Source organism: Paenibacillus sp. sgz302164, from assembly GCF_056120505.1.
Genome location: NZ_JBVYOL010000001.1, coordinates 554347 through 612017, shown reverse-complemented (window position 1 = coordinate 612017; position 57671 = coordinate 554347). Strand labels below are relative to the sequence as shown.

General features: G+C 53.3%; 51 protein-coding genes, 2 pseudogenes and 1 other annotated feature (2 of these 54 only partly in view). Of the genes and pseudogenes, 40 read left to right on the top strand and 13 right to left on the bottom strand.

Going from position 1 to position 57671, the window contains the following annotated elements; translation table 11 throughout:
• The 4 genes and pseudogenes from nrdR to AC0LWT_RS02685 form a co-directional block, all read left to right on the top strand.
• Positions 1 to 402, top strand: the 3' portion of a protein-coding gene (nrdR, locus tag AC0LWT_RS02700; RefSeq protein ID WP_474679658.1) for a transcriptional regulator NrdR. 78 nt of this gene lie to the left of the window's left edge; 402 of the gene's 480 nt are visible here — the last part of the coding sequence; its start codon lies off the left edge, out of view; its stop codon occupies positions 400 to 402.
• A 142-nt stretch (positions 403 to 544) separates the two neighbouring features.
• Positions 545 to 2911: a YcdB/YcdC domain-containing protein gene (locus tag AC0LWT_RS02695; RefSeq protein WP_474679657.1), complete on the top strand. Its 2367-nt coding sequence runs from the start codon at positions 545 to 547 to the stop codon at positions 2909 to 2911.
• A gap of 1 nt (position 2912) precedes the next feature.
• A complete protein-coding gene (locus tag AC0LWT_RS02690) occupies positions 2913 to 3815 on the top strand; it encodes an aminoglycoside phosphotransferase family protein (protein ID WP_474679656.1) in 903 nt (300 codons plus the stop codon).
• An 11-nt stretch (positions 3816 to 3826) separates the two neighbouring features.
• A pseudogene (locus AC0LWT_RS02685) lies at positions 3827 to 3976 on the top strand (SDR family oxidoreductase); the annotation flags it as partial.
• 223 nt (positions 3977 to 4199) lie between these two features.
• On the opposite strand, the gene AC0LWT_RS02680 reads toward AC0LWT_RS02685, so the two are convergent.
• On the bottom strand, positions 4200 to 4433 hold the full coding sequence (locus AC0LWT_RS02680) for a hypothetical protein (RefSeq protein WP_474679655.1): 234 nt from the start codon (positions 4431 to 4433) through the stop codon (positions 4200 to 4202).
• Between the two features lie 111 nt (positions 4434 to 4544).
• On the opposite strand from AC0LWT_RS02680, the gene AC0LWT_RS02675 reads away from it, so the two are divergent.
• The 4 genes from AC0LWT_RS02675 to AC0LWT_RS02660 are packed head-to-tail and all read left to right on the top strand — an operon-like array spanning position 4545 to position 8636.
• Entirely contained in the window at positions 4545 to 6071 is a 1527-nt protein-coding gene (locus AC0LWT_RS02675; RefSeq protein ID WP_474679654.1) for a spore germination protein, read from the top strand.
• 16 nt (positions 6072 to 6087) lie between these two features.
• On the top strand, positions 6088 to 7284 hold the full coding sequence (locus tag AC0LWT_RS02670) for a Ger(x)C family spore germination protein (protein ID WP_474679653.1): 1197 nt from the start codon (positions 6088 to 6090) through the stop codon (positions 7282 to 7284).
• 5 nt (positions 7285 to 7289) lie between these two features.
• Positions 7290 to 7526 carry a hypothetical protein gene (locus tag AC0LWT_RS02665; protein ID WP_474679652.1) on the top strand — a complete coding sequence of 79 codons (237 nt, stop codon included), beginning with the start codon at positions 7290 to 7292 and terminating at the stop codon, positions 7524 to 7526.
• Between the two features lie 12 nt (positions 7527 to 7538).
• The gene (locus tag AC0LWT_RS02660; RefSeq protein WP_474679651.1) at positions 7539 to 8636 is read left to right on the top strand and encodes a GerAB/ArcD/ProY family transporter; all 1098 of its coding nucleotides are present in this window, start codon (positions 7539 to 7541) and stop codon (positions 8634 to 8636) included.
• 63 nt (positions 8637 to 8699) lie between these two features.
• Here AC0LWT_RS02660 and tenA read toward each other — a convergent pair whose 3' ends face one another.
• Together tenA and thiM are read right to left on the bottom strand one after the other, a co-directional pair.
• Positions 8700 to 9359 (bottom strand): thiaminase II, encoded by a 660-nt coding sequence (tenA, locus tag AC0LWT_RS02655; RefSeq protein ID WP_474679650.1) that lies wholly within the window; start codon positions 9357 to 9359, stop codon positions 8700 to 8702.
• Positions 9360 to 9374: 15 nt separating this feature from the next.
• On the bottom strand, positions 9375 to 10181 hold the full coding sequence (thiM, locus tag AC0LWT_RS02650; RefSeq protein ID WP_474679649.1) for a hydroxyethylthiazole kinase: 807 nt from the start codon (positions 10179 to 10181) through the stop codon (positions 9375 to 9377).
• A gap of 890 nt (positions 10182 to 11071) precedes the next feature.
• On the opposite strand from thiM, the gene AC0LWT_RS02645 reads away from it, so the two are divergent.
• A complete protein-coding gene (locus AC0LWT_RS02645; protein WP_474679648.1) occupies positions 11072 to 12052 on the top strand; it encodes a phosphotransferase family protein in 981 nt (326 codons plus the stop codon).
• On the opposite strand, the gene AC0LWT_RS02640 is transcribed toward AC0LWT_RS02645, so the two are convergent.
• Together AC0LWT_RS02640 and AC0LWT_RS02635 are read right to left on the bottom strand one after the other, a co-directional pair.
• Positions 12043 to 12822 carry a Cof-type HAD-IIB family hydrolase gene (locus AC0LWT_RS02640; protein ID WP_474679647.1) on the bottom strand — a complete coding sequence of 260 codons (780 nt, stop codon included), beginning with the start codon at positions 12820 to 12822 and terminating at the stop codon, positions 12043 to 12045. The genes AC0LWT_RS02645 and AC0LWT_RS02640 overlap by 10 nt on opposite strands.
• An 89-nt stretch (positions 12823 to 12911) precedes the next feature.
• Positions 12912 to 13967 (bottom strand): LacI family DNA-binding transcriptional regulator, encoded by a 1056-nt coding sequence (locus AC0LWT_RS02635; RefSeq protein WP_474679852.1) that lies wholly within the window; start codon positions 13965 to 13967, stop codon positions 12912 to 12914.
• A gap of 326 nt (positions 13968 to 14293) precedes the next feature.
• On the opposite strand from AC0LWT_RS02635, the gene AC0LWT_RS02630 reads away from it, so the two are divergent.
• From AC0LWT_RS02630 to AC0LWT_RS02610, 5 genes are read left to right on the top strand one after another with little or no spacing between them, the layout of a single operon-like run.
• Positions 14294 to 15727, top strand: a complete 1434-nt coding sequence (locus AC0LWT_RS02630; RefSeq protein ID WP_474679646.1) for an L-fucose/L-arabinose isomerase family protein — start codon at positions 14294 to 14296, stop codon at positions 15725 to 15727.
• Between the two features lie 15 nt (positions 15728 to 15742).
• Positions 15743 to 16588: a transketolase gene (locus tag AC0LWT_RS02625; RefSeq protein ID WP_474679645.1), complete on the top strand. Its 846-nt coding sequence runs from the start codon at positions 15743 to 15745 to the stop codon at positions 16586 to 16588.
• 3 nt (positions 16589 to 16591) lie between these two features.
• Complete coding sequence (locus tag AC0LWT_RS02620; protein ID WP_474679644.1) at positions 16592 to 17527, top strand: transketolase family protein; 936 nt, start codon at positions 16592 to 16594, stop codon at positions 17525 to 17527.
• A gap of 11 nt (positions 17528 to 17538) precedes the next feature.
• Positions 17539 to 19041, top strand: a complete 1503-nt coding sequence (gene glpK / locus AC0LWT_RS02615) for a glycerol kinase GlpK (protein WP_474679643.1) — start codon at positions 17539 to 17541, stop codon at positions 19039 to 19041.
• A 45-nt stretch (positions 19042 to 19086) separates the two neighbouring features.
• A complete protein-coding gene (locus tag AC0LWT_RS02610) occupies positions 19087 to 20826 on the top strand; it encodes a DUF5605 domain-containing protein (protein ID WP_474679642.1) in 1740 nt (579 codons plus the stop codon).
• A gap of 1062 nt (positions 20827 to 21888) precedes the next feature.
• Here the strand turns inward: AC0LWT_RS02610 and AC0LWT_RS02605 are convergent.
• Both AC0LWT_RS02605 and AC0LWT_RS02600 read right to left on the bottom strand, forming a co-directional pair.
• Positions 21889 to 23103, bottom strand: coding sequence for a PASTA domain-containing protein (locus AC0LWT_RS02605; RefSeq protein ID WP_474679641.1), 1215 nt, complete (start codon positions 23101 to 23103; stop codon positions 21889 to 21891).
• 526 nt (positions 23104 to 23629) lie between these two features.
• Entirely contained in the window at positions 23630 to 24103 is a 474-nt protein-coding gene (locus AC0LWT_RS02600; RefSeq protein ID WP_474679640.1) for a metal-dependent hydrolase, read from the bottom strand.
• Between the two features lie 605 nt (positions 24104 to 24708).
• Here AC0LWT_RS02600 and AC0LWT_RS02595 point away from each other — a divergent pair.
• The 3 genes from AC0LWT_RS02595 to AC0LWT_RS02585 are packed head-to-tail and all read left to right on the top strand — an operon-like array spanning position 24709 to position 26391.
• Positions 24709 to 24897 carry a GapA-binding peptide SR1P gene (locus tag AC0LWT_RS02595; RefSeq protein WP_474679639.1) on the top strand — a complete coding sequence of 63 codons (189 nt, stop codon included), beginning with the start codon at positions 24709 to 24711 and terminating at the stop codon, positions 24895 to 24897.
• 40 nt (positions 24898 to 24937) lie between these two features.
• Positions 24938 to 25573 (top strand): helix-turn-helix transcriptional regulator, encoded by a 636-nt coding sequence (locus tag AC0LWT_RS02590; protein WP_474679851.1) that lies wholly within the window; start codon positions 24938 to 24940, stop codon positions 25571 to 25573.
• A gap of 17 nt (positions 25574 to 25590) precedes the next feature.
• Positions 25591 to 26391: a pyruvate, water dikinase regulatory protein gene (locus AC0LWT_RS02585; protein ID WP_474679638.1), complete on the top strand. Its 801-nt coding sequence runs from the start codon at positions 25591 to 25593 to the stop codon at positions 26389 to 26391.
• Between the two features lies 1 nt (position 26392).
• Here the strand turns inward: AC0LWT_RS02585 and AC0LWT_RS02580 are convergent, their stop codons facing one another.
• Together AC0LWT_RS02580 and AC0LWT_RS02575 are read right to left on the bottom strand one after the other, a co-directional pair.
• On the bottom strand, positions 26393 to 27067 hold the full coding sequence (locus AC0LWT_RS02580; protein ID WP_474679637.1) for an ATP-binding protein: 675 nt from the start codon (positions 27065 to 27067) through the stop codon (positions 26393 to 26395).
• A complete protein-coding gene (locus tag AC0LWT_RS02575) occupies positions 27055 to 27657 on the bottom strand; it encodes a LytS/YhcK type 5TM receptor domain-containing protein (RefSeq protein WP_474679636.1) in 603 nt (200 codons plus the stop codon). The genes AC0LWT_RS02580 and AC0LWT_RS02575 overlap by 13 nt, the downstream gene beginning before the upstream one ends.
• Before the next feature lie 200 nt (positions 27658 to 27857).
• On the opposite strand from AC0LWT_RS02575, the gene AC0LWT_RS02570 reads away from it, so the two are divergent.
• The 4 genes from AC0LWT_RS02570 to AC0LWT_RS02555 all read left to right on the top strand — a co-directional run bounded on the left by AC0LWT_RS02570 (position 27858) and on the right by AC0LWT_RS02555 (position 33289).
• Positions 27858 to 29684: a sensor histidine kinase gene (locus AC0LWT_RS02570; RefSeq protein WP_474679635.1), complete on the top strand. Its 1827-nt coding sequence runs from the start codon at positions 27858 to 27860 to the stop codon at positions 29682 to 29684.
• Positions 29685 to 29717: 33 nt separating this feature from the next.
• Positions 29718 to 31241 carry a response regulator gene (locus AC0LWT_RS02565; protein WP_474679634.1) on the top strand — a complete coding sequence of 508 codons (1524 nt, stop codon included), beginning with the start codon at positions 29718 to 29720 and terminating at the stop codon, positions 31239 to 31241.
• 463 nt (positions 31242 to 31704) lie between these two features.
• Positions 31705 to 32523, top strand: coding sequence for an oxidoreductase (locus AC0LWT_RS02560; RefSeq protein ID WP_474679633.1), 819 nt, complete (start codon positions 31705 to 31707; stop codon positions 32521 to 32523).
• 106 nt (positions 32524 to 32629) lie between these two features.
• A complete protein-coding gene (locus tag AC0LWT_RS02555; RefSeq protein ID WP_474679632.1) occupies positions 32630 to 33289 on the top strand; it encodes a TetR/AcrR family transcriptional regulator in 660 nt (219 codons plus the stop codon).
• A gap of 87 nt (positions 33290 to 33376) precedes the next feature.
• On the opposite strand, the gene AC0LWT_RS02550 is transcribed toward AC0LWT_RS02555, so the two are convergent.
• Complete coding sequence (locus AC0LWT_RS02550; RefSeq protein ID WP_474679631.1) at positions 33377 to 33901, bottom strand: P-loop NTPase family protein; 525 nt, start codon at positions 33899 to 33901, stop codon at positions 33377 to 33379.
• A gap of 124 nt (positions 33902 to 34025) precedes the next feature.
• Here AC0LWT_RS02550 and AC0LWT_RS02545 point away from each other — a divergent pair, with 124 nt between their 5' ends.
• From AC0LWT_RS02545 to AC0LWT_RS02535, 3 genes are read left to right on the top strand one after another with little or no spacing between them, the layout of a single operon-like run.
• The gene (locus tag AC0LWT_RS02545) at positions 34026 to 34391 is read left to right on the top strand and encodes a DUF2089 domain-containing protein (protein ID WP_063187382.1); all 366 of its coding nucleotides are present in this window, start codon (positions 34026 to 34028) and stop codon (positions 34389 to 34391) included.
• Positions 34392 to 34404: 13 nt separating this feature from the next.
• Positions 34405 to 34836, top strand: a complete 432-nt coding sequence (locus AC0LWT_RS02540; protein WP_474679630.1) for an SHOCT-like domain-containing protein — start codon at positions 34405 to 34407, stop codon at positions 34834 to 34836.
• A 6-nt stretch (positions 34837 to 34842) separates the two neighbouring features.
• Positions 34843 to 35187, top strand: coding sequence for a hypothetical protein (locus AC0LWT_RS02535; protein ID WP_474679629.1), 345 nt, complete (start codon positions 34843 to 34845; stop codon positions 35185 to 35187).
• A 203-nt stretch (positions 35188 to 35390) separates the two neighbouring features.
• On the opposite strand, the gene AC0LWT_RS02530 is transcribed toward AC0LWT_RS02535, so the two are convergent.
• The gene (locus tag AC0LWT_RS02530; protein WP_474679628.1) at positions 35391 to 35960 is read right to left on the bottom strand and encodes a TetR/AcrR family transcriptional regulator; all 570 of its coding nucleotides are present in this window, start codon (positions 35958 to 35960) and stop codon (positions 35391 to 35393) included.
• Positions 35961 to 36132: 172 nt separating this feature from the next.
• The gene (locus tag AC0LWT_RS02525; RefSeq protein WP_474679627.1) at positions 36133 to 37275 is read right to left on the bottom strand and encodes an NADH-dependent flavin oxidoreductase; all 1143 of its coding nucleotides are present in this window, start codon (positions 37273 to 37275) and stop codon (positions 36133 to 36135) included.
• A gap of 532 nt (positions 37276 to 37807) precedes the next feature.
• On the opposite strand from AC0LWT_RS02525, the gene AC0LWT_RS02520 reads away from it, so the two are divergent.
• The 3 genes and pseudogenes from AC0LWT_RS02520 (at position 37808) to AC0LWT_RS02510 (ending at position 40889) form a co-directional block, all read left to right on the top strand.
• The gene (locus AC0LWT_RS02520; RefSeq protein WP_474679626.1) at positions 37808 to 39187 is read left to right on the top strand and encodes an ABC transporter substrate-binding protein; all 1380 of its coding nucleotides are present in this window, start codon (positions 37808 to 37810) and stop codon (positions 39185 to 39187) included.
• A 19-nt stretch (positions 39188 to 39206) separates the two neighbouring features.
• Positions 39207 to 40059: pseudogene (locus AC0LWT_RS02515) on the top strand (carbohydrate ABC transporter permease).
• Positions 40056 to 40889: a carbohydrate ABC transporter permease gene (locus AC0LWT_RS02510; protein ID WP_474679625.1), complete on the top strand. Its 834-nt coding sequence runs from the start codon at positions 40056 to 40058 to the stop codon at positions 40887 to 40889. Before AC0LWT_RS02515 ends, AC0LWT_RS02510 begins: the two are co-directional and overlap by 4 nt.
• A gap of 486 nt (positions 40890 to 41375) precedes the next feature.
• On the opposite strand, the gene AC0LWT_RS02505 is transcribed toward AC0LWT_RS02510, so the two are convergent.
• Positions 41376 to 41519, bottom strand: coding sequence for a hypothetical protein (locus AC0LWT_RS02505; RefSeq protein WP_474679624.1), 144 nt, complete (start codon positions 41517 to 41519; stop codon positions 41376 to 41378).
• Between the two features lie 775 nt (positions 41520 to 42294).
• Here AC0LWT_RS02505 and gap point away from each other — a divergent pair.
• The 13 genes from gap to AC0LWT_RS02440 all read left to right on the top strand — a co-directional run.
• Positions 42295 to 43347: a type I glyceraldehyde-3-phosphate dehydrogenase gene (gene gap / locus AC0LWT_RS02500; protein ID WP_474679623.1), complete on the top strand. Its 1053-nt coding sequence runs from the start codon at positions 42295 to 42297 to the stop codon at positions 43345 to 43347.
• A 147-nt stretch (positions 43348 to 43494) separates the two neighbouring features.
• Positions 43495 to 46176 (top strand): pyruvate, phosphate dikinase, encoded by a 2682-nt coding sequence (gene ppdK, locus AC0LWT_RS02495; RefSeq protein WP_474679622.1) that lies wholly within the window; start codon positions 43495 to 43497, stop codon positions 46174 to 46176.
• Positions 46177 to 46248: 72 nt separating this feature from the next.
• Positions 46249 to 47214, top strand: a complete 966-nt coding sequence (gene glpX / locus AC0LWT_RS02490) for a class II fructose-bisphosphatase (protein ID WP_474679621.1) — start codon at positions 46249 to 46251, stop codon at positions 47212 to 47214.
• Positions 47215 to 47404: 190 nt separating this feature from the next.
• Positions 47405 to 47773 (top strand): MarR family winged helix-turn-helix transcriptional regulator, encoded by a 369-nt coding sequence (locus AC0LWT_RS02485; protein WP_474679620.1) that lies wholly within the window; start codon positions 47405 to 47407, stop codon positions 47771 to 47773.
• Positions 47774 to 47848: 75 nt separating this feature from the next.
• Entirely contained in the window at positions 47849 to 48430 is a 582-nt protein-coding gene (locus AC0LWT_RS02480; RefSeq protein WP_474679619.1) for an NAD(P)H-dependent oxidoreductase, read from the top strand.
• Positions 48431 to 48560: 130 nt separating this feature from the next.
• A complete protein-coding gene (locus tag AC0LWT_RS02475) occupies positions 48561 to 48842 on the top strand; it encodes a chorismate mutase (protein ID WP_474679618.1) in 282 nt (93 codons plus the stop codon).
• Between the two features lie 24 nt (positions 48843 to 48866).
• Positions 48867 to 49556: a metal-dependent hydrolase gene (locus AC0LWT_RS02470; RefSeq protein ID WP_474679617.1), complete on the top strand. Its 690-nt coding sequence runs from the start codon at positions 48867 to 48869 to the stop codon at positions 49554 to 49556.
• Positions 49557 to 49729: 173 nt separating this feature from the next.
• Positions 49730 to 50170 carry a MarR family winged helix-turn-helix transcriptional regulator gene (locus tag AC0LWT_RS02465; protein WP_474679616.1) on the top strand — a complete coding sequence of 147 codons (441 nt, stop codon included), beginning with the start codon at positions 49730 to 49732 and terminating at the stop codon, positions 50168 to 50170.
• A 196-nt stretch (positions 50171 to 50366) separates the two neighbouring features.
• Positions 50367 to 50675 carry an ArsR/SmtB family transcription factor gene (locus AC0LWT_RS02460; RefSeq protein WP_474679615.1) on the top strand — a complete coding sequence of 103 codons (309 nt, stop codon included), beginning with the start codon at positions 50367 to 50369 and terminating at the stop codon, positions 50673 to 50675.
• Positions 50676 to 50691: 16 nt separating this feature from the next.
• On the top strand, positions 50692 to 51804 hold the full coding sequence (locus AC0LWT_RS02455; RefSeq protein WP_474679614.1) for an NADH:flavin oxidoreductase: 1113 nt from the start codon (positions 50692 to 50694) through the stop codon (positions 51802 to 51804).
• Between the two features lie 859 nt (positions 51805 to 52663).
• Positions 52664 to 52909 carry an oligopeptide/dipeptide ABC transporter ATP-binding protein gene (locus AC0LWT_RS02450; RefSeq protein ID WP_474679613.1) on the top strand — a complete coding sequence of 82 codons (246 nt, stop codon included), beginning with the start codon at positions 52664 to 52666 and terminating at the stop codon, positions 52907 to 52909.
• Positions 52910 to 52984: 75 nt separating this feature from the next.
• Positions 52985 to 53240 (top strand) — a binding site (T-box leader).
• An 86-nt stretch (positions 53241 to 53326) separates the two neighbouring features.
• Positions 53327 to 56407: an isoleucine--tRNA ligase gene (ileS, locus tag AC0LWT_RS02445; protein WP_474679612.1), complete on the top strand. Its 3081-nt coding sequence runs from the start codon at positions 53327 to 53329 to the stop codon at positions 56405 to 56407.
• Between the two features lie 160 nt (positions 56408 to 56567).
• Positions 56568 to 57671, top strand: partial view of a MerR family transcriptional regulator gene (locus tag AC0LWT_RS02440; RefSeq protein WP_474679611.1) — the 5' portion only. It continues 123 nt past the right edge of the window; the window shows 1104 of its 1227 coding nt (coding positions 1-1104); it begins with the start codon at positions 56568 to 56570; its stop codon lies beyond the right edge, outside the window.

Below are 57671 nucleotides of genomic sequence, written 5' to 3'. Positions count from 1 at the left end.
CGCCGCCGGGAATGCGAGAAATGCATGAGACGGTTTACGACGTTCGAAATGGTAGAGGAAACCCCGCTGATCGTCATCAAGAAGGACGGCAGCAGAGAAGAGTTCAGCCGGGAAAAAATGTTGAGAGGCCTGATCCGGGCCTGCGAGAAGAGACCTGTTTCCATGGAGAGGCTGGAAGTTATCGTCTCGGAAGTAGAGATGCAGCTTCGCAACACCGCGCATGCGGAAGTGGACAGCCGGGCCATCGGCGAACTTGTTATGGAGCAGCTGTACCCGGTCGACGAAGTGGCGTACATTCGGTTCGCTTCCGTCTATCGCCAGTTCAAAGATATCAATATGTTTTTAAAAGAATTGACAGAAATATTAGGCAAGCATGAAGGCGGATTTATTCCCAAAAAATAAGCAAAGCCGTCGCGGTTCTTCTTGACGAAGAGCTGACGACGGTTTTATTTTGTTTCCTTGATAAGAACGGAACTATTTGTAATTGGGCACGTACATATTGATGGGCTTTGCAAAATATTCAAATTTTGGGAGAGTGATGTTGTTGAATGCACGTCCAAAAATAAATGGGATGACCGGCAAGCTTGCCGTATTATCCGTTTTGAGCATGAGTCTGCTGCCGCTGCCGGCTTTTGCAGGCGAAAGCGTAACCGTCGAAGTGCAGGGCATGTCCGCCGCGGTTCCGATTGCCGATACCGTTCAGGTGCCGCCGGTCAAACAGGCGGAAGCCAAAATTACGCAGGAAGAAGCGGTAGCGAAAGTCAAGGCTTTATTTCCCAGACTTAAGGATGCCCGGGCAGCCCAGGTGCAGTTGGGAGATACGAATACATATCCTCCTCAATATCAAAATGTCTGGACGATCAACTGGGAGTTCAGCACCGGTTCTAACAGCAGTTACGGTTTGACGAGCAAGGTTGATTCCATTACCGGCGAATTGCTGCAAACCAGCTTTTATTTCCAGGCCGCCGACGGCGAGGCGTACTATCCGCCGAAAAAGACCGAAGCGGAAGCCCTCGAATCGGCAAAAGATTTTATCCGCAAGGCAGCGCCTTCGATCGGGTCCGACAGCTTGAAGCTTGAACAACAGCCGAGAATAAGGGAAGATGCGCTTTTTGGTCCTGTTCAATATTATTTTACGTTCACTCCTTTCATAGACGGCCTCGCAAGCGGGGACAATATTTCCGTGACCGTAGACGGCAACGGGGAAGTTACGGGTTATTACCGAACCAAAGCGTCGGAACAATATCCGTCTTCGAAGCCGGCTGTCAGCCAGGATGAAGCGCTTAAAAAATACGAATCGAGCGTTCATTTGAATTTGCAGTATGTTCCGTTGTATAAACCATACGCCAGAGAAAAAAGCTGGTTTCTCGGCTGGGCTCCTTTGCGCGGCGATGTGAGCATCGATGCGCAAACCGGCAAACTGCTGGATGAAACGGGCAAAGACCTGAAATCGGACATTGAGCAGCTTTCTGACGTCGGCAAGACGGATCAAGTTTTTGTTCCGACAGCGGGGAAAGGAGACGGCCAACTGCTGACGGCCGAGCAGGCAGCCGGGCTCGCGGAGCGATTGGAAGCCATTCCGGCGGATCGGAAGCTGATCGGAAAGGAATTAAATGCCTATTGGGAAAATAACCGGCAGGTGTGGAACTTGAGCTGGTCCAATCAAACGCCTTCTTTTGGCGGGTATGAAAAGCAATCCACAGCCGTCGTTGATGCGAAAACGGGGCGAATTCTCGATTTTCAGGCAGACGGATTCGGGTATGGGTCCCCATTGGTGAATGAAGCGTCAAGAGAGGGGCAAAAGCAGGAAGCGATTGCGCAAAAGGCGGCGGACGGGAAGGCGCTGGCTCTCATTAATCAATTGTATCCGAATGCCGAGGAACTCAAATTGATGTCGGCGGATTCCCCGGCCAATGGCGGGAACGGTTTGTTCGTGTACCGCTATCAGCGTATATTCAAGGGGCTTCCGGTCAGCGGCGATACGACTTCGATCACGTTGAACGCGCAAGGCGCACTGAAAAGCTATCACAGTACCCGCGAGGAAGATATGGATGCGAAAGTGTCCTCACTGGAGGCGGCTACAACGAAAGAAGAAGCTTTCAAAATCTTTATGGAAGGCACGGCTCCCGTGCTGCAATACCACAAGTTCGGCGGCTTTTATTCGGGAACTACAGGGTATGCGGAACCGGTGCTTAAGCTAGTTTATCAGCAAAACTACAAGGACAGCACACAGGCCGGATTTATAATCGATGCCGTTACCGGCAAATGGCGGGAAACTTTCCAGTTATCCGGCGAAGGCGGCGGAAATGTGCCGGCGCCACCTGCCGATATCGCAGGACATTGGGCGCAAAAAGATTTGGAGTCGCTTGTTCAGCACTCCATTTTGAAGGCCGATTCCGAAGGCAAGCTGCATCCGGATGAGGCCATTACGCTCGGCGACTGGCTGCAGATGACCGCGAAAGCGCTGAATCCGCATTATGAGGATTCGATTTTTTACGCGAACAACGGCTCGCAACCGCAGCTGCATTTTGAGGATGTGGACAAAGAAAATGCTTATTATGCGGCCGCCCAGTTTTATATTCAATCTCAGTGGCTCGATCCCCGCAAAACCCCGCGGCTGGAGCCGGGCAGCATGCTGACGAGGGAAAAGCTGGCCGCTCTGCTTGTCAAGTTCCTCAAATACGACAAGCTGGCCGCGCAGCTGCAAAACAATGCGAAGCTCGGCTATGAAGATGCCGACCTCATTGCGGAGAAGGGCGCCGTTGCTCTCGCCGCCCAACTCGGATTGCTGGACGGCATCGACGGCAAGCTCGATCCGCAGGGCACTGTGACGAAGGCGCAAGCGGCGACTGTGCTCATGAGAGTCGTATACTTGCAAGGAAAACTGGACCAGAGGATCGGTATACAATAATATGATCCAACTGCCTGAACATTTCAGCCGCACGATCATTGGCGTCCATAAGGAAAAAGGCGAACAGTGGCTGGACGATTTCAATGAACTGATCGCTTCCATTGAAGCCAAATGGTCGCTGCGGGTGCTTCCTTCCTATTCGCTCAGCTATAACTTCGTCGCTCCGGTCGTATATAGCGGAGGGGAAGAGGCCGTTTTGAAGCTTGGAGTCCCTTCCAAAGATACGGCTGCGGAAATTATGGCGCTCACGTGCTTGGAAGGCCGCGGAATGGTCAAACTCCTCCGTGCCGATGCCGATATGGGATTGATTTTGTTGGAAAGGCTGAAGCCGGGGAACACGTTAAAATCCGTAGCGGATGACGAAACGGCGGTGCTGATCGCCGCATCGGTGATGAAAAAACTGCGGGCGGCCCCGCCGGCGGAGCCGGCTTTTCCGACTGTGGCGGGATGGTTTCAAGGCTTTGAGCGGCTGCGAAAGCATTTTAACGGCGGAACCGGGCCTTTCCCGAAGGCAATGATAGAGAAGGCGGAGCTGCTGCTTTCCCGGCTGCAGTCCGCTCCCGGCAAACAGTACCTGCTCCATGGCGACCTGCATCATGAGAATATACTATCCGCCGAACGCGAACCTTGGCTGGCCATTGACCCCAAGGGAGTGATTGGCGAACCTGAGTATGAAATAATCCCTTTTTTAATGAACCATGTGCCGCCGGAGCAAGCTTTACAAGCTACCGAACGCAGAATCGACCTGTTTGTTGAGCAATTGGATCTGAACAAGGAAAGGGTGCTTGTCTGGGCGTACTGTCACGCGCTCCTTGCCGCCTGGTGGCATATTGAAAGCGACAGCGGAGGGGAAGAGGCCTGTATTCGCCAAGCGGAACGATTCGATCTTTTATTAAGGAGCTGAGCCGCCGGGGTCATTCGCAGCATCCTTCGGGACGGATCGGAAAGCCTGAAGATATTGCCAGAGCCTACTTGTGCCTGACCGACCCGGGCAACGATTTCGTTACGGGAATCAACCTGGTAATCGATGACGGGATGATGCGGAAGATGATTTATGAGGAATAAACAAATATCCAGTTATATTTTTCGGGTTTTGGCAAGCGTAGATTCGATAAACACCGGGTCTGGCGTCATGAAAGAGGTATCGCGCAATTTTCTTACGCCAACCGGACGTTTTTGCAAGACATGTTTTTTTGCCATCAAAAGACGGTGGTGCCGGCGTTGTGCAATGGCTCTTTCCTAATGAGCGCCTGTCCCGGCGCGGATTGTAGTGCTGCACGGCGGGTAGTTATTCGGCGGATTGGCAGGCTGGTCGGGGGTGAAAAACCTGCAAAAGTGCAGGTTTTTCCTGCGAAATTGGCTTGTTTTGGCGAAAAACCTGCAAAAGTACAGGGATTTTTGCTGAAAGTGAGTCTGCGTCCATGTATTCGGTGAAAAGCCTGCACTTTTGCAGGAATTGTTCGTGGCGAATGATCAAGGACGCAAATTCATGTATTTTTGCAGGTTTTTCATTGCCGGTCATCCATTTCCGGTGGATGTAATCGTTTGTCACCCGCAGGGTGATTTTTTTGTTTGCATAATTTCGGGCTGTATGGAAAAAATGGAAATCATACTGATGCCGGAGGTACCGTTGATGAACAGCGATCCGCAAACAGAGAATGCGACAACCTTGTATACGGAACTAGAGCGGAATACGATGCATATACAACGGCAATTCGGGTACAGTGAGGACTTGATCATCAAAGAATTGACGTCTGCCGAAGGTTGGCGATTGGCGCTGCTGTTTATGGACGGATTGGTTGACAACCAGATTGTGAACCAGTCCATTATCGAACCGATTCTTTCCAAAGACCGGCGGACGGCCGATCCGGAATTGTACAATGAATGCGCCAACCCGCTGATCTTTTTGAAGGAAGCGGTGCTTACGGCGGGCGATGTTTGCTTGTTGGACGATGAGTCCAATCTCTACACCAGTCTGCTGTCGGGCGGGGCGATCCTTTTGACCGACGGTTTTGCGGAAGGGCTTCAAATCGGCGCTGCCGGCTGGGAAGGCCGCAATGTAAGCGAGCCTACCTCCCAAGGAGTCGTCAGAGGCCCGATGGAGGCTTTTACCGAAAATATCCGCAACAACACGGCGATGATTCGCCGCCGAATCAAAGACCCGCGGCTTTGGCACCACAATTTTCAAATCGGGACAGTAACCAAAACGAGCGTTGCGGTTATGTATATCAAACATATCGCCGACGACGCGGTCGTCAAGGAAGTTTTCAGCAGGCTGGACAAGATTAAGATCGACGGAGTTTTGGAAAGCGGGTATATCGAAGAATTTATTCAGGACAAAACTTATACTCCGTTTCCGACCGTTTACAACACCGAGCGTCCGGATACGATTGCGGCGGGGCTGTTGGAAGGAAGAATTGCGATTCTGGTCGACGGCACCCCTTTCGTGCTGCTCATTCCGGCTTTGTTCGTGCAATTTTTCCAGTCGGCCGAAGATTATTATCAGCGTTTCGACATCAGCAGCTTGCTGCGGGTCATCCGCTTTTTGTCTTTTTTTATAGCGCTGCTTGCTCCTTCGCTCTATATTGCGGTTACGACATTTCATCAGGAAATGCTTCCGACCAATTTGCTTATCAATTTATCCGCGCAGCGGGAAGGCGTGCCGTTTCCGGCGTTTATCGAAGCAATGCTGATGGAAATAACGTTCGAAATTTTGCGCGAAGCGGGGGTGCGCATCCCCAAAACGGTAGGACAGGCGGTTTCCATCGTAGGCACGCTGGTTATCGGCCAAGCTGCCGTCGAGGCCGGCATCGTCTCTGCCGCCATGGTCATTATTGTCGCTATCACGGCCATTTCCAGCTTCGTCCTGCCTTCCGTCAGCCTGACGATCGCCGTCCGAATGATTCGCTTTGTTTTGATGGGATTGGCCGCGTCGTTCGGCTTATTCGGCATTCTGATCGGACTTATTGCGCTCGTGCTCCATTTGACGACTCTGCGCTCGTTCGGCGTTCCGTACATGAGCTCCTTTGCTCCGTTTTCCCTGCATGAACAGAAGGATACGCTGTTCCGGGTGCCTTGGAGGCATATGATCAGAAGGCCTTTATCGATCTCCGGCCGGGACACGGTCCGCCAGGATAACGACGGCGAACTTAACAACTAAAGCGGGGAAAGCTGCTATGAAAAAAGCGGGTGCAACTTTTCTGATCCTGATCCTGCTCTTGACCGTGACAACGGGATGCTGGAACCGGCGTGAGTTGAACGAACTGGCGATCCAGATGGGGACGGCCATCGACAAGGTGGGAGATCAATACCAGATCTCCATTCAGGTCGTCATTCCCGGCGAAATGCTTGCCAGAACGGGAAGCGGCCGATCGCCGGTTACGATGTACAAAGCGACGGCGCCGACAGTGTTCGAAGCCTTCCGCAAGCTGACCGAGACGAGTCCGCGCAAAATATACTCCGGCCACATACGGGTATTGATTTTGGGCGAGTCCGTGGCCCGGGAAGGCATCAGCAGCACGCTCGATCTGCTGTACCGCAATCCCGAAGCGAGAACCGACTTTTATATTATGGTCGCGCGCCAGGTTCCGGCTGAAGACGTGCTGAAAATTTTAACGCCTTTGGAAAAAATTCCGGCTCACAGTTTGTTTTACTCGCTGGATACGTCAGCCAAAGCCTGGTCGCCTACAACTACCGTGACGATGGATCAGCTCGTAGATCAACTGGTTACCGAGGGTCTGAATCCGGTATTGAGCGGGGTCCGGGTGCTTGGTAATCAAAAGGAAGGCGAGAAGAAGAAAAATACGGAGGAAATCGAGCCTTCCGCGATATTGCGCTACGCCGGGCTGGCTGTTTTTTATAAAGACCGTATGATCGGCTGGCTGAGCGAGGAAGAAGGCAGGGGCTATAACTATATTATGAACAACGTAACGAGTTCGGTAGGCAATCTGGAATGCCCGAACGGGGGCAAGCTGGTGCTTGAAACGGTAAGTTCCAAAACCGACATCAAGGGCAGTGTCGTGAGCGGCAAGCCTGTCATTACGATCAAGGTGCTCAATGTTTCCAGTATCGGCGAGGCGGAATGTCAAATCGATCTGACCGATCCGCAAACGATCAACGAGCTGCAGAAGGTTAACGAGCAGCATCTTACCGAGCTTATGCAAACGACAGTCGCCCATGTCCGGCAAAAATTCGATGTGGACATTTTCGGCTTCGGACATGCGATTTACAGGGCTGACCCGAAAGCGTGGGAACGGATGAAAGACGACTGGAACACCTATTTCGAAAACCTGGAAATCAAATACGATGTCGAAGTGATCATCCGCCGGATCGGCATTACCAACAATCCTGTCAAAAACGATCTTAAGGAGTAACAAGCATGCTCGGTATAGCGATCGTCATCATGGCGGCAGCCGCGGCGGCCTTTATCGAGCTGCCGGCTTTAATCCGAAAAGGCTGGCTAAAGGAAGCCGTTCTCTTTTCCATCATCCTGCTTGCAGGCGTATGGACCGGCATTGTCACCGTCAAGCAAATTATGCTGCCAAGTCCCTTAAACTTCCTTCATACGATATACAAGCCGATCAACGATTGGTTGAGTCATTTTTTCGTTTCATAAGGGGGTTATATATTGCCGAAAAAAGAGCAAATCGGAACGAAACAATTGTCCGTTCTCGTTATTTTGTACGTTATCGGGGATATGCTGCTGTTTTTGCCGAGCAATGCGACCATTTACGCCAAGCAGGATGCCTGGATTTCCGCATTAATCAGCCTGCCTGTCGGAGTCGCCGTGGCGTGGGGCGTCTATGCAATCAGCCAAGAGTTCAGAGGCCTTACGATGGTGGAGTTCAACAGGCTTGTGCTGGGCAAATGGGCGGGAGGCGCGGTGACGCTCATCTACCTGATGTTTCTCTTGATGGCGCTGACCGTTCAGATTCGGGAAATCGGCGATTTTATTACCGCGCAAATGATGACGGAAACCCCGATGCGGGTCATCAATCTGCTGATGGTACTCATCGTTATTATGGCGGTTCGCGGCGGACTGGAGACGATAACGCGAACCTCCGAAGTCTTTTTTATCCTCTTTGCCGTTTTGTTCGTCGCTCTCATCGTTTTGCTGCTGCCCCAGTCGGATCCGAAAAAGCTGGAGCCTTTTTTTGGACAAGGTCCTTTCCGCATCACGCAAGGCGTTTTGTTTTTTGTATCGTTTCCGTTTTGCGAATTGGTTACGTTTTGGATGATATTCCCAAGCGTCAAACAGAGCAAGCATACTTTGCGGGATTATTTGCTAGGCGTCTTTTTGGCCGGTCTCGCCATTTTTTCCATTACGCTCGTCTCCCTGCTGGTGCTCGGCCACTACTTGCTGACGAATCAAGTTTATGCGACTTATACGCTGGCCAAAAAAATCAATGCCGGACATTTTCTCGAAAGGGTGGAAGCGATTCTCGCCATTAACTGGATATTATCGACTTATTTCCGGTCAGTCGTGAACACATACGCTTTTACGGTCGGAGTTGCGCAGCTGTTCAATTTGCGGGATTTTCGGGTTTTAACGGTGCCGCTCGGTCTGTTTTTATTCGGCTTCGCCTTTATGATCACCCCGAATATCATCGCTTTCAACGCTGTCAATCCATACTGGGTGACTTGGGATTTTACTTTGTTTCCGGTAATTCCAGCGATCGTTCTTTTCGTGCATGCGATCAAGCAAAAATACCATAGACGGAATTGAAAAAATGGCATTTCCGGCACCTGAAGTGTGCGGCCCCGGTATTTTTGCTTGATTTTTCGCAAATCACCACGTTTCCAGCGTGTAGGCCATTTCCCAAAAAGCCAGCTCATAGCGGCTGGAAATGACAAAATGCCGTTCCATCCGCACGCGCTCGCCTTCCGTAACCCGTTCTGCGATGGCGTCAAGACGGTCAATCTGTTCCTGCACAAGCGTGCGGAACCAGTCGCTGCCGTATGCGCCGACCCATTCCTCATAAATCGGATGACCCGGGGTGGCATCCTTAAACCGCTCCCCGATATCCTGGTACAGCCAGTAGCAGGGCAGAATGGCGGCCAAAATGTCCCCGAGATGCCCTTCGTACCCGGCGCGCAGCAGATGCGACGTGTAAGCGTAGGCGGTTGGCGCCGGCTCGAAGCGGGCTCTCTCGGCTTCCGTAATGTTAAGCAGGGCGCTGAATTTCTCATGCAGCCCGAGCTCCGCCCGATACGTCGATACCGCATGCTCGGCCATCCGCCCGCTCGTATACAGGTCCGCCGCTTTGGCCGCGCCGAGCGCCTGCACTTTGCCGAATTGCGACAAGTAATACGAGTCTTGGAGCACGTAATATTTGAAGCATTCCAGCGGAAGCGTTCCGTCTGCAAGCCGCGTCACGAAAGGGTGACGGAAGCTGGCTTCCCAGCTTTCGTCCGCCGCAAGGCGAATCCGTTCGGAAAATAATGTCATCGTCCGTACCTCCAGTTAAACAAGTTCAAAGCGCGCGTATTTGTCCAGGTCTTCTGCGGAAACTTGCGCCAATGCGTTCAGCAATTCGATCTGGAAGCTTCCCGGACCTTCGGAGCCTTTGTTTTTTACGGCGATTTCCGCAGCTACGCCGTAGGTGACGAGAGCTGCGGCCGAAGCTTTCACCGGGTCGGCTTCAACGGCCAAAAAGGCGCCGATCACGGACGTCAGCAAGCAGCCTGTTCCGGTTACTCTTGTGAGAATCGCATCGCCATTGCGGCAGATGTACGTTGTTTGCCCGTCGGAGACGATGTCGTCTTTCCCGGTAACGGCAACCGTCGTGCCGAGCTGCTGCGCCGCAGCGACAGCCAGCTGCATCGAGTCGCCGCCGCTTTCTCCGGCATCGACGCCTTTGATTTGCGCGTCGCGGCCGATCACCTGCGCGACTTCCGCCGCATTGCCGCGCAGCACGGCGACATCGACCTCGGCGATGATCGCTCTGGCCGTAGCTGTGCGGTAAGCAGTAGCGCCGGCGCCGACCGGGTCAAAAGCGACCGGCACGCCGTGCGCATTGGCGGATTTGCCGGCGAGCTTCATCGCGCGCACTTCCGCAGCGTTTAAAGTGCCGATGTTGAGAACGAGGGCCCCGGCAATGCCGGCCATTTCGGCGACTTCCTCCTCAGCATAGGCCATGACCGGCGAAGCGCCCAAAGCGAGCAGCCCGTTGGCCGTGAAATTAGTGACGACAACATTCGTAATATTGTGAACGAGGGGTCTTGCCGCTCTTACCCGATCCAACATTGCGGCGATTTGCTGTACGTTCATGAAATGAAGCACTCCTTTGAGTATAAAATAAAAAACACTTTGCCTGTGTACAAACAGGCAAAGTGATCATAAGACACTTTGAGCGGGTTCCTACGCTGGCATTATCCAACAGGTTCAACGGTCTACGGCAGATTAGCCGTACTCTCAGCCTGCTTCGCACAAGCTCCCGTTCTATTCGGTTGCTTTTAAGTGTAGTCCCCCGGGGGAAAAAATGCAACTTAAATTTGCCGAGCGTTCATATCGGCCCGAACCCCGGATTTCAGCTCAAAAAACTGCAGATCGCAGATCGCTCCGAGAAAGTCGCGACACTTTGTTAGGGCTAGGGGAACCGGTAGGGCCCTACATTGGGGTACAGCCGCTTGTACCTCTCCTTGCGAGGTCACGGAACTGAACAAAAAGACCGACCGCCGTCATGCAGCGCAACCGCGCGCTGGGAGCTGCGCGCGGTGCGATGGATAGGAGGCATCGTGGCAGGAAAAAACTGCGAAAGTGCAGGTTTTACCTCTGAAATTGGCTTGTTTTGGCGAAAAGCCTGCAAAAGTGCAGGAATTTTCGCTGAAAGTGAACCTGAGCCCATGTCCCCGCTGAAAAGCCTACACAATTGCAGGAATTGTTCGTGGCCAGCGATCCAGGACGCAAATTCATGTATTTTTGCAGGTTTTCTTCGTGCAGACAGGCAACAAGTGTGGTTATCGCCTCTGCCGCTTTTTCAGCAGTAGAAGGTATTTTATATTCGTCAGTTTTCATGTGGGAATTCACAAAATGCAGCGCTGTCGGACAGACTCCAAGCAGTGGTGATACAATAGTATACGGTGGAAAAATCTCGGACATACATGTTTTGCCGCACATGGCGGAGAAAAGAGAAAAAACGGTCCAGGAGGTCGTAGCAGATGAAAGAAAACTGGGAGCGTCTGGGAAATCGTGTGCTGCTGGATTTGCCGGAAGCAAGCAGACTGGTATCGCCCGTATTCGGAGGGAAGCGGGTCGCCGCAGTGGAACGGCTCGGGGAAGGATACAGCAATTCCAACTACAAGCTAACGATCGATGGCGGCGCGGTTCGGCACTGCGTGCTTCGCGTGTACAGGGGCGATGCGGCCGTTGCGGACAAAGAGTTGGCTATCGCTCGTCTCGTTAAGGAGAGCGTGCCGGTGCCGGAAATTTTATTCGCCGATACGAGCTGCTCGGCGCTGGAGAAGCCATGGGCGCTGCTGGAATGGAAGGAAGGCTATTTGCTCAGGGATGCGATGCGCTCGGGCGCAAGCGGGCAAATTGCGCAGGCCGCCGCGTCGGCCGGGCAAGTTCTTGCGGGCATTCATGCCTTCACTTTTGCCGAGGCAGGCTTTTTCGGCGAAGATTTGAAAATCCGTCATTCGTTTCAAATGGATGCGGCCTCTTTTCTTGAATTTATCGAGCAAAGCCTTTTCGTCCGAGGGGCCGGCCGCTGGCTGGGGGAGGAGCTTACGGACGCTTTGTGGGCGTTTTGCAGGCGTCATGCTCCACTTTTGTCGGATGCGGAGGAAGAACCGGTGCTTGTCCATTCGGATTACAACGGCTTAAACGTGCTTGTCCGCGAAAATAGCGGTTCAATCGCCGTTTCAGCCGTATTGGACTGGGAGTTCGCCTTTTCCGGCAGCCGGCTCGCGGATATCGGCAACATGCTGCGTTATGAAGCGAACGATTCTCTTTTTGAAAAGCATTTTATTAACGCCTATCAAGCGGACGGCGGCGTTGTGGGGCGCAGCTGGAAGCTGCGCTCCAAACTTGAGGACCTGGTCGCCCTCTGCGATTTGCTGAACCGCTCAAGTGAGCTGACGCCTAACCGCAATCAGGATCTCAAGCGGTTGATTGCCGGCACGGTGCTTCAGGAGTGAATCAAATTGGCATAGCGCAAACCTTTGCGGATGCCGCCGTCGTCCACGGATGCCGTAACGTAATCGGCGTGCGGCAGCAGCTCTTTGTGCGAGTTGCCCATGGCGATGCCTAATCCGACGTACGCCAGCATCTCTTTATCGTTCAACCCGTCGCCGAAAGCGACCGCCTCGCGGGACTCGATGCCGAGCCGGTTCAACAGCGCTTCGATGCCCTTGGCCTTGGAGCCGCCGGCCGGCAGGACGTCCATCGCTTTTTCATGCCAGCGAATCAGCTTCAGATCGGGAAAATGTCCCTCGTAAAGATGCTCCTCATGAGCCTCGCAGTGCAGGAACACTTGGTAAATGTCTTCCTTTTGCCAATAATCGGGATCGTATCCCGGGAGGTCCACGCGCAGCGACAAGACGGATTCCTCGACATTCAGATGCGCCTTCGAATTGGAGTAAAACGCTTCGCTGCCCTCAAAAACGAGAGAATGGTTATGGCTGTCCGCATGCCGGACGAAAGCTTCCAGGCTGGAGCGGGGAATCGGATGCTTGTACAGCGGCTGCCCCTGAAAAACGACGTAGGCGCCGTTCAGGCTTACGAATGAAGCGATTCCGAGCTGCTCGGCGAGCGGCTTGAAAAAGTAAGGGGCTCTCCCGGTGGCGATTACCGCCTCCACGCCGTTCTTCTGCAGTTCTTTGACAGCCTGGATCGTATCGGCGGGAACTTGCTTTGTCTCATCCACCAAGGTGCCGTCAATGTCGAAAAAAACGATTTTGTAACTCATCTTCTCTCTAACACTCCCATCTTTTTCTTTCAAATAGTGTCGCACAATTCGGAGCTGCTGTACAAGCACAATTTCCAAAAAGACCGGAGCTACTCGGAAACTTGAGCAGCGGGCGGGCGCGAGGAGAGCCTTTCCACAAAATGCGTGTCGACCTTCGTTTTCGTTTTGGCCTTTTGCCCCGATTCGATGGATTCGATCAGCAGATCGACGGCGAGGTACGCCATTGTTTCCTTGTCGACATGCACGGTCGTAAGCTCCGGGGAGACGATAAGGGATTCCGAAATATTGTCAAAACCGACCACCGACACGTCTTCCGGAATACGGTAGCCGAGCTCGGTGAGAGTTTTCATGGCGCTGATCGCAATATAATCGCATTCGCAAAAAATAGCCGAGGGGAGCTTGTGCCCGGCCTGCAGGAACGCTTCCAGCTGCGCTTTCAGCGATTCCTGAGAGGATAAAATCGTCGGCGCCACGGAGAACTTATGGCTCTCGGCTATTTCCACACCGTACTCGCGCAAAGCGGCGGAAAAACCCCGGTTTCTTTCCTCAAAATTATGAATCCGCACGTTGGATGCCATATATCCGATCTCTTGATGCCCGATTTTGCACAGATGGGCCCCTGCCTGATAAGCCCCCATAAAGTTATTGATTTCCACAAAATGAACCGGCAATGTCTCGAAGCAGGTGTCGAGCACGACCAGATGCGGATCGAGAATGCCCGCGATATCGGCGATCTGCCCGCGGTTCAGATTCGTCCCCAGCAAAACGACGCCGCCGCTGCGGCGCTCCTCCGCCACCGAGCGAATGTCGCGCTCGAAATATTCCATATCGATAGAGGAAAAGAGCAGGGAATATCCTTTGACCCGGCATCTTTCCTCGATAAAATGTATCAGTTCCCGAAAAAAGGGCTGTTGATAGTACTGTTCCAGCACGATGCCGGAGTTCGTAAATACGAGAAAAGTGAGCGAGGTTGCCGCGCTGTTGTCGATAGCGGGAGCTTTCGGTTTCGGGAGGTAACCGGCTTCTCTCGCGATATGCAGGATGCGTTCGCGGGTATCGGGGCCGATGCCGGGCTTGCCGCTGAAAGCCAGAGATACGGCCGATTTGGAAACGCCGGCCATCTTGGCGATATCTTCCATTTTCATCATTGCTTCTCCGTTCCTTGCGATATAAATTGTTGAGCAAGTTTAGTTTACAGTGTTTTGTTGGAAAGCACAAGGAAAACTAGTTCTTGTTTATTTTTAGTTTAGTTAAATTTAGTTAAATATCGGGTAAAATTGACTAAACTCGGGATTGACACTTGCGTTTGTTGGGTGTTAGGATAAATTTGAAGGATGATTTAAGAAAACAGTTTAGTTCACTTTTGGATTAATTTTTTATACGGTTTATTAGTTTGTTTTGCTAATTTGCGGAGACTGTTTAGTTGTTTAGCGAAACGGACTTTTAATTTCAAACGAGGGGAGATTGTTTTATGAAAAAATTCAAGTTGGGTTATGCGCCGACACGGCGATTCGTGTTCAGTGCGGAGGACGCTTTCAAGTACAAGGTGCTGATCAGGGAAAAAATCGAAAGCTTCGGAATGGATATCGACATCGTCGATTTGGAAGGCCTGAATTCCGAAGGTTTGCTGTATGACGACCATATCAACGCCGATCTTATTGCCGAGCGCTTCAGACAGGAAAACGTGGATGCGGTCTTTTTTCCGCATTGCAACTTCGGAACCGAAGACACCGTGGCGCGCGTGGGCAAAGCGCTGGGCAAACCCGTACTGCTGTGGGGCCCGCGCGACGAGGCTCCGCTGGAGGACGGCATGCGGCTGCGCGATACGCAGTGCGGTCTATTCGCCACCGGCAAAGTGCTGCGCCGTTTTAACGTGCCGTTCACGTACGTGACGAACAGCCGTGTTAACGACCCGGTGTTCGAGCGGGGCTTCACGAACTTTATCGCCGCTGCGAATGTGGTGAAACAGTTCCGCAGCCTGCGTATTTTGCAGATCGGACCGCGCCCGGCTTCCTTCTGGACGATGATGTGCAATGAAGGCGAACTGCTGGAGCGCTTCGGCATCGAGATTCATCCGATTACACTGGTAGACATTCAACGCGCCTCGAAGCAGATCGAGAAGGGGAACAGCGCCGAACTTCAGGAAGCGGTTGCATATATCAAAGCGAAGCTCGATTATTCGGAAGTGACGGAAGACGACGTGAAGCGCATCGCTGCATTGAAGGTGGCGATGAGGCAGTACGCCCGGTCGACCGGAAGCACGGCTATCGCGATCCAGTGCTGGTCCTCCTTGCAGGATGCGATGGGCATCATGCCTTGTCTGGCCAACGCGATTTTGACGGACGAACAAATTCCGGTCACTTGTGAAACCGACATTCATGGAGCGATCACTTCCGTTATGGTGCAGGCCGCTACGATGAACCAGGCGCCGACTTTTTTCGCGGACCTGACCGTCCGTCATCCGGAGAATCCGAACGGCGAGCTGCTTTTCCACTGCGGCAACTTCCCGGTCTCGCTCTCGGTGGAGGAGAAACCGAAGCTGCGCAAGCACTTTTTGTTCGACGACCATTCGCCGGGCACGCACGAAGGCGAAATCAAGGGCGGCGACATGACATTGGCGCGTTTTGACGGCGACCACGGGGAATACCAGCTGTTCCTGGGCAAAGCCCGCGGCATTCAAGGCCCGTACACGCGCGGTTCCTACGTTTGGGTGGAAGTCAACGATTGGCCGCTGTGGGAAGAAAAACTCGTTAAAGGCCCTTATGTACACCATTCCATAGGCATCCATGCGAACGCGATTCCGGCGCTCTATGAGGCCTGCCAATACATTCCAGGATTGACGCCTGACCCGGTTGATCCTACGGAGAAAGAGATTCAGGCGTGGCTGCGCGGCGCCGGATTGTAAAAAGGGGAGGACTCTATGAATACAGCCCAATTGAAAGCAAAAGCGGCCCAAATCCGCATGGATTTGCTGAAAATGATTCACGGCGCCAAAACGGGCCATACCGGCGGATCGCTGAGCAATACGGATATTTTGACGGCATTGTACTATAACATTATGAATATTGATCCAAGCAACCCGAAAATGGACGAACGCGACCGTTTTATCGCCAGCAAAGGCCATTCCGTCGAATCGCTTTGGTGCATACTTGCGGACCTCGGCTTTTTTCCGAAAGAAGAGCTGCAGACGTTCAGCCGCTTCGGCACGAGGCTGATCGGGCATCCGAACAATAAAGTGCCCGGCATCGAAATGAACACGGGTGCGCTGGGGCACGGGCTGGCGATCTCTGTCGGCATGGCGCTGGCGGCGAAGCGGGACGGCAAGTCTTACCGCGTGTTCTGCCTGATGGGCGACGGCGAGCAGGCGGAAGGCTCCGTCTGGGAAGCGGCGATGGCCGGCTCGCATTACAAGCTGGACAATTTGATCGGCATCGTAGACCGGAACCGTCTGCAAATCAGCGGCTCGACGGAAGAGGTCATGGGGCTCGATCCGCTTGAGGATAAGTGGACGTCCTTCGGCTGGAACGTCGTTTCTATCGACGGCAACGATATCGCCGCATTGGTCGACACTTTCCGGGCCGCGCCGTCGGTGGCGGGCAAGCCGACGCTGGTGATGGCCAATACCGTCAAAGGCAAAGGCGTGTCCTTCGCTGAAAATGTGCCGCATTGGCATCATCACGTGCCCAGCGATGCGGAGCTGGAGCAGGCTTTGGCCGAACTGTCCGCGGCGCTGGAGCAAACGAAGCAGGAAGAGGAGGCGCGATAACCGATGAATACGATCCCTAATCGTCAAGTCATATGCGATACACTGTTGGAGCTTGCTCAAAATGACCGCGATATTATGGTTCTTGCCAGCGATTCCCGCGGTTCGGCCGCGATGGCGCCGTTCGCCAAGGCGTTCCCGGAGCAGTTCGTGGAAGTCGGCATCGCGGAGCAAAACATCGTCGGCATTTCGGCAGGTCTGGCCCACAGCGGGAAAAAGCCTTTTGTCACATCGCCGGCCTGCTTTTTGAGCATGCGCAGTATCGAGCAAATCAAGGTGGACGTGGCGTATTCCGCAACGAACGTCAAGCTGGTCGGCATCAGCGGCGGGGTCAGCTACGGCGCTCTCGGCATGTCGCACCATTCGGTGCAGGACGTTGCCGTAGCCCGCGCGATTCCCGGACTGGCGGTCATTTTGCCGGCGGACCGGCACGAGACGAAGCGGATGACGGAAGCGCTGGTGAAGCATGAAGGCGGCGTATACGTGCGCATCGGCCGCAACCCTGTCGAGGACGTCTACGAATCGGACGACTACGAATTTGTGATCGGCAAAGCGGTGACGATGCGCGAAGGCTCGGACATTACGATTATCGCGGCGGGCGAAACGGTCCGGGTTGCGCTCGATGCGGAAGCCGCTCTGAAAGAAGCCGGGGTTTCGTGCAGAGTGATCAACATGCATACGATCAAACCGCTGGACGAAGAAGCGATCGTGCGGGCCGCCCGCGAGACGGGGCACATTATTACGATCGAGGAACACAGCGTGCTTGGCGGGCTCGGAGCGGCTGTAGCCGAAGTTGTCGTGCAGAATCAGCCTGTACCGATGCGCATTATCGGCATTCCGGACGAACCGGCCATCGCCGGCAAAACGTCGGAAGTGTTCGCGCACTACGGAATCAGCAAGGACAATATCAAGCGGGTAGCGCTTGAGCTGCTCGGCAAGTAGGAGCTGCGCCTATGAAGAAGGAATATATATTAACGGTAGATCAGAGCACATCGGGGACAAAAGCGCTTGTCGTAGACCGTTCGGGCGCGATTGTCGGGCGCAGCGCGGCCGAGCACAGCCAGTCGTATCCACGTCCCGGCTGGGTGGAGCATGATCCGTTGGAAATTTATGATAATGTGAAAAAGACCGCCCGGCAGGCCCTGGATGCGGCGGGCATCGCTCCCGGCGATCTCGCCGGGCTGACGGTGACGAATCAGCGCGAAACGGCGGTACTGTGGGACCGGACGACAGGGCTGCCCGTTTACCCGGCAATCGTATGGCAGTGCCAGCGGACGGCCGACGTATGCGCCGCGTATAAAGCCGCAGGCCATGAGGACGCGGTCCGGTCCAGAACGGGGTTGATGCTGGACCCCTATTTTTCGGCCGCCAAATGGGGCTGGATGCTGGATCATGCGCCGGGCGCGCGCGAGAAGCTGGCAGAGGGGAAGCTGCTGGCCGGCACGATCGACAGTTGGCTGCTCTGGAAGCTGACAGGGGGCCGGACGCATGCCACCGACTACACGAATGCCAGCCGAACGTCGCTTTTCAACATCCATACGCTGCAGTGGGATGAGGACATGTGCCGCTTGTTCGGCGTCCCTTCCGGTCTGCTGCCTGAAGTGAAGTCGTCGGACGAAGTGTTCGGTTACACGGAAGATGCGGAGCTGTTCGCGGAGCGGGTTCCGATCTCAGGCATTATCGGCGATTCCCAGGCAGCCTTATACGGCAACCAATGCTTTCATCCCGGCATGGCCAAAGCGACTTACGGCACAGGCACATCCGTATTGATGAATGTCGGCGGCAAGCACGAATCCTGCGGGAACGGCCTTGTTACGGCGATTGCCTGGGGAATGGGCGGTAAAGTTACGTACGCCCTCGAAGCGGTCATCCGGACTTCCGGCGACAGCATCAAGTGGGTGAGGGACAATCTCGGCCTGTTTGGCTCTTTCGCCGAAATGGACCAACTGCTGGAACAAGCGCCGGATAATGAAGGTGTCTATTTGGTTCCGGCGTTCGTCGGGCTCGGGGCGCCTTACTGGGACCCTTATGCGAGAGCGGCCATTACAGGAATGAACCGGGGGACGACCAAAGCGCACGTGATCCGCGCGGCGTTGGAAAGTATCGCCTACCAGGTGCGCGACGCGGTGGAGTTAATGCAAGCCGAATCCGGTATCCGGCTCGGGGAGCTGCGGACCGACGGCGGGGCGTCGGATAACGGGGTTCTGATGCAGTTTCAAGCGGACATGTTGAACCGCACGGTCGTGAAATCGGACGTTGCCGAACTGTCGGCGATGGGCTCCGCCTATATGGGCGGCCTTGGACTCGGTTTTTGGACTTCCGCCGATGAGATTGCCTCGCGGCAAAAATCGTACCGCAAGTACGAGCCTTTCATGGAAGCGGAAAAACGGGAACAGTATTATAACGGATGGAAACGCGCCGTCGCTTCCGTCGTATCGGATCATCAAACCGTATAATGGTCAGCCATGGCGTGGCGGACCTATTCGAAGGAGGAATTTCCTTTGTCTTTCAATGAACATTCGAAAATAGGCGAAATCTGGGCCAATCAGGCGGGGCGGGCCGTCCTGCTGAAATACGTTCCTTCGCTTGCGGATTCGCCTTACCTTTCATTTATGAAAATGAGAACGGTGCCGCAATTCGCCGCCTCCAACGAGTCCTGGACGTGGACGAAGGAGCAGTTGGACGCTCTTCTCGCGGAACTTGCCGGCGTAGCGCCGGAATACGAAGCGGAAGAAGAAGCGGTTCCGTCCGCAGCGTACGAAGCCGAGACGGTGGCCGTCGGGTCGGCGTCCGTTCAAGCTGCGGAACAGGCGGAGAAGTGGGGCGTGTTCGAGCTTGCGCTCCATGGCCCAAGCCATGGCAACCCGTTCACGGATGTGGAGCTGAGCGCCGAATTCAGCTTCGCGGGCCGGACTTTGCGCTCGCTCGGATTTTATGACGGCGAAGGCGTGTACCGGGTTCGCTTCATGCCGGATGCGGAAGGCGTCTGGACGTACCGCACGAAGAGCACGGCCCGTTCGCTCGACGGCATCGCAGGGCAGTTTGTTTGCACAGCCCCTTCGGCCGGCAACCATGGCCCGGTTCGGGTGCGCAATACGTTCCACTTCGCTTACGAAGACGGGACTCCGTACATTCCGGTCGGCACGACCTGCTACGTATGGTCCCATCAAGGCGACGAGTTGGAGGAGCTGACGCTGGAAACGTTGAAAGCGTCCCCTTTTAACAAAATGCGCATGTGCGTTTTTCCGAAATCATACCAGTTCAATACCAACGAACCGCTCTACTACCCGTATGAAGGATCGCTGGCGGAAGGCTGGGATTTCTCCCGGTTCAACCCTGCGTTCTTCCGGCATTTGGAGCGGCGGATTGGCGAATTGGGCCAGCTTGGCGTCGAAGCGGATCTTATTTTGTTCCATGCTTATGACCGGTGGGGTTTCTCGGAAATGAAAAAGTCGGCCGACGACCGCTATTTGCGGTATATCACCGCCCGTTTGTCGGCTTATCGGCATGTCTGGTGGTCGCTGGCCAACGAGTACGATTTGATGTGGGCGAAGCAGCCGGAGGATTGGGAACGGTTTGCCAAAATTGTTACCGAAAACGACCCGCATTCCCACCTGATTTCGGTTCATAACTGCTTCAATTTCTACGACTACAGCCGCCCGTGGGTTACGCACTGCAGCATTCAGCGGGTCGACGTGTACAAAACGGCGGAAAATACGAACGAATGGCGCGCTGCCTGGAACAAGCCGGTCGTTATCGATGAATGCGCATACGAAGGGGATATCGATCTGGGCTGGGGCAACATCACGGGCGAGGAGATGACCCGCCGCTTCTGGGAAGGCGCCGTCCGCGGCGGCTACGTCGGACATGGCGAAACTTATATCCATCCCGAAGATATTTTGTGGTGGTCGAAAGGCGGCAAGCTGCACGGAACGAGCCCGCAGCGGATCGCATTTTTGCGGACGATCATGGAAGAAGGTCCGGCGAACGGGCTCGAACCGTTGAAATCCGAGTGGGATGTCCCGTGCGCTGGTGTCAAGGACGAGTATTATTTGTATTATTACGGCTTTAACCAGCCGAAGTTCAGAACTTATAACATGAAGCCCGGCATTCGCTACCGGGTCGATGTGATCGATACGTGGAATATGACGATCAAAACGCTGGATGGGGCTTACGAAGGAGCGTTCCGGATCGACCTGCCAGGCAACCAGTACATGGCCGTGCGGCTGACCCGGGTTTGACAAGGCTCGCAAGGGGCTGCTCGGGCAAAGCAGCAAGCCCACGAGTTGGGGAGCAGAGCGGCCGGGCAACCGCACCTCGGGCTGAGGGGCTAGGCGGCCGAGTAGAGCGACCCCGAGCCTCAGTCTGGGGAAACTAGGCAGCCGGGCACAGCGGCCGTGCTCCAGAGCCCCGGACTGGCGGGGCTAGGCAGCCGAGCAGAGCAGCCAAGGCCTTACCCCCGAGCACCCGTGCTGGGAGCAGGGCAACCGGGCAGAGCGGCCGGGTAACCGAAAGGGTACGCCAAGGGCGCCCAAAACTCCGAAAAACGGTGCTGCTGGTCATGAGCCGGTCGGGAAGCGAAAAAGCCTGCAAAAATGCAGGCTTTTATGCCGGTAAGTGCCTAATTGGCGAAAAAGCCTGCGATTGTGCAGGAATTTCCGTCCGTAATGGGGCTGAGCCCAGTGTAACGGTGAAAAAGCCTGTACATTTGCAGGAATTTCCGAGCAGAGCGCATCAAATGTGAAAATACCTGTATTTTTGCAGGCTTTTTGTACCTTAGCGCTTCAGTGACGCCTAAGCGAGCAGCTTTTAGGGCGGTGTCTACCGACTGCCGGGGCTTCCGCCGAACCAGGTGATGGAAACGTCCGGGCACCCCGCCCTTTTTCGCAAGTCGGACTGTTTAGTTTAGACGCCTGTGCCGTTTCGGCGAATGGGCTTGCCACTGAACTCGGCCGCGAAATCTATCCATCACATTGCTTGCCTCACATAGTACACTCAAATTATCTGTAATGCAAAAAAAGGAATTCAAGGTCAAGTATACTTGGTTCCTTTTTTTGATCCGTTCGGTTCTTCAACCTTAAATCTGGTCGATCCACTACGGCATTCATTTTGATTTCCAGAACTTTAACGCTGCTTGTAATCTCATTTTTTCGTTAGTCTCTTCCAATTCCAAAAGATTGCCGGTTTGCGCATCAACCCAGAATTTGAATGTAGTTGGTCCCCTTCTAAAACGGCCGATTACCCGGCGGTTTTAAGAGCACGGAAAAGCAAAGCAAGGCAAAGATTCCCCACTTTGCTGTAAGCTATTGGCTGTTTTTGCTGATCCAGAACGTAATGTTGTCGCCTTTGTAAGCTTTGGTTCCTGCCGGCGGGTCCTGTTTGAAGACGGAACCGTCGGCTTTGTCGCTGGCTTCCAGGTAAAATTTGTAGTGCAGGCCGGAGGACAATGCCTGACTTTCGGCATCCGCCTGCGTCATTCCTACCAGATTCGGTATGAGCACTTCCTCGGTTTGTCCCATTCCGTCGCTGCGGTTGCCTGTTCCTGCGGTCGTCTGCTTTTGTCCGAGTTCCGGCGTATGGGCCGGGGAAGGGGACGCAGTCGGTTTGGCCGAAGCGCTTGGCGGCACGGTTACGTGCTCTTTCGATTTGGCGGATGGCCACAGTGCCCAGACGACGGCCACAGCCGCCAAAAAGGCGACCGCTCCAAGGCTTAGACCGAGCCTTTTGCTGCCCGGACGGGTGGGCTCTTCATCCGTTTCGTCGTCATCCACAGGCACGGCTTCCCGAACGGGAGGAGCTTTTATTTCCTCGTTGTCGGGTTTATTTGCGTTTGCGGCCGGCAGGCCGCGAAGTTCGAAAACAAGCGACGATAAAGACGCCTGCCCCTGGGAAACGCGCTTGATCAGTTTTACCAAAGCGTCTTTTTGCTCCGGCGTCGCCATGGGGATGCGGGTTCGTTCAAGGTGCGTGTGCAGCGCTTCGAACGGGCCGGGTATTTCCGCAGAGCCTGACAACAGCCGGGTAAACAAGCGGCACAGACCGATTGCTCCTTGCGTTTGCGGTTCCCCTTCTTCCCAATAATTAATCACGGAGAGCCGTCCGTCCTCGCTCAGCCACAAATTGTCGGCGCCGATAGAAAAACCTGTAATCTGCTCTTCCATAGCATCCAGCATCGAGACGCCGAGGTCGGCAACGAGGTTGACAGCTTCCGGAAATGTCCAGCGCTTTTTGTCAAGTTCCTCGCGCAGCAGTCTGCCCGGTCTGAATTGAAGCACGATCAGCACCGAACTTTCCGCAAAAAAAGTATCAAGTATATGGTGAAATCCATCATGATTAAAGGAAGCGGTTTTTCTGAATTTTTGGATATAAGCTTCGGCCGACTGTGTGCTCCCGTATTCGGCGGTAAATAATATAACCGGCCTGCGCAAGGACACGTCTTCTCCGTAGTGCAGGTTTCCTCTATGCAATGAGAGTAATTGCGAATGAGGAACATATCTTTGTTCTATGGATTTATTCAATTTACAATCCATCCTCTCTTGACAGGGTAGTGAGTTCGGGAAACTCATAAAGTATAGAATTCGAAGCCCGCAGCGATTTTGAGTTCAATATGACCTATCATCTAGTATATATGTAAAATGAGAGGAAACCCAGCGTATTCGGTCAGAACAATTTGTAAATTTTGAGACTATTGAAAAACCGCACACTGGAAGCAGCTTGTCTGCTTCGCATCGCGCGCGGGCACCACCTGCAAACGTACGGTTTTTTTGCGACCTGATCCGCCCACAGCGAAAAATTCCTGCAAAAGTGCAGCTTTTTGCACCTCGATCCGCCTGCAGCGAAGAATTCCTGCAAAAGTGCAGGAATTTCCGCCCAAACTCCTGCCCAGCTCCCCAACGGTCGAAAATTCCTGCACAATCGCAGGTTTTTCCTCCAAACGAGCCGCTTTCAGCGAAAAAGCCTGCACTTTTGCAGGCTTTTGGTACCGTGCTGCAGGCCTTCCATACCTTTTTGCATAAAAAAAGAGCCGTTCGGCTCAGATGTGTTTTAGAACTTGATCGTCGAGAAAGGAATCCATAAGCTGACGGCGAGCAGCAGCCATTGAAATACCGTTTCGCTCATCGAGCCTGTGTCCACCGCAAGAAATTTGGGCAGAACGCGAATTTTCCACTTCAACGGCCAAAGCAGCTGCACGCCCTTCTCGTTAAGCAGATCGATAAGCGGATGCGAAGCATAAGCCGTAACGAACACCCAGAAGTACAAAGCGGGCAATGCGGAAGTAAATCCGGCCAATGCGAGGGTAAAAAGGATGGAGTGCGTAACGGTTCTGTGACGTACTTTAAGAATTTGAAGCAGCGCCGACAGTGGAAACAGCACCTTGGCCATCGTCGAACCCGGCTTGTCCACATCGGCCAAAGTGCCGGCCAAACAACCGAGCAGGAGCGCGCCGGCAGCCTCCCAGGACAAAAAAGGCACGTCTTGATGAATGATTACGATTTCGGCGGCTACGAGTCCCGCCACGCTGTGCGTTTTCTGTAAAATAAAAAAGACCTCCTTAAACGGTACCTCTATGCGTAATTCGAGAACAGTATAGTCTTCGAGAGGTACTTACGATAATAGTACGTATGTTTGCCTCTCGAAGCAAGCAGCAATATTGTACGCAGCCCAAATCCGGCGGGATACGATGAAAAAAAGCTTAGTCCCATTCCTGCACAGGGCAGTAAAAGGGGCTAAGCTTTTTTGACGGAGCGCCTCGAACGGGCGCCGGTTTTAATTGAAAACATAGCGAATGAACCGCGCCGTCTTTTTACCTCCCGGTATTCTTATGAGCAGGACAGATCTGCGGCGGCTTTGTTTTTGCGGTCTTTCCATGAATTGCCCAAGCGTCATGGACTCATGAATCATGCTGATCACCTCGTGATTAGTTATTTAAAAGCGTATGCTACGGACGTTTCGTCCTATGATCGATAACGAAATTTTCTATAAATGCAGCATATATTACATCATTTATCCGCATTCATAACGAATTTCCGTTTATTTATTGTGATATAAATCAATTTATTATATATTTAATACATATCAAATATCGTTTGTGCGCACTTTTTTAGAGCGAGGGAGGAAAGCATATGTCTGACAATTCTTATGTGCATTTGGCAGCCATTCACAGGTATGATCTTGGTGTCGTTATTTGCAAAAACTGCAATAGAATCATTACTTCGGTTCCGACTAGCGGTGTCGCCAAGATTTACGGCCTGTGCAATACGGCGGAATGCCGGCAAAGCGATAATGAGCGGTTTGACACGACGGGCAGATAGGCTACAATAAGGATGAGAACGAAGATTTGGGGAGGGAAACATTATAGAGCTTACATCCCGCCAAATGGAAATCATCGAATTGGTCAAACAGCATGCCCCGATTACCGGAGAGCGCATTGCCGAGATGCTCGGAATCAGCCGTCCTACGATTCGGTCCGATCTGGCTTTGCTTGTTATGCTCGGGTATATCGATGCCAAGCCCAAGGTCGGTTATTTTCTTGGAAAGGAAGCGATCCAGGAAGAATCACGGTACAAAAAATTAGACGGGATGAAAGTCAAAGAAGTTATGGGAATTCCTGTCGTTTTGCGTGAAACGGCAACTGTCAGCGATGCTGTGGTTTCCCTTTTCCTGGAAAATGTCGGGACCCTGATCATCGTAAATGCCAGCGGCTCGCTGGTCGGCATCGTCTCGCGGAAAGATCTGTTGAAGGTTACGCTGGGCAACGCTTCGGCCACTTCGATGCCGATTAGTCTGGTGATGACGAGGAACCCGAATATTGTAAAAGTCGGCCCGGAGGACGATGTGCTCGATGCGGCCCGGAAAATGATCGCTCATCAAGTCGATAGTCTTCCGGTCGTTAAGATGGGGACCGAGCAGGAGCAGGACGAGGTGGTCGGAAGAATTACGAAGACGACCATGACCAAATTGCTGCTGGAAGCGGCACAAGGGGAGTAAATAGGAGGAATTTGCGGGTGGAGGATAAAGTCCAAACGATTTTCGTTTGTTCGGATTCGGTGGGGGAAACGGCAAATACGGTCGTTCAGGCGACAATTCGTCAATTTAACGCCAGCCGCGTCAACATAAGACGCTTCGGGTCCGTACGAACAGAAGAAGAAATTCGCAGCATGATGGAAGAAGTCTCGCGTCTCGGAGGATTTGTTGTCTACACGCTCGTTCTTCCGGAATTAAGAGAGATGATGCGCCAAGAATCGATTCGCTTGAACGTGAGCGCGATCGATATCTTGGGTCCTGTCATGCAAGCTTTCATAGACACTTTCAAAGATTCGCCCAAAAGGAAAGCGGGCCTCCTGCATCAGATGGACGAAGATTACTATAAACGGGTCGAAGCCATCGAGTTCGCCGTCAAATATGACGACGGCAAAGATACGAGCGCTTTCAAACATGCGCATATCGTACTTCTTGGCGTGTCCAGAACGTCGAAGACGCCGCTCAGCATCTATTTGGCGCACAAGGGCTATAAAGTGGCCAACTATCCGCTGGTGCCGGAAGTGAAGCCGCCTGCAACGTTATTTTCCTTGAACAAGAGCAAGCTGATCGGGCTGACGATGAATGCGGAGCAGTTGATCAAGATTCGCGCCGAGCGCCTGAGAGCGGTCGGGCTTCCTTTTGGCGCCAAATATGCTTCTTTGGAAAGGGTGGCGGAGGAGATCGAATTCGCCCTGGATTTGTACAAACAGCTCGGCTGCAGCGTAATCGATGTGACGGAAAAAGCGATCGAGGAGACGGCCGGCATTATTTTGGATACGATGTAGCTCATTTGCCGGGGGGATCGTAAGGGAATGCGATGGTGAATTTCGTGCCCGACTTCACTTTGCTTGCAACCGATATCGTGCCCCCGAGGGAATGAATCACTTGGTACGAGTAGGTAAGTCCAAGTCCCGTTCCGTTGGATTTCGTCGAAAAATAAATCGAGCCCAAGCGGTTCATTTGCTCTTCATTCATGCCGATTCCATTATCCGTAATGGAAAATACGGCATTTTTTTCTGCGGGCACAAGTCTGAGCACGACTTTGCCGTCCGGCACCTGCGAACACGCCTCGATGGCATTTTTGATAAAATGGGCAAGCGCCTGCTTCAGTTCATCCGTATGGGCCCATATGTTCACCTGGATTTCGGGGGCGGGGGCATGAATTTCAAGCTTTACGCCGTACGTACCCGCAAGCGGGCGCATCGCTTCCGCAATAAGGGGCAGCTGTCCGGAAAAGTTAAAAAGCTCCAGGTGATTTGCAGGAGGCTTGGAGACGGTGAGATACTCGGACAGGATGGATTCGGTTCGCTGTATTTCCTCCAGACTGATCTGGATATATTGCTCGATCTTTTTGTAGTTGGCGGGGTTTTTTTGAATCAATTTCAGGAAGCCCTGCACGGCCGTAAGCGGGTTGCGCACTTCATGAGCGAGAGAAGCCGCCACGTGGTTCATCGTATCCATTTTTCGTGCAGCCTGTGCCGGATGAACATATCCTTTTCCGCAACGGATTTGCCGAACAAAGACATCAGCAGCCAAATGCCGAGCGAATTTTGCAAGGGAATGATGAAAATATGACAACCCAAATGCCGGATTATAGAGTGCGGGAAATATGCGTACGTGAGCGCAAGCGGAATCATCGAGAAAACGAGCCCGGCTCCAAAAATGACCAGCGGTTTGCGGGAAGTGGTTTTGAAAAATTTGTAAAATAAAATCGATAAAACAAAAATAACCGCCAATATGATCATAGCGATCCACTTGCCATCGCCGCCCACATAGAACCGGTAAACGGCAAATTCAACGAGCAGGATCACACCTGTCCGGATGCCGCCGTAATAAAGGCCGAAAAGCAAAATGACATAGCGGATATCGAAAAAAATCCCGTCTACTACTCTGGAAGCGAAAATCATCGATAGGAGCAAACAGACCGTGCTTGTCAGGAGAATGAAAGAACGGCTGTAATTTCTGTTTTTGTCCCGGTAGTAAATATTAAATGCGACGAAAGGAATAAGAGCAAAAAAGAGCTGAAGAATAATTTCTTTAAAAAGATTCATGTCGTCATCCCCAGTATCGACTAACTGCGCACGATTCAGTTTTCCATTTCGACGTATCCTTTCCGAATCCCTCCAATTCAAGTTCTCCCCGACAAACGGCGGGAGATGCCCCGACTCCTATGTTTTGAACCTTTATTCGCGGAAAAGATCCTTTTATAATCAGGAATAGGGATATCCTCGGAAAAGGGGCTGCATGCGGCATGAAGAGATGGAACGATTACATGCTCAAAACCAAAATGTTTGTTACGTTTTCGGCCGTCTCTTTGTTTATTGTCGTTTTGACCTGCCTTATTTTTTATTATAAAAATGTAAGCGATATCAAAACGCAGACGCTTTCGCTTTCGAATACGATAACGAGGCAGTTCAGCCGCACGGTCGAGCTGTACATTCAAGACATTGAGAAGCTCTCGGCATCGATATTCGGAGATCCGATCGTTCAACGGAACTTGCTGGACCATTACGAAACCGCGAATTCGGTCGAGCAGAACAGAATCGAATTGGCGATCAACAACCAGCTCAGCACGTACTTGAGCGCGCGGCCTTATATGCAGAGCATTTTCATCTTCACGACCGACAACAGCGTCTACTACGTGTCCAAGGGGAAAAGCCTGAAAGCGAACAGCAGCCTCGGCGGCGAATCCTTGTATTTGCAAAACGAATCGTGGTACGAAATGAACGACTACACGTATAAAAACAAGTTCTTTTTGCTGCCTACCGCAAAAGAAGTTTCGGTCGCGGACGAAGGGGATAACGTCATCTCCTTTGTGCGCAACATCAACCGAATTCCGAACCGGGAAATTATCGGGTTCATGAAAATCAATATCAACGCCGAAGTGTTCAAAAATATGCTGGTCCAACCGGATAGCAACGATATCGAAAACCATATGCGCGTATTAATTATTACGGATGACGGCCATGTCGTCTACGACAACCGGAACGAATTGACCGGCTCGCCCGACATTCGGCTGGACCCATCGATTTTTAGGCGGAACGGCCGCTCCGGGGACGTCGATTGGAACGGGCGGCCGTACGTGTACACGTTCGAAAAATCGGACTATACGAATTGGAATACGATTATTCTCATTCCGAACGATTATTTGCTGTCCAAACAAAAGCGGTCGCAATATATCGTGTTTGTCGTCGGCCTTCTGGCGACACTGCTCATCGCCGTCGTCTCCTACATGCTGTCCCATCATATCACCCTCCCTCTGCGTCATATGATGAAGAAGATGAACCGGGTGGAACTGGGCGATTTCAGTCAGCGCATGGAGTTCGCCGGAAATAACGAAATCGGCCGCTTGAGCCGCATTTACAACAACATGCTGGACAGCATATCCCGCTTGATCAGCGAAGTCTACGAATCGAAACTGGCGGAGAAGAACGCCCAGCTGTCGGCTTTGCAGGCGCAAATCAATCCGCATTTTTTGTACAATACGCTCAACATTATGAAATCGATCAGCCGGATCAGGGGAATCGAGGAGGTCGCCGAAATGTCCGAATCGCTGGCCGAGCTGTTTCAATACAGCATGAGAAACTTGCAGCATCCGGTGCCGCTACGGGAGGAATTGGAGCATATTAAAAATTTTATGAACATCCAGCAGCACCGCTTCGGCGGCAGGTTCGAGCTGCACATCGGCATTCCGGACGAACTGCTGCAAGCTTCCGTGTTGAAGCTGACCGTTCAGCCCTTGATTGAAAACGCGGTCATTCACGGGCTCGGCAAAATGAAGTCGGGCGGCCGCATCGAACTGCGCGCCTGCCAAAGGGAAGGTCTCCTGATCATCGAGGTCAGCGATAACGGCAAGGGCATCGAGGGCAGGAAGCTGCTGGAACTGCAAAGCCTGCTCGGCGAGTCCAACCGGATCAAGGAGCTTTACAATGAAACGGAAGGGATCGGGCTGCTCAACATCCGCCAGCGCATGCAGCTGTTTTATGGCGGGAACTATCGGATAGGGCTTTGCAGCCGTCCGGGTGCGGGAACAACTTTGAAATTGGAATTTCCGTTCATCGTACACGGGCGGACGTGACGGACGCGAAAAAGGGGAAGGGAATGGCGGCAGATGAACATTTACCTGGTTGAGGATGAAAGATGGGCGTTGGCGGAACTGGTCGAGCTGTTCAAAGCGTATGAACCGCAGCATCGCATATTCGCTTTTGAGAATGGCGAAGACGCTTTGGCGGCCGCGAGTCATACAAGCCCGCATTTGGTGCTGACGGACATCAATATGCCCGGTATGGACGGCCTGGAATTGATCGCCCGCCTGAACCTTGCGGAGCGTCCGGTCAAAGGCATTATTTTGAGCGTACACGATCAGTTTGCGTGCGCGCAGAAGGGGATGCAGCTCGGGGCGGCCGATTATTTGCTGAAGCCCGTCAAAAAAGATGTTTTATACAAAACGATCGACAGGGCGATTCAAGCCATCGAAAGCGATGAGAGGCAAAAGGCGGAACGCATCAACTGGTCCGTCGTGCAGATGTTGCTCGCTTCCTCTTTTCCGGAAAACGAGCTTTCCGCCGCTTTGGACCGCCGGCCCTGGTGCCTGGCGCTGCTTTTGCTGGAGAACCGGGCGTCGGCAAGAGGCTGGAAGGAGACAAGCGTCAGCAGCGGCGACATCAAACGGCCGTTCCTGGACGGTACCTTTCAGGAGCAAAGCATCCACTGCATCGATATCGACTCGCAGCGCAAAGCCGTCCTGATCCCGGCTCACGCCGGTTCCCATGCAGGGAGTATCATTGCGAGCCTCGTCTCGCTGCATCATGAGCTGCAGCAGACCGGCAACCGCGTCCATCTCAGCTACGTGTTCAAAAGTGAAAAGGAGCCCCTTCACAAATGCTTCGCTTTTGTAAACAAACAGTTGGAAGAGCATATGAAGCTTGGCGTTTCTTCGTTTATTTCCCCCGGGACGCAAGCCGCGGAAGCCGATTTGGGCGGAGTGTGGGACAAGGTTAGAGTACTGCAAAGCTGCCTGCTGCAAGGCGGTATCGTGAAAGCCAAACAAAACGTTTATAAAATCGTAGGCGAGCTGCAGCAGAAGGACATCACCATGAAACAGCTGCTGCTGTTCGTAGGCGACATGCTGTACTCTTTGACCTACAATCTGCAATCCGCGGCGGGAGCCGATATAAAGTCCGGTCATTGGCAGGAGGATATGAAAATTTTTGAGCAAATAACGACTCACCGCGAATTGTCGGACTGGCTGGAAGACCGAATCGTCAGCTTGTTTTGCAAGCACGAGCCGAAGGAATTAAAGCCGAAAAGTCTCGCTCCCGTCTTGATGAATTGGATTCACAACAATTATCAGCGCGATATTTGCTTGCAGCAGTTCGCCGCCGAGCACCATGTCAGCCTGAGCTATTTGTCCAGACTGTTCAAATCCCAGACGGGCTGCACGTTCTCCGAATATTTGATCCGCTACCGCATCGGCAAAGCGCAGACGCTGCTAACGGAAGGGGTTGACCGGCTCGCCGATGTCAGCAGCCTTGTCGGCTACGAAGACACGAAACATTTTAGCCAGCTGTTTAAAAAAATAGTCGGCGAAACTCCCGCAGCTTACGGAAAACGCAAACAAGCCCCTTTTTCATAAATAACCCGTAAGCGCCCTGCGTCAGAGGCGATAACCACAATCTGCCTGGCTGCACGAAGAAAACCTGCAAAAATACATGAATTTGCGTTCTTGATCGCTGGCCACGAACAATTCCTGCAATTGTGCAGGTTTTTCCCTACCACGATGCCTCCTGCCCAATATGTTCAGTTCTGCAACCTCACAAGGAGAGGTAGCGCCCGGAAAAAGCGGCTGTCCCTCAAATTAGGGTTCCCTGTTTCCCGTAGCCCTAACCGAGTGTCGCGGAAAACTTGCCCTTTAGTACAACGCGGCTGTCGATTTATGCCGACAGCCGCGTCTCTTTTGCATATTCAACTACCTAGTCCCGTTAGTTGAAGTTATAAGGTTGGCCTTTTCTTACTTCATTATGCATGACTAGTTGACAATTGACTTAGAGTCACTTATAATTGACTCAAAATCAATTATTCGTATGGAGGTTTTGTTTATGAGTCAAAAAGTTGTTTTGATTACAGGTGCATCTTCCGGCATAGGTAAAGAAGCAGCCATCGAGCTGAAGAATAAGGGTTTTACTGTTTATGCAGCCGCCCGGCGCATAGATAAAATGCAAGATCTCGCGGCAAAAGGGATTCATCCAATTTCTTTGGATGTAACCAATGACGCATCCATGATTCAATGCGTTAATGATATTCTAAAAAAAGAAGGCAGAATTGACGTCCTGATCAATAATGCAGGATATGGTTCGTATGGAGCAATAGAAGACGTTCCAATGGAAGAAGCCCGGCGTCAAGTAGAAGTGAATGTATTCGGACTTGCGAGAATGATCCAGCTTGTGGTGCCGAGTATGAGAAAAAATAAATTCGGTAAAGTTGTTAATGTTTCTTCAATGGGAGGTAAAATTTGGACGAATTTCGGTGGCTGGTATCATGCGACAAAGTTTGCGGTGGAAGGTCTTTCAGATTGCCTTCGCTTGGAGTTGGCACCGTTTGGCATTGATGTCATCGTGGTGGAACCAGGCGGAATCAAAACCGACTGGGGTATTATTGCCGCTGAGAATCTAAAAAAAGTATCTGCCAAGGGGCCGTATGCCCAGGCCGCCAGTAAAGCAGCCGATGGCATGATCAAAAATTATACGGGCAATCAATTGTCGAAGCCTGAACTAATTGCACGCACCATTGGAAGAGCTGTAACAGTTAAAAGACCGAAAACACGATATCTTGTCGGTTTTATGGCAAAGCCTATGGTGTTCATAAAAAATGTTTTTGGAGACCGCGCTTACGACAGAATTATCAGAATGTTCGGTTAATAAAAGTGGAGATGATGCACTCACGATAAACATCGTGGCTCTAGAGTTCAATTTTGACTCCAAATCGATAATGGAATAAAATTAATCGAAATGGAGTGATGAGGTTATGGCAAAACGTGCAATGACTCCTGAAGCAAAGGCTTTAAAAGCTCAGGCTATTCTTGATAAAGCGTCTGAAATGTTTCTTTCATCCGAATACGAAAAAATTAAAATGTCCGATATTGCCAAGCAGATGGGCATGTCTAATGGCATTCTGTTTGTGTACTTTAAAACTAAAGAGGCTTTGTTCTTTAGCCTGCTTTGTCGGGAGTATGAGAAAAGAGTTGCATGTCTGACCGAAATGGCGAAAGAAACGCCAATCAGGAATTTCAATGATTTCCAAAATCTTGTCATGAATGAGCTTACAGAACTGGTTGACGATAATCCCCTGTATATAAAACTGGAATCCATGCGTACGGCTGTATTCGAAAAAAATGTAGACGCGGAAACAATGTTATTCCAGAAACTGAATTTATATAAGTTAATGACGGATTTGGTGTTCATAATTTGTGGAAATAATGCATTAACTCAAGAGGATGTAATGGAAATTCTTCAAATGGAGGCATCGATTATTACCGGATGCAAACTATCTGCCACCTTGCCTGCGGAGGTTATTGACATTATCGAAAAGAACGGACTGCATGGACTCAAACGTGACTTTAAGCAAGATGTTATTGCAACAATGAATCATTATCTAGAAGGTTATAGTAAAAATCGAAGGTATTAAACATAATTACTTTGAAATCCACGCTGCTGCGTGGTTTTTTTGCATATCTTAATCTTCTTTTCAGATAAAGCTTTACAAGCGTTTTTGCTAGTTGAAGTGGTTAGTAATTTCAATATTATCCTTTAGTGTAATTGACTTGGAATCATACAGTTTCAATTTTTCTAATAATTTCGGTTTAATTTGTCTTTCGAAATTATCATTCCAGATAAACATGTTTCTAAATATTTTAAAGGATGGTCTATAGTTTGATTTTTCAATTCTGAGTAACTGCAATATAAATCTTCTGACTATTCGATAATTTCGTTTGGAATAGCCGGTATCTAAAAAAATGATTAAGTCAGCGTTATTAAAGCTCGGGAACACCCATTCGTTGTAATGAGCACCCTCAATAATCCAAGCATCGGACTGAATACATGTACTCAATATGTGATCCCGTTCTTCAACAGTTCTTTTAATGTCGCTTGGTTTGCTTCGCTTCCATACAACATTATCCAATTCGTAATGTGGAATTTTCAATTTCAAAGATAGGGTTCTAGCTAAAGTTGTTTTACCGCTCCCAACGGAACCTATAATATGAATTTTTCTCGGAGCATCCTTGTTCAATTCGATCATCAACTTTCCACATATAAGTTTTTATAAAATTAATTAATTTAATTATCAAATTAAAATAATTAATTTTACGAATTTACAAATTGAATATTTTGATTTATAATTTAAAAAAAGAAAGGAGTAGAGTATGAAATATCCCATCATCACACAGTGTCCTGTATGCGACCATCCGCTGCACGCCGTCAAGCTGGAATGCGGACATTGCCGGACGACGATTGAGAACACGTTTGAGTTATCAAAGCTGGCTCTACTCTCGCCCGAACAGCTCCATTTTGTGATCACCTTTCTAGTGAACAGGGGCAACATAAAGGAAGTGGAGAAAGAGCTCGGCATATCTTACCCGACGGTGCGCGGCAAGCTCAATGATATCATTACGGCCCTCGGATACGATACGCGGAAGAAGCCGGAAGTCGATGAGAAGAAGGTCATTTCCATGCTGGAGAATGGCGAAATCACCGCGGATGAAGCGGTCAAAATGTTGAAGGATGAATAAGGAGGAAGAAACGATGAAAGAAGAAATCAGCAAAGTGCTGTCCATGATGCAGGAAGGCAAAATTGATTCAGACAAGGCTTCGGAGTTGATTGCTGCGTTAAAGGAGAAGCAAACGGCTCATACATCGCAAGCCGTGCAGGTGCTGGGGAAACCCGACTATTCGAAGAAACTGTCATCGGCATCCGGCGGTTATTTAGACAAAACGTTGAAAATACGGGTAACATCCCAAGAAAACGATAATGTCAACATCAATTTGCCGATTAAACTGGTGAAGGCTGTTCTCGGAGCGGGGCACAGCATCGCGTCCAATATTCCGCAGGCTGCGAAATATGTGAAGGATATCGATATCGACCTGCTGATCGATGCAATCGAGAACGAGCTTGACGGGCAAATCGTTGACATCCGATCCGGTGAAAAGGAAACCGTCACCGTAGTGATTGAGTGATGGGTCATGATGATTGTGAAGGTTAAGAGCAAGGAGCACGCTTTTACGATTCCGGTTCCTTATGCCGTATTGCGCATGGGGAGTGGTATCCTGACTTCCAATTTAGTCCAGCGCAAAATGAAGGATTGGCTGAACAAGCACGGCGGACATGCGGGTGGGTACTCGAGCCGGAAGCATGATTTCGATTCGGACAGCATCCGGTTCGGGATTGAACTGGTGCTGTCGCTTCTCGAAAACCGAAACACGAAGCAAGCGATCAGGCAGCTCATCAAGGAGTTGCAACGTTGCAAAGGGACGGTTCTGGTCGATGTCCAGGCTCAGGACGGCACGGAAGTGTTGATTAAATTGTAGGCGAAGCTTTCATTTACGATTTCTCTGGTGCCGACTTTACTGGTGCGGTAATCAAAACCGTGCCTCCATGACCACAGAAGCGATATCTTCCGTCGTAGAATCAACGCGCAGACGTAGATGGATCGCCGGATCTGTCCCCTTTTCGTCCAACAAAGACCAAGCGGTCCATAACAGGGGTGAAGAAAGCGAGCTGAACGCTCTAGTCATTTCAACCGATCCAAAATAATGGAGACGGCACCCTCGATTCTTTCCCGCTTGGATTTCGCCCGCACCATGACGTTGATTCCATGAAAGGAGACGGTGAGAAAACGTGCAAGTTCCAGGGACTCTGTTTCGGTTTGGAGAGAGCCATTGCTTTTTCCTCTTTCGATCGCATGGAAAAAAGCAAGCTCGACATCATCAAAGTCGCTTTCGACCAGCTTCTGGATCATCTTGTCATGCGGAGCCAATTCGATCGCTCCATTGGATGTCATGCAGCCCAATGGACTGCCGGTACCGTCAAAGAGCGCATGTAATGCAGATTCAATCCCCCGGTAAACGTTCGCGTCGCTCAAATGATCCATTAACCCCTTCATACGTTTGGTCCGGTAGATCTGGAATGCTCGAATAAATAGATCGTGCTTGCTGCCGAACGTTTCGTATAAACTGCTTTTACTGAGCCCCGTCGCTTGTAACAAATCGCTTAGAGACGATGCTTCATATCCTTTGGCCCAAAATAGTGCCATTGCTTTTTTTAAAACTTCGTTTTCATCGAAATTGCGCGGCCGTACCATATGTGGACCCCCTCCCGAACATATTATATACATGACGGACCAGTAAGTACAGAACATGTAGTTGTTCCAATAATACTGCTCTACGGCGGAGCGCTGCCTTCAAAAATGCCTTGAAGAGGCTTCTCCGGCATCATTCCGGATAGCCTCTCCTTCGCATCGATTCGCCAATGCCTTAACCTTCCGTATCCCCTTCATCCACCACTTGGAACCAGCCGGGTGTACTCATGATCCTGCCCCATATTCCGTCGGGAATCGCAAGTTTCTCCTGCGCGGAACGCGAAAGCGTCGTTTTGATTTCCGCCTCCCGTCCGTTTTGGACCAGGGCTACCCATTCCGGATTAATAATCATGGCATGGCCAAGCGAGATCAATGGAACGCCCGTGCTCAGAGCTTCCACGACATCATCGGGGGTCCACAGTCCTCCGACACCGATAACGGGAACGCGGTCGCCGACGAGTTCCTGCACCATCACGATTCGCGACTTTGCGATCTTGTCGTCCGTTCTCGGACTCTGCCAGAAGTGTTCCACGGAAAGATGGATATAATCCAGGTTTTGTTCCGCCAGCACGTCGATAAAATGAAGCGTATCGGCCATGGTGATTCCCGGCGTTTCTTTTTCCTCCGGCGAAATGCGGTACCCGACTGCAAATGGCGACGCTGCATGCGCCGCAACGGTTTTTTGGACGCGTTTCACGACTGCGAGCGGGAAGGCCATCCGCTTTTCCAACGTTCCGCCCCACTTGTCTTCCCTTCGGTTCGCATGCGGGGAAAAGAACTGCTGGATCAGCAACCCGTTGGCACCGTGAATTTCAACCCCGTCAAAGCCGGCTTCGATTGCCCTGCGGGTCGCCTGCGCGAACTCTTCGATCGCCGTTTCGATTTCCGCTTCCGTCATCGCCTTGGGGACGGCCGCTCCTTCACGCTCTGCCGCGATCGTACTGGGGCTCAGCGCATGACCGCTTGGAACCATCGCCGGATTGCTCAGCCGACCGCCATGATAAAGTTGCACAATCGCTTTGGCCCCGTTTTCCTGAATGACAGCCGCCAGCTTTTTCAATCCGGGCAGCAGCTCGTCGTGATCGATGCCGAATCCATGTTGGATGAACTTTCCGTTTTGCGACACGAGCGCGCTAGCTGTAATGATAGTGCCAGCTCCTTGAGCGCGAGCCCGATAATAAGCCAGTTCCGCATCCGTTACTTCTCCGTTTGGACTGGATGCCCCAATGCCCATCGGCGCCATCATCACCCGATTGTTTAACCTTACGCCCGAAGGCAGACGAAACGATGCAAATAGAGGTTCGTATCGAGCATTCATGTTCCATTCCTCTTTCCCGTGTATGTTTTTATTTTGGACCTAATGGTCCATAATAAACAAAAAAAGCAAGAAGCTTGTCCGTGCATTTTAGTTATGGACGCATCGGTCCATAATGAAGAAAACACATCGTCTTCATCGAAGTTCCGCGGGCGGGCCATACGGATGTCACCTCCTGGTCCTAGTATACCCATTCTGAACCGATAAGTCCATAACCTAAATCGGTACGGATTCTTGTCGGGCTTATAATACTTGATTAGCTCTATGTTTGCCTGGCCGTTTGGCGTCCGCATGAACACAAATGCCGTTTTAACGTCTTAAAGCCCAACGATCTGATCCCAGCCACTAAAGTTGCTCGTCGAAGTACAAAAAGAAAATACGCCCCCCTAAAAAAGACAAGGACACAGGTAGTGCTGCATAGACGCGTGAATTAGACTTAGAGTTATGGAAACGCATACATGAGCTGCCCGGAAAAACGGGTAAAAGTACAGGCATGCGGTGTCCACGCGAGAACAAAGGGGAGGATGTTATGGGAATGAGTCCAAAAAGAAGCAAGACGAGTCAACTCGCTGCTTGCGCGCTGCTGTTGCTGGCCATGCTGGCGGGATGCGGCGGCGGCGGTGCGGCGCCTGCGCCTGCATCAAGCGGCGGTTCCGCTGCGCCGGGCGCAGCCCCAACCACCGGGAGCGGCTCGAAAGAAACGCCGCCCGCAGGCAAGACGACCATCAAAATGATGGTCAGCAACACGGGCACGACGCTTGAAACGCTCAAAGCCGTAGCGGCCGAAGCCGAGAAGAAGCTGAACATCGCTATCGACTGGGATATTAAACCGGGCGGCACCGAAGGCGACAACCTCGTCAAGACGCGCCTTGCGACCGGCGACATGTCCGACCTGCTTTCGTACAATTCGGGCTCGCTGCTGCAAGCGATTAACCCGGAGAAAAATTTCGTGGATTTGACGAATGAGCCCTACATGGTGAACGTCATGGATTCTTTTAAATCGACGGTGAGCGCGAACGGCAAAGTTTTCGGGGTTCCCGTCGGGTCGTCCGCGGTCGGCGCCATGCTTTACAACAAAAAAGTGTACGCCGATCTCGGCTTGTCAGTCCCCAAAACGTGGGAGCAATTCATGGCCAACAACGAAAAAATTAAAGCGGCAGGCAAAACGGCGGTCATTTCCACCTTCAAAGATACGTGGACTTCGCAGTTGTTCGTGCTGGGCGATTTTTACAACGTCCAGACGGCGGTTCCAAACTTTGCGGCGGACTATACGGGCAACAAGGTCAAATACGCCACGACGCCCGCGGCTCTCCGGGGCTTTGAAAAAATCGAGGACGTCTACAAAAAAGGCTACATGAATAAAGATTTTCTCGCCACTACGTACGATACCGGCCTGAAAATGCTGGCCGAAGGCACAGGTGCGCATTATCCGATGCTTTCTTACGGCGTCGAGGCCATCAGCAAATCGTATCCCGATAAAGTTAACGACATCGGCATATTTCCGATTCCGAGCGACAGCGCCGACATCAACGGTTTGACGGTATGGATGCCCGGAGCACTTTATATCAACAAGGAAAGCAAAAAGCTGGATGCGGCGAAAAAATGGATAGCCTGGTTCGCATCCGCGGAAGGCCAGGCCGTATATTCGGCGGCGGCGAAAGCTACCGGCCCCTATGTGATCAAAGGCGTGGAACTGCCCAAAGACTCGTTCCAGGCGATCAAGGACTTGCAGCCGCTGTTCGATTCGGGGAAAACGGCTCCGGCGCTGGAGTTCCTGTCTCCGGTCAAAGGGCCCAGCCTGGAAAATATAACCGTCTCGGTAGGCAGCGGCATCAGCACGGCGAAGAAAGGCGCGGAGGATTACGATAAAGACGTGCAGAAGCAGGCGCAGCAGTTGAAGCTTCCGGGGTGGTAAAGAAGAAGGGGAGAATCCGATGACGAGATCATACGCGAAGATGTACTCGTTCGCTTTTTTATTGCCGGCCGGCATTATTTACTTCGTGCTGTATTTGCTGCCTACGGTCTTGTCGTTCTTTTTCAGCATGACAAGATGGACGCTGACGGATTGGGAATTTATCGGACTCGATAATTATGTCTCCTTTTTTTCGGAGACGTCGCTCAGCATCGGTTTTAGAAACACACTCGTTTACGCGGTAGCGACCTGCGGGCTGAAAGTGCTGCTCGGCTTGCTGCTCGGCGCTTTTCTAACATCGCGGATATTGTTTAAAAGCTACCTGCGGTCGGTCGTTTTTTTTCCGACTTTGCTCAGTACGATTGCGGTCGGGATCGCTTTTTCCACGATGATGCATCCTTCGCAGGGGGTGATCAACACGGCTCTCGCCGGATTCGGCATTACCGGTCCGGATTGGCTCGGGGACACCAGGCTTGCCCTTTTGTCGGTGGCAGCCGTCGATGTCTGGAAAGGCGTCGGCATCGCGACCGTAATTTATATCGCAGGCATTATGGCGATCCCCCAGGAGTACTATGGATGGCGGCAGCGCCAAGTCCGCCTTTTGGCACATCACCCTGCCGTTAAGCCGGCCGGCGATGAATTCGGTCATCATCCTGGCGTTTATCGGCGGCCTGCGCTCCTTCGATTTGGTCTGGGCGATGACGAAGGGAGGGCCGGGCTTCACGACGGACCTGATCGCTTCGATCATTTACAAGCAGTATCAGGCCGGCTTTTACGGCCTTGCCACGGCGGGCAATGTCATCCTGTTCATCGGCGTATCGGCGCTTGCGTTTCCGCTGTACAGGTTATTGACCAAAAGCGAGGTGGACTTATGACCACAAGCATGAGACGGATTGCGATCGGGCTCACGGCGCTATTGCTGACGACACTGATTTTTTGGATACCGTTCTACTTCGTCATTATCACATCGTTGAAAACCAGGGCCGAAGCTGCGGAAATGTCCATGGTCTGGCCGACATCGTTTCATTTCCTGGCCAATTACAAGGAGGTGCTGACGGCTTCGGACAACATGCTGCTCCGGGCGTTTTACAACAGCACGCTCCTTACCGTTTTGTCCATCCTCGTGTTGGTTGTCGTCAGCGCCATGGCCGGGTTCGTTTTGCAGCGCCGAGAGGGGAGCAAAGCTTCGCCGGCGATCAATTTCGTAATTCTTGCGGGCCTGATGATCCCGCCGGCGATCGTGCCGACGATCTGGGTGCTGAACACGATCGGCATGTTCAAAACGCTGGCCGGCATTACGCTGGTCGAAGTGGCGCTGCACTTCCCGTTTGCCGCGGTCCTGTACAAGGCTTTTACAGCGACGCTTCCGCGGGAAATCGACGAGAGCGCTTTTATGGACGGGTGCGGGGGGACCCGGTTGTTTTTCAACATTATTTTCCCGCTGTTGAAGCCGGTCACCTCGACGATCGTCGTCCTTACTTCCATCGGCGTTTTCAACGACTTTGTCAATCCGCTGTATTTTTTCCCCGGGTCGGAAAATGCGACAGTGCAGCTGACGCTTTACAATTTTACGAGCATGTACAACACCGACTGGCATTTGCTGTTTGCCGATATTGTGCTGATTTCGCTGCCACCGCTCATCTTGTTTCTGTTCTTCAACAAGCGGATTGTGGCGGGCATGACAGCCGGGGCGGTGAAGGGCTGACGCGGAGGAGCGGGGCCGGCATGCTGCGTTGGAATGCCGCTCGCGCATGCTCGGGGACGGGGCTGCCAGGGGAACGGCCGCTATGACGTGGCCGGCGTCATCGCGAATGGTGGCAGCCATCGAAAAGGCTGCCGCCGGAATCGGGGCAGGACCGCCCTCGCCGCCGCCCCGTGCGCAGTGGGCCGCGTGGTGAAAAGCGCCACCGCCCCGTGCGCAGTGGGCTGCGTAAAGTAATGCGCCACTGCCCATGTACCGCGGGCTGCGTGAGGCGATTGGTGATACGCGCCACGTCCCCCGCAAGCGCTATGCTACCGCAAGTGGCTGAAAGCACATTGCTTCCGCAAACCGCCAAAAGTGCCACGTATCCACAAAACTCGCTCGCTAGAGGCGCACATTTACTTGGCAGGCGAAGAAAACCTGCAAAAATGCAGTTTTTTGCTCGTAGATACGCTTGTGGCGAAAAATTCCTGCAAATGTGCAGGCTTTTCAGCTCATATGCTGGCTCAGGCCCGTTTTAACCGGAAATTCCTGCACATTTGCAGGTTTTTCCCAAAAACGGGCCGCTGCCGTGGAAAAAGCCTGCACTTTCGCAGGCTTTTCGGGTTGCCAAGCCGTTTCAACGATGGCCATGCCATCTTTTTGGCGGCTAAACGAAACATGTTTGCGAACGCAGCTCCCAGCGCACGGTGTGGTGTCGCATGAGGGTGTTCAACCACATGCAATCCCTTCCAGCCGCCTAAATAGAATGTCGTGATTCTTGCTCGGGCACACTGGAAAGCGCAGCTTTTTCAACGGAAACCGCCTGTTTGGGAGGAGCAGCTTGCTATAGTGTGGGAGTATCTTCGGGGCTTGAGCCAAACCCCCCCCCTGGATTCGCAGCAATTGGCTGCTATTGCGTGGCATATCCCGCCCCACGCCCTTCGGTGACTTCCCGGATTTGCAGTAATTGGCAGCTATTGCGCGGCATATCCCGCCCCACGCCCTTCGGCGACTTCCCGTTTTTCCAGCAAACTGGCTGCTATCGTACGGTACTTTCCCGCCCCACAACCCTGCCGCGCTGAGCCTAACACCCCGGATTTGCAGTTAGCCCTCGTTATTTTCATTTTGTAGTGTGACGTCCATGGCGTCGCAAGAGTTTCAGCAGGTATATTTGCGCATGTCCGCCTGCCACGCGATTCGCCTGCGATTCTGCGGGCGGGAGCGCAGCCCCCATCTCAAGAGGCACAGTTATTTTGTGCGTCTTTTTCAGGTTATATTTTATATAATACACACTATATAAACGAAATTTCACAAAAATTTCAAACAACCCCTGTATTAATGACGATTTTTTCGAAAATATATTGCATCATAAATAAAATAAATATATATTAAATACATACTAAATAATCAATTAGGAGGCACGAAAATGCGCGTTGGCATTAGCGGTACAGGCAGGATTGGAAGATTGTGCATACGCAAAGCTTTCTCGCAGACGAATCCCGACTGCAAAATAGCCGTGATTAATTCAACCAGCCCTCTGCATGTGCTGGCTCATCTTTTGAAGTACGATTCCATACATGGTTACTGGGATGCGCATATCGAAGCCGACGGAGGGGATCTGCTTATTAACGGCCGGCGGGTGGCGGTTGTCTCGGAGAGAACGCCGGATCTGCTGCCCTGGGAGGAGTATGGGGTCCACCTCGTGATCGACTCCACCGGAAAGTTCAATCAGCGCCAGCAAGCGGAGCGTCATTTGTATGCCGGAGCCCGCAAAGTATTGGTTACGGCGCCGGGCGGGAGCATGGATTTGACGGTAGTCATGGGGGTGAATGAAGATCGGTACGATCCGAAGAAGCACCGCGTTCTTTCTACGGCATCCTGCACGACGAACTGCATCGCGCCGGTTTTGCGCATTCTCGACGATGCCTTCGGCGTCAAGCAGGGCTGGATGACGACGGTGCACGCGTACACGAACGACCAGCAGCTGCTGGATAACCCGCACAACGATTTGCGCCGTGCCAGAGCGTGCACGAATTCGATTATCCCTACCTCGACGGGCGTGGGCAAAGCGCTCACGGATGTGCTGCCGCATCTCGCGCCGCACATTCAGGGCATCTCCGTACGCGTGCCGACACAGGATGTGTCGCTGCTGGATTTGCAGGTTCAACTGCATCGAACGGTGCAATCCGCGGAAGTCAAAAGAGCGTTTCAACAAGCGGTTGAAGGCGAAATCGGAACTTACGTAGCTTACAACGAGCTTCCGTTGGTGTCGGCGGATTATATCGGCAACGACAAGTCGGCCGTCATTGACGGACTCAGCCTCATGGTACGGGACGATCAGGTCAAGCTGCTCGCCTGGTACGACAACGAATGGGCTTACGCCTGCCGTGTCATCGATTTTGTATCTTATATGGCCCGTGCCGAAAATCAATCGAAAGGGAGCGATGCGGAATGTCTGGTGTCAACGGTCAAAAGGTAGCGGAAACCCGGCAGCAGGATCTCGGAGTTGTGATTTGCAAAGTTTGCGGCAATATGATGTATACCCTTCCTACGAATGGGGTCAAAACATTTTACGGAATTTGCCGCAGCGACGCATGCATGGATAAATCGAAGGGGGAACAAAACGATGGCAGCCAAACAGGTTTTACTTTTTCATGAGGGAAACGCACAAATGAAAGCTCTGCTCGGAGGCAAAGGCGCCAATCTGGCGGAAATGACCCGCGCCGGGCTCCCGGTGCCCCCGGGTTTTACGATCACGACGGAGGCATGCCTCACTTTTTTCAAAATCGGCAACCGCATTTCGGATGAGCTTTTCCGGGAAATTGCCGCCGCCATGAAGCAGTTGGAAAGTGTAAAAGGACAAAAATTCGGCGATCCCGAAAATCCGCTGCTCGTGTCCGTGCGCTCGGGCTCTGTGACGTCGATGCCGGGCATGATGGATACGATTTTGAATTTGGGCTTGAACGACGACACGGTCAAAGGTTTGGCGCGGCTAACGGACAACGAGCGTTTTGCCTACGATTGCTACCGCCGTCTGATCCAGATGTTCGGCAGCGTCGTGCTTGGCATCGAGGGCGTTCATTTCGAGCAGCTTTTGCATCAGATGAAGGAGAAGCACGGTTTTGAGCAGGATCATGAGGTATCGGCGGCGGCCTGGCAAAGCCTGATTGCCGACTACAAGCAGTGCATCCAGACCAGAATCGGGCAGGCGTTTCCGCAAAATGTGCATAACCAGCTCGGACTCGCCGTCGAGGCGGTGTTCAAATCGTGGCACAATCCGCGAGCCCAGGTATACCGCAAAATCAACCGGATTCCCGACGAGCAGGGAACTGCGGTCAACGTGCAGAGCATGGTTTTCGGCAATATGGGCGCGAATTGCGGCACCGGTGTCGTGTTCACGCGCAATCCGTCGACGGGCGACAATGAGTTTTACGGCGAATACTTGATGAACGCGCAGGGCGAGGATGTCGTCGCCGGTGTAAGAACGCCGCTTTCCATTGCCGCATTGAAGGAAGAAGCGCCCGAGCTGTATGAGCAGTTGTTCCACATTGGGAAGCAGCTTGAGAAGCACTACAAAGACATGCAGGACATCGAATTTACGGTGGAAAAAAGCAAGCTCTACCTGCTGCAGACGCGCAGCGGCAAACGGAACGCGCAAGCCGCTTTAAAAGTCGCGGCCGATCTCGTCCGCGAGGGCTTGCTGACGAAGGCGGAAGCCGTGCAGCGGATCGAGGTCGCGCATTTGGATAAGCTGCTGCATCGGGGCATCGACGAACAGGCGATCAAGCACATATTGGCCACAGGCTTGCCGGCTTCGCCGGGCGCTGCGGTCGGCCAACTGGTGTTCGATGCCGATACGGCCGCGGAATGGGGCCGCGAGGGCAAGACCGTCATTTTGGTACGGACCGAAACGACGCCCGAAGATATTCACGGCGTGATCGCCGCCGAAGGCGTGCTGACGAGCCGCGGCGGCATGACGAGCCACGCGGCGGTCGTGGCGAGAGGAATGGGCAAGCCGTGCGTCTGCGGCTGCGAGGAGATCCGCATCGACCTGGAAGAGAAGCGGATGCAGGCCGGCGGCCTCTCCGTCCGGGAGGGCGACTGGATCACCCTCGACGGCGCGAGCGGCCGGGTCATTCTCGGAGCGGTGCCGCTGCAGGAAGCGTCGATGACCGAAGAGCTTCTGGAAGTGCTGAAGTGGGCCGACGAAATTCGCACGCTGAAAGTGATGGCGAACGCCGACAACCCCCACGACGCCAAAATAGCGAGAGAGCTGGGCGCGGAAGGGATCGGGCTGTGCCGGACCGAGCATATGTTTTTCTCGCCGGACCGTCTTCCCGTCGTGCAGCAGATGATTCTCGCCGACCGCGCCGAAGAGCGCCAAGAGGCTCTGCGCAAGCTGCTGCCGATGCAGCAGGCCGATTTTGAAGGCATGTTCGACGAGATGGACGGCCTGCCGGTGACGATTCGTCTGCTGGACCCGCCGCTTCACGAGTTTTTGCCGAATATGACGGAGCTGCAAAAAAGGCTGAACAGGCTGACTTACGAGGAGAACGGTTCCGAGCAGGAAAAAGCGGAAGTGCTGCAGCTGATCCGCAAAGTTCAATCGCTGCATGAGGCGAATCCGATGCTCGGGCAGCGGGGGTGCCGGCTCGGCATCGTCCACCCGGAAATTTACGACATGCAGATCGAAGCCGTTTTCCGCGCGGTTTCCCGCTGCATGGACAGGAATGTCGAGGTGCTTCCGGAAATTATGGTTCCGCTTGTGGGCCACGTCAACGAGCTGAAAATGATCCGCGAGCTGATCGACCAGGTCGCCGAGCAGGTGCTTGGTGAGGGCAAGCTGCGCGAATGCCGCTATAAAGTCGGCACGATGATCGAAGTGCCGCGCGCGGCGCTGACCGCCCGGCAAATCGCCGCCCATGCGGATTTCTTCTCCTTCGGCACGAACGATTTGACGCAGATGACGTTCGGCTACAGCCGGGACGATGCGGAGGGCAAATTTTTGTCCCACTACGTGGACCGCAAGCTGCTGCCCGACAATCCGTTCCAGGTGCTGGATACGGATGGGGTCGGCCAGCTCATCGATCTGGCCGTAACCGCCGGCCGATCCGTACGGTCGGCGCTGAAAACCGGCGTATGCGGCGAGCATGGCGGGGACAAACAATCGATCTTTTACTGCAGCCGGATCGGCCTGGATTATGTCAGCTGCTCGCCGTACCGCATTCCGCTGGCGCGGATTGCCGCTGCGCAAGCTGTGCTGGAGCAAGCTGTCCTGCCTGAGCGGCAAGCCGTCGAGGCCGTATAAAACAATCAGCCGGCAGGCTGTGCCGACTCGTGCAGCCTGCCTGCCTTACAATCGGAGAGGTGACTGGGCCATATGGAACGAGATTTTTCACTGGACATCATGCGGGTAACGGAGCTGGCGGCGCTGGCCTCAGCCCGCTGGACAGGAAAGGGCAACAAAATGAGCGCCGACGATGCGGCTGCTTCCGCAATGCGCTCGGAGTTCCGCTCCGTCCCTTTTCACGGCGAGGTGGTCATCGGCGAGGGGGAGATGGACGAGGCCCCGATGCTTTACATAGGCGAGCAGGTAGGGCGCGGAACAGGGCCCCGATTCGACGTGGCCGTCGATCCGCTGGAAGGAACGGAAATCGTCGCGAGCGGGAGAAACAACGCCATATCGGTCGTAGCGATCGCCGAAAAAGGCAATTTGCTGCATGCGCCGGACATGTATATGGAAAAGCTGGCGGTCGGCCCCGGATTAGCCGGGAAGCTGAGCCTGGATGAACCGCTGAAAGCAACGGTCCTTCAGGCGGCAAAGCTGCTGCACAAGCAGCCGGACGAGTTGACCGTTTCGATTTTGGACCGGAAAAGGCACAACGGCCATATCGAGGCGCTGCGCTCGCTCGGAGTCAAAATTCATTTGCTGCACGACGGCGATGTGATGGGGGCGATGGCGGTCGCTTTTCCTGAAGCGGGCATCGATCTGCACGTCGGCTCAGGCGGGGCCCCGGAGGGGGTGCTTGCCGCGGCGGCGCTGCGCTGCCTGGGCGGCGAGCTGCAGGGCAGGCTGCTTCCGGCGGACGAGAAGGAGCGGGACCGCTGCGTTTCGATGGGAATCCGCAATCCCGATCAAGCTTTGAGCATGAGGGAGCTTGTCGGGGATTCGGACATTTACTTCGCAGCTACGGGCGTAACGCCGGGCGAGCTGCTGCAGGGCGTAAAATTTTTTTACGGCAGCCGCGCAGAAACGCATTCGCTCGTCATGAGGGCGCATACGGAGTCTGTCCGGTTTGTCCGGAGCATTCATCAGCTGCAGGAGTGCCGGCTTGGGAGCGCCTAGGGAGTCTGGCGGGCGAACTGCGTGCGTTGAAGATATGCACAAAAGTAGTTCCGCCTGCCGGACTCCTAAGCCGTTTTTTTCAGCGGATCAAATTTCGCTTGAAATTATATAGATATCTATGTATAATCAAAGCATGCTAACATACAACGCCGCCGCAACGATTGGAAAGATTAAAGATGCAGTTCACAAGATGATTGTGTCGGAGCTGGAAGCTCACGGGGTGCAGGATATCGTTCCTTCCCACGGGGATATTTTGGTGTTTCTGTACCGCGAGAATGCGCAGTTGTCCATTAAAATGCTGGCCGAACGAATCCATCGCACGCAGCCTACCGTAACGGTGCTTGTGGACAAGCTGGAGAAGCTCGGTTATGTCGAAAGAGTCAAGAGCGAAGAGGACGGCAGAATAACGCTGATTCGGCTTACGGATAAAGGCTTCCGGCTGGAGCCCGTATTTCGGGCCATATCCGATAAACTGAACGACGTTATTTACGGCGGCTTCACGCAGACAGAAAAAGAGCAGCTCGAGTTTTTGCTGGCGCGCCTCTACCGCAGGTTTTAATTTTTTTTACCCAATTGCATAGATGTCTATGTAGTTGGTAATCATATTATTTTAAAATAACAGGAGGCAAGACTTATGAAACATCTTATCGTGTATGCCCATTCTAACCCTGAAAGCTTTAACCATGCCATTTTGGAAACCGCAGTCGGCGCTTTGAAGGAAAAAGGCCATGAAGTCGTAGTCCGCGATTTGTACGCGCTTGATTTTCAGCCTGTGCTGAAACCGGAGGATACGGCCGCTATGAGAGAAGGGCAAACTCCTGCGGACATTTTGACGGAGCAGCGGCATATCGCCGAGGCGGATGCCATAACCTTTATTTATCCGATCTGGTGGACGGGGCTCCCCGCTATTCTCAAAGGGTACGTAGACCGGGTGTTTGCATACGGCTTTGCTTATGCTTCCGGCGACGAAGGGATCGTCAAGCTGCTGACAGGCAAAAAGGGCCTGATCATCAACACGCACGGCACACCGAAGGAAGTTTACGATCAGATCGGCATGACGGCGGGATTGAAAATAACTTCGGATACCGGCATTTTCGAATTTGTCGGCATCGAGTCTGTCGGACATTTATTGTTCGGAGCCGTTCCTTATGTGGACGACGCCGCGCGCAAAGAGATGCTGAAGCAAGTGCGGGAAACGGTCCTTTCCACGTTTTGACCGCTTGCCTGAACGAAGAGGAGCTTAGCCTTTCCGGCGGCTCTTTTTTGTTTTGCGCGCAGATGCTGACAAAAGGTTGGTAAAGTAATAAAATTAACTTAGCAAACCAAAATGAAGGAATTCAGGTGATATGTCTATGAATGCGCAAGAGCTGAACGAACTAAGGTCAAAAGTGGACGAAATTAATAACGAACTGCTCAGTTTGTTGAACCGGAGAGCTTCGATCGTCAAACAAATCGGAGAGTACAAGGTCAGCAACGGCCTGCCTATTTTCGATCCCGTTCGCGAGCAGGAAATTATCGCTTATTTGCTGCAAAAAAATACCGGACCGCTGGACGATACGACTGTAGCGGAACTGTTCAAAAAGATTTTTGATATTTCTACGCAGATGCAGGAACAATTATATACTTAAAAAAACCAAGTGGAGGGAATTGTAATGGAAATTATTTACCATGGACATTCATGCGTTCAAATCGCGACGGAAGGCAAATCGCTCGTCATCGATCCGTTTTTGCGCGGCAATGAGCTTGCCGTGACAAAGCCCGAGGACATCAAAACCGATGCCATACTGCTGACGCACGCCCACGCGGATCATATTTTGGATGCGGAGCCTATCGCCCGCAGCAACGATGCGCCTGTTGTGGCGACATTCGAGCTGGCCAATTACATGTCCTGGAAAGGGCTCGACACGATTCAAATGAATATCGGCGGCACGGTCGACCTCGGCTTTGCGCAGGCCAAAATGATTCAGGCGTTCCACAGCTCCGGCATTGTGCTTCACGACGAGCAGCGCATTATTTATGGCGGCATGCCTGCGGGATTCGTCATCAGCGCCGGGGGCAAGACGATTTTACATACGGGCGATACCGCTTTGTTCTCCGATATGAAAATGATCGGCGAAAGGCACTCCATCGATGTCGCCTTCGTTCCGATCGGCGGAATGTACACGATGGGGCCGGACGACGCTTTGCAGGCGGCGGAGTGGTTGGGCGCCAAATTGGTCGTGCCGATTCACTACGATTCGTTCCCGGATATCCGGCAGGATGCCGAGGCGTTCTGCGCGAGCCTGGAGGCGAAGGGCATGAAGGGCCAGGTGCTTCGTCCGGGCGAGAAAATAAGCCTCTGAACATAGGCCGGGAACAGAAGCGCCTGTGCAGCAGAATTAAGCATAATCGGAGCAGCCGCCGCGCTGCCTGATGTGCTTATTTTTTTGCCTTCAACCCGTTTCCAAGTGATTGACGTTTGCGCGATGAGTTTATAAGATGGATACAACAACGTTTACGTGAGGAGAAGAGGGTGATGATGACATCAGAATTGCTGAGAAGCGTATACTTAGAGATTCGGGATATTTATCAGCTGCTTAACAAGCAATCGCGGAAGATATTCGAAGATTTCGATATTACGGTGCCCCAGCTTCATGTGCTAAAAATATTGTTTACCAGGGAACAAGAGGATAGACAGGTCACGATAACGGACCTTATTCATACGATCGATTGTTCGCCGAGTGCGATGTCCTCCATGATCCAGCGATTGGAACGTCCGGGCTGGGTTACGGCAACCAGGGGAGTCGAGGATCGCCGGGAAGTCATTGTCAGGATTACCGAGAAAGGAAAAGAAGTGCTGTTTCCGATGGACTCGACGGCTTCCAGGTTCTTGGAGGAGAACTACGGCCATCTTCAGCGGGAACGTTTGAGAGCGCTTCACGATCTATTAATCGAATTGAAAAATGAATTGAAATAACACGAGCTTGCGCCTCTTTTTCAAGGGAACGCAGGCTTTTTTACGGATAAACCGGTGCGGACGCCGGTTGTGCCGCTTCAGTGCGAGATAAATACCGCTTCCGGTGCAGGCAAAAGGCAATTGATGCTGCTGCCGCTGCCGCTGTGCGAATAACCGCTTATATTTACATTTCTATTAAAATAGATATAATAAACGTATGGACACTTTACTAGCTTTGAAAACTTTGTCTAACGAAACTCGGTACCTCATTTTGGAGTGGTTGAAAGATCCGCGCGGAAATTTTGACAACCAGATCCATTTGCCGGAAGATTCAGGCTTTGCGGGCGGTGTATGCGTCGGCTCGATTTCCGTAAAAAGCGGGCTGGCGCAATCGGTCGTTTCCGGCTATTTGGTCAAAATGCAGCAAGCCGGGCTTCTCGAGTCAAAGCGCTTCGGCCAGCACACCTATTACAGACGCAATGAAGCGAACATACAGTTGTTCAAGGAAAAAATCCAAAAGCTTTAACGAATCGGAGGTAACGATGACCAGTTCCAATTCTGCTGCCGCATTGTTCAAACCTTTCACGGTCGGGAACCTGACGCTCCAAAACCGGATCGTCATGGCGCCGATGACCAGAACCTTTTCTCCCGGAGGGGTGCCGGGGCAGGATGTTGCCGACTATTACCGCCGCAGGGCGGAGAACGGCGTCGGCCTGATCGTGACCGAAGGCACCGTGATCGATCATCCGGCCGCGGCGAGTCATCCGGGCATTCCTTATTTTCACGGCGAAGCTGCCCTGAACGGCTGGACCCGTGTTGCGGCGGCTGTGCACGAAGCGGGCGGACGCATTATTCCGCAGCTCTGGCATGTCGGGACGCAGCGCAAGAACGGCGACCTGCCGAACCCGGACGCGCCACCGGCCGGCCCTTCGGGCCTCGACGCCGAGGGCGCGAAAGTCGCCGAGCCGATGACCGAAACGGAGATCGCCGACGTGATCGCCGCTTTCGCGCAGGCCGCCGCCGATGCCCGCAGAATCGGCTTTGACGGCATCGAGCTCCATGGCGCGCACGGCTATTTGATCGACCAGTTCTTTTGGGAGAAAACGAACCGGCGCACGGACCGCTACGGCGGCGACATGGTCGCGCGCACGCGCTTTGCCGTTGCAATCATTGAAGCGTGCCGCCGCGCCGCAGGAGCCGATTTCCCGATCGTGTTCCGTTTCTCGCAATGGAAATCCGGCGACTACACGGCAAAGCTTGCGGAAACTCCGGAGCTGCTCGCCAAGTTTCTGGAGCCGCTGACGAATGCGGGCGTCGATGTGTTCCATTGCTCGACCCGCCGCTTCTGGGAGCCCGAGTTCGAGGGGTCCGGTCTGAATCTGGCGGGCTGGACCAAGCAATTGACCGGCAAACCGACCATTACCGTAGGTTCGGTCGGGCTTGACGGAGAGTTTTTGAAAGTTTTTGCAGAGGGTAAGGGCGCAGGCAACGCGAGTATCGACGGAGTGCTCGAGCGCCTGGAGCGCGAAGAGTTCGATCTTGTAGCCGTAGGCCGCGCGCTGCTGGTCGACCCCGCATGGGCGGACAAAATCCGCGGAGGGCGAGTCGACGAGCTGGTGCCGTTCACGGCCGACGCCTTGAAAACGCTGGTCTAAACCGGCCGGCGTTTTGGCGGGGGCTGACCCGCAAGCAGTTAGCAGACTGCTTGCGGGTCAGCCTTTTTTTGTTCGCGCCCGTGCCGCCGAGCGGCCGGCCGCTGAAAAGCTGTTGTGGCCATGACAACGCCGGCAATGCGAAAAAAACCTGCAAAAGTGCATCCTTTTGCACCAAGACGCGCCTGCAGCGATAAATTCCTGCAAATCTGCAGTTTTTTTCGCCGAATTCGGGGCTCAGCTCTATCTGGAGCGGGAATTCCTGCACTATCGCAGGCTTTTGCTCCAAACGAGCCGTTTCTGCCTAAAAAGCCTGCACTTTTGCAGGCTTTGCGGGCTAGCGAGCCGCTTCACAAACGGCAGCCCCGGTCTCTGGACGGCAAACGAGGTTACCCGCCGGTCGCGCCCCCGCACTCGCGCAACAGCGGGCAGTCCGCCCCCGCCGGTCGCGCCTGCACGCATGCAACAGTGGCCAGTCCGCCCCCGCACTCGCGCAACAGCGGCCGGTCCGCCCCCGCCGGTCGCGCCCCCCGCACTCGCGCAACAGCGGGCAGTCCGCCCCCGCCGGTCGCGCCTGCACGCATGCAACAGTGGCCAGTCCGCCCCCGCACTCGCGCAACAGCGGCCGGTCCGCCCCCGCCGGTCGCGCCCCCCGCACTCGCGCAACAGCGGGCAGTCCGCCCCCGCCGGTCGCGCCCCCCGCACTCGCGCAACAGCGGCCAATCCGCCCCCGCCGGTCGCCCCTGCGCGCATGCAACAGTGGGCTATGCCGCCCACGATCTGTCCGTCGTGCGGCATATCAGCGATCGCGTAGCGGTCATGTATTTGGGCAAAATCGTCGAAATCGCCGATTGGCGCACGCTTGTACGAGAGCCCGCTCCATCCCCGCACGCAGGCGCTGCTGGCGGCTGTGCCGATTCCCGACCCGTTCGTGGAGGAACGGCGCGAGCGGGTGCTCATTTCCGGCGAGGTGCCGAGCCTGCTGAACAAGCCGCAGGGCTGCAGCTTCTCGAACCGCTGCCCGCTGGCGAACCGGGAATGCCGGGAGACCGAGCCCGCTTTGCGAACGGTGGCGAACGGGCATGGCGTCGCTTGCATCAAAGCATGACGCTTGTGCGGGGGCTTTTGCCTGCTTGACATTTTGGGGAAATAGGTGTACAAATAAAATAATTGAATGTTCCGAACAAATTCGTTGACGAGAACGAGTACGTTATTTCCTTGTTCCCCAGAGAGTTGGCCTTGCGCTGAAAGCCAATGTACAAGATGTAACCGAAAATCCTCTCCGAGAAGGAAAGCTGAAGCAAGGAAGTAAGCTGCCCCGGGATTCCGCCGTTACAAGGAACGCGTATGATGGTACGCTGATGGAGGTGCCGCAGATCGGATTCATGCCGGTCGGTGCGGAACAAGGGTGGTATCGCGAGTTGAATCTCGTCCCTTACGGGGCGGGATTTTTTTGTTTTTTTCGCACCTTTTTCGGAGCTGTTAATTTGGATGGGATGAACCCAAAAAAGAGAGGGATACTCGCATGAGAAAAGTCGATGTGAAAGAAAAAGCCAGAACCCGCGAGCTGCGCGTTCTTGAGCAGTGGAAGCAAAACGATACGTTCCGCCAATCGGTGGAACACCGTCAGGGAAGGCCGAACTTCGTATTTTACGAAGGTCCGCCGACGGCCAACGGCAAGCCGCATATCGGGCACGTGCTCGGCCGCGTCATCAAAGATTTTATCGGCCGCTACAAAACGATGTCCGGCTACCGCGTCGTCCGCAAGGCCGGATGGGATACGCACGGGCTCCCGGTCGAGCTGGGGGTGGAAAAGCAGTTGGGCATTTCGGGCAAGCAGGAGATCGAAAAATACGGCGTCGCCGAATTCGTAAGCAAGTGCAAGGCGAGCGTTTTCGAATACGAGCGGCAGTGGCGCGAGCTGACGGAAGGGATCGCTTATTGGACGGATATGGAGCACCCTTACGTGACGCTGACGAACGATTACATCGAGAGCGTGTGGCACATTTTATCGACGATCCACGGCAAAGGCTTGCTCTACAAGGGCCACCGCGTCAGCCCGTACTGCCCGGATTGCCAGACGACGCTCAGTTCGCACGAAGTGGCGCAGGGCTATGAGGATGTCAAGGACTTGAGCGCGACGGTCATGTTCAAAAGCAAGCAGGGCGGCGAAAGCTTCCTCGCCTGGACGACTACGCCGTGGACACTTCCTGCGAACGTGGCGCTGGCGGTCCATAAAGACGTCGATTACGTGAAAGTAAGGCAAAACGGAGAGATTTACATCGTGGCCCAAAATCTCGCCGACAAGGTGATGACCGGCAGCTATGAAATCGTGTCCGTTCATAAAGGAGCGGAGTTCGTAGGCACCGCCTATGAGCCGCCGTTCGGCTATATCGGCGTAAGCAAAGGGCACATCGTCGTCGACGCCGATTATGTCAGCGATGCGAGCGGCACCGGCATCGTGCATATCGCTCCGGCGCATGGGGAAGACGATTACCGGACGGCGCGCCAGCACGGGCTCGATTTTGTGAACGTCGTCAAACCGGACGGAACTTATTCGGATACGATTACCGAATTCGCCGGCCGTTTTGTCAAAGATTGCGACGTCGACATCGTGAAGCGCTTGTCTGAGCGCGGCCTGCTTTTTTCCAAGGAGCGGTACGAGCACAGCTATCCGTTCTGCTGGCGCTGCAAAACGCCGCTGCTCTATTATGCGATGGAAAGCTGGTTTATCCGCACGACAGCGGTCAAAGACGAGCTGATCCGCAACAACAGCGGGATCGAATGGCATCCGGCGCATCTGCGCGAAGGGCGCTTCGGCAAATTTTTGGAGGAGCTTGTCGATTGGAACATCAGCCGCAACCGTTATTGGGGCACTCCGCTTAACGTCTGGACGTGCCAAGATTGCGGCGGCGAGTATGCGCCGGGGAGCCTGCGCGATTTGCAGGGCAAATCGCTGTATCCGCTGGACGACAATCTGGAGCTGCACAAGCCTTACGTAGATGAAGTGAAGCTGCGCTGCTCCTGCGGCGGCACGATGACGCGAACGCCTGAAGTGATCGACGTATGGTTCGACAGCGGATCGATGCCGTTTGCGCAATACGGCCACCCGTTCGGCGACGAGGAGCAGTTCCGCGAGCAATATCCGGCCGATATGATTTGCGAGGGGATCGACCAGACGCGCGGCTGGTTTTTCAGCCTGCTGGCCGTATCGACGCTTTATAACGGCCAACTGCCGTATAAAGCCGTCATCTCGACAGGCCACGTCCTTGACGAGAACGGGCAAAAAATGTCCAAAAGCAAGGGCAATGTCATCGATCCGTGGGAGATCATTGAGGAATTCGGCACGGACGCGTTCCGCTGGGCGCTGCTGTCCGACAGCGCGCCATGGAACAGCAAGCGGTTCTCGAAGCAGATCGTCGCGGAGGCGAAGTCCAAAGTCATCGATACGATCAACAATACGCACGCTTTTTATGCGCTGTATGCAACGATCGACGGTTACAATCCGGACAATCATCCTGAGCAGGCTTCCGCAAACGAATTGGACCGCTGGCTTCTCTCACGGCTGAACAGCACCGTGCGTCAAGTGGTGAAAGGGCTGGATGCCGTCGATTTCCTGAATCCGGCGAAGCAGCTCGAAGCGTTCGTCGACGAATTGAGCAACTGGTACATCCGCCGTTCGCGCGACCGCTTCTGGGGCAGCGAAATGACGGCGGACAAGGTGTCCGCCTACCAGACGCTGCGCAGCGCGCTGCTGACGCTCGCCCGGCTGATCGCGCCGTACGCTCCGCTCATTGCCGAAGATATCTATGGCAATCTCGGCGGCGAAGGCAGCGTCCATCTGGCCGATTATCCGCAGGCGGACGAGGCCGTCATCGATGCGGCGCTGGAGAGCGGCATGGAGAAAGCGCGGCAAGTCGTCGAGCTGGCGCGCAGCATCAGAAACGAGACCGGAATCAAGACCCGGCAGCCGCTATCCGAGCTGATCGTGTCATTCGGCGGCGATTTCGACCTGAGCCGGTTCGAGGATATCGTCAAAGACGAAATCAACGTCAAGCAAATCCGCGTGGAACAGGACGACAACGGCTTCGTCAACTTCCAATTGAAGCTGAACCTAAAGGCGGCCGGCAAAAAATACGGGAAAATGGTCGGGCCGATCCAAAGCCATTTGAAGCAGTTATCCGCTGCCGAGACCAGGCAGGCTGTCGGCAACGCCTTTGTGGACGCAGTGATCGAAGGCGAAGCGGTGCGGATCGCTCTGGATGAGCTGCTCATCGAGAAGCAGGCCCGGGAAGGTTTCGCTTCCGCCTCCGGCTACCAGATGACCGTGGCGCTGAACACCGCGATCACGGAGGAGCTGGAGCAGGAAGGCCTCGTGCGCGAAGTCGTCCGCGCGATTCAAGACTACCGCAAAAAGCTCGATTTGCCGATTGAGCGGCGGGTGAATCTCGTTTTGGACGCCGATGCGCAGCTGCAGGAAGCGCTGCAGCGCTATGAAGCTGTTTTGCGGGACAATGTGCTCCTTGCCGGCATTCGTTTTGCTCAAGCGGCGGGCATGGAGTCCGTGCAGATCGGAGACCGCAGCTTCGGTTTGCTGCTTGAGTAAATCTAGTAACTGTAACCTAATCAGAGCCGTGGGCCTTATCGATGGACCCCCGGCTCTGATTTTGTTGGAATCCTGCGTGACCAGCTGCAGTCTTAAATAAAGCTTGAAGGTGACGTAACGTCACCGGATATAATAGAAATCACGAGAGGAGGACGAATGCTTGAAGCCGGAGGAACGCCAATACTTGACAACAGGTCAGCTCGCGCGGCGAACGGGAATGACTCTGCGCACACTCCGCTATTACGACAAGATCGGCTTGCTAAAGCCGGCACAGTACAACCATGCTTCCGCCCGCCTGTATAGCACAGAAGATGTGGCACGGCTGCAAAAGATCCAGATGCTGAAATACATCGGGTTATCCCTGGCCGAGATCAGTCAAATCATCCTGAACGATACAGCCCCGGAATTGGACCTGAGAGACTCTTTGAAGATGCAAAAAGATATCATCCGACACAAGATCGCTCATATGCAGTATGTGTACAGAACTATTGAAGAGGCGATAGGTATGGTAGATGAGCAGGGACAGGAAGTCGATTGGGAAGGTTTGGCGGACATTATCCAAACGATCCATAAGGAAAAGGACTGGAGCGAGCAGTACCATAATGCGGTTCGGCTGCAGGCAAGAATACGTCTGTACGACCGGTTTAGTCGGAACAAGCTTGGATGGCACCGGTGGTTTTTTGAACATCTGGCCGCGTTCCCCGGCCTCAAGATATTGGAGCTCGGCTGCGGTGACGCGGCGTTATGGCGAAGAAATGCGGACCGCATTCCCGAAACGTGGAGCATCACGCTCACGGATCTGTCGGCAGGGATGCTTGACGAGGCCCGGATGAGCCTGGGCGAACACAGCGGGCGGTTCAAATTCCTGCTTGCCGACGCCCAAGCGATTCCTTTTCACGACAACGAGTTCGATATCGTAATCGCCAATCACATGCTTTATCATGTGTTGGACATCAGCCGGGCCGTTTCGGAGATGCACCGTGTGCTGAAGCCGGGCGGCTGCTTGTACGCCTCAACGATGAGCCGAAGTCATTTGCAGGAAATCGAGCAGTTGGTCCAAGCTTTTGATCCGCATATTCAGGTGCTGGACCCTGTAATGGAACGCTTCCAGTTGGATAACGGGAAAGAGGTGCTGCAGACTTCTTTTACGGAGATCGAGCAGATCCGGTTTGAGGATTATATGCTGGTTGACGAGGTGAACCCGCTCCTTCATTACATCACTTCAACTCCGATGAATGCGAGGAAGGTTCTTGTCGGCGAGAGG

Bases quoted from the DNA above. Each gene is read 5' to 3' on its own strand.
- AC0LWT_RS02535 (WP_474679629.1), top strand. From the start codon at position 34,843: ATGATGATTGTGAAGGTTAAGAGCAAGGAGCACGCTTTTACGATTCCG.
- AC0LWT_RS02595 (WP_474679639.1), top strand. From the start codon at position 24,709: ATGTCTGACAATTCTTATGTGCATTTGGCAGCCATTCACAGGTATGAT.
- AC0LWT_RS02485 (WP_474679620.1), top strand. From the start codon at position 47,405: ATGATTGTGTCGGAGCTGGAAGCTCACGGGGTGCAGGATATCGTTCCT.
- AC0LWT_RS02690 (WP_474679656.1), top strand. From the start codon at position 2,913: ATGATCCAACTGCCTGAACATTTCAGCCGCACGATCATTGGCGTCCAT.
- ppdK (WP_474679622.1), top strand. From the start codon at position 43,495: ATGGCAGCCAAACAGGTTTTACTTTTTCATGAGGGAAACGCACAAATG.
- AC0LWT_RS02635 (WP_474679852.1), bottom strand. From the start codon at position 13,967: ATGAAAATGGAAGATATCGCCAAGATGGCCGGCGTTTCCAAATCGGCC.
- AC0LWT_RS02580 (WP_474679637.1), bottom strand. From the start codon at position 27,067: ATGGATACGATGAACCACGTGGCGGCTTCTCTCGCTCATGAAGTGCGC.
- AC0LWT_RS02520 (WP_474679626.1), top strand. From the start codon at position 37,808: ATGAGTCCAAAAAGAAGCAAGACGAGTCAACTCGCTGCTTGCGCGCTG.
- AC0LWT_RS02475 (WP_474679618.1), top strand. From the start codon at position 48,561: ATGTCTATGAATGCGCAAGAGCTGAACGAACTAAGGTCAAAAGTGGAC.
- AC0LWT_RS02465 (WP_474679616.1), top strand. From the start codon at position 49,730: ATGATGACATCAGAATTGCTGAGAAGCGTATACTTAGAGATTCGGGAT.
- AC0LWT_RS02540 (WP_474679630.1), top strand. From the start codon at position 34,405: ATGAAAGAAGAAATCAGCAAAGTGCTGTCCATGATGCAGGAAGGCAAA.
- AC0LWT_RS02575 (WP_474679636.1), bottom strand. From the start codon at position 27,657: ATGAATCTTTTTAAAGAAATTATTCTTCAGCTCTTTTTTGCTCTTATT.
- AC0LWT_RS02505 (WP_474679624.1), bottom strand. From the start codon at position 41,519: ATGGCCATCGTTGAAACGGCTTGGCAACCCGAAAAGCCTGCGAAAGTG.
- glpX (WP_474679621.1), top strand. From the start codon at position 46,249: ATGGAACGAGATTTTTCACTGGACATCATGCGGGTAACGGAGCTGGCG.
- thiM (WP_474679649.1), bottom strand. From the start codon at position 10,181: ATGAACGTACAGCAAATCGCCGCAATGTTGGATCGGGTAAGAGCGGCA.
- AC0LWT_RS02665 (WP_474679652.1), top strand. From the start codon at position 7,290: ATGCTCGGTATAGCGATCGTCATCATGGCGGCAGCCGCGGCGGCCTTT.
- AC0LWT_RS02670 (WP_474679653.1), top strand. From the start codon at position 6,088: ATGAAAAAAGCGGGTGCAACTTTTCTGATCCTGATCCTGCTCTTGACC.
- AC0LWT_RS02570 (WP_474679635.1), top strand. From the start codon at position 27,858: ATGAAGAGATGGAACGATTACATGCTCAAAACCAAAATGTTTGTTACG.
- AC0LWT_RS02565 (WP_474679634.1), top strand. From the start codon at position 29,718: ATGAACATTTACCTGGTTGAGGATGAAAGATGGGCGTTGGCGGAACTG.
- tenA (WP_474679650.1), bottom strand. From the start codon at position 9,359: ATGACATTATTTTCCGAACGGATTCGCCTTGCGGCGGACGAAAGCTGG.
- AC0LWT_RS02460 (WP_474679615.1), top strand. From the start codon at position 50,367: ATGGACACTTTACTAGCTTTGAAAACTTTGTCTAACGAAACTCGGTAC.
- ileS (WP_474679612.1), top strand. From the start codon at position 53,327: ATGAGAAAAGTCGATGTGAAAGAAAAAGCCAGAACCCGCGAGCTGCGC.
- AC0LWT_RS02510 (WP_474679625.1), top strand. From the start codon at position 40,056: ATGACCACAAGCATGAGACGGATTGCGATCGGGCTCACGGCGCTATTG.
- AC0LWT_RS02555 (WP_474679632.1), top strand. From the start codon at position 32,630: ATGGCAAAACGTGCAATGACTCCTGAAGCAAAGGCTTTAAAAGCTCAG.
- glpK (WP_474679643.1), top strand. From the start codon at position 17,539: ATGAAGAAGGAATATATATTAACGGTAGATCAGAGCACATCGGGGACA.
- AC0LWT_RS02620 (WP_474679644.1), top strand. From the start codon at position 16,592: ATGAATACGATCCCTAATCGTCAAGTCATATGCGATACACTGTTGGAG.
- AC0LWT_RS02525 (WP_474679627.1), bottom strand. From the start codon at position 37,275: ATGAATGCTCGATACGAACCTCTATTTGCATCGTTTCGTCTGCCTTCG.
- AC0LWT_RS02640 (WP_474679647.1), bottom strand. From the start codon at position 12,822: ATGAGTTACAAAATCGTTTTTTTCGACATTGACGGCACCTTGGTGGAT.
- AC0LWT_RS02470 (WP_474679617.1), top strand. From the start codon at position 48,867: ATGGAAATTATTTACCATGGACATTCATGCGTTCAAATCGCGACGGAA.
- AC0LWT_RS02560 (WP_474679633.1), top strand. From the start codon at position 31,705: ATGAGTCAAAAAGTTGTTTTGATTACAGGTGCATCTTCCGGCATAGGT.
- AC0LWT_RS02455 (WP_474679614.1), top strand. From the start codon at position 50,692: ATGACCAGTTCCAATTCTGCTGCCGCATTGTTCAAACCTTTCACGGTC.
- AC0LWT_RS02680 (WP_474679655.1), bottom strand. From the start codon at position 4,433: ATGACCGGCAATGAAAAACCTGCAAAAATACATGAATTTGCGTCCTTG.
- AC0LWT_RS02480 (WP_474679619.1), top strand. From the start codon at position 47,849: ATGAAACATCTTATCGTGTATGCCCATTCTAACCCTGAAAGCTTTAAC.
- AC0LWT_RS02645 (WP_474679648.1), top strand. From the start codon at position 11,072: ATGAAAGAAAACTGGGAGCGTCTGGGAAATCGTGTGCTGCTGGATTTG.
- AC0LWT_RS02530 (WP_474679628.1), bottom strand. From the start codon at position 35,960: ATGGTACGGCCGCGCAATTTCGATGAAAACGAAGTTTTAAAAAAAGCA.
- gap (WP_474679623.1), top strand. From the start codon at position 42,295: ATGCGCGTTGGCATTAGCGGTACAGGCAGGATTGGAAGATTGTGCATA.
- AC0LWT_RS02630 (WP_474679646.1), top strand. From the start codon at position 14,294: ATGAAAAAATTCAAGTTGGGTTATGCGCCGACACGGCGATTCGTGTTC.
- AC0LWT_RS02550 (WP_474679631.1), bottom strand. From the start codon at position 33,901: ATGATCGAATTGAACAAGGATGCTCCGAGAAAAATTCATATTATAGGT.
- AC0LWT_RS02625 (WP_474679645.1), top strand. From the start codon at position 15,743: ATGAATACAGCCCAATTGAAAGCAAAAGCGGCCCAAATCCGCATGGAT.
- AC0LWT_RS02675 (WP_474679654.1), top strand. From the start codon at position 4,545: ATGAACAGCGATCCGCAAACAGAGAATGCGACAACCTTGTATACGGAA.
- AC0LWT_RS02545 (WP_063187382.1), top strand. From the start codon at position 34,026: ATGAAATATCCCATCATCACACAGTGTCCTGTATGCGACCATCCGCTG.